59 protein-coding genes (2 of these 59 only partly in view) are annotated in these 56352 nt (G+C 70.3%); 21 read left to right on the plus strand and 38 right to left on the minus strand.

The window, feature by feature from the left end:
* From AB0H62_RS00505 to AB0H62_RS00535, 7 genes are all read right to left on the minus strand, one after another.
* Positions 1-557, minus strand: the beginning of a protein-coding gene (locus AB0H62_RS00505) for a nitrate/nitrite transporter (protein ID WP_360583250.1). Its footprint begins 781 nt before the window's first position; only the first 557 of its 1338 coding nucleotides appear in the window; its start codon is at positions 555-557; its stop codon lies off the left edge, out of view.
* Positions 558-589: 32 nt separating this feature from the next.
* Positions 590-2005, minus strand: coding sequence for an FAD-dependent oxidoreductase (locus AB0H62_RS00510; protein WP_360583252.1), 1416 nt, complete (start codon positions 2003-2005; stop codon positions 590-592).
* Complete coding sequence (locus tag AB0H62_RS00515) at positions 2002-4056, minus strand: molybdopterin oxidoreductase family protein (RefSeq protein ID WP_360583254.1); 2055 nt, start codon at positions 4054-4056, stop codon at positions 2002-2004. The genes AB0H62_RS00510 and AB0H62_RS00515 overlap by 4 nt, the downstream gene beginning before the upstream one ends.
* A 127-nt stretch (positions 4057-4183) precedes the next feature.
* Positions 4184-4981: a TIGR02569 family protein gene (locus AB0H62_RS00520; RefSeq protein WP_354871450.1), complete on the minus strand. Its 798-nt coding sequence runs from the start codon at positions 4979-4981 to the stop codon at positions 4184-4186.
* A gap of 153 nt (positions 4982-5134) precedes the next feature.
* Positions 5135-6316, minus strand: coding sequence for an adenylyltransferase/sulfurtransferase MoeZ (moeZ, locus tag AB0H62_RS00525; protein ID WP_220246455.1), 1182 nt, complete (start codon positions 6314-6316; stop codon positions 5135-5137).
* 123 nt (positions 6317-6439) lie between these two features.
* Positions 6440-7648: a DUF3152 domain-containing protein gene (locus AB0H62_RS00530; RefSeq protein WP_360583256.1), complete on the minus strand. Its 1209-nt coding sequence runs from the start codon at positions 7646-7648 to the stop codon at positions 6440-6442.
* Between the two features lie 80 nt (positions 7649-7728).
* On the minus strand, positions 7729-8730 hold the full coding sequence (locus AB0H62_RS00535; RefSeq protein ID WP_360583258.1) for an alpha/beta fold hydrolase: 1002 nt from the start codon (positions 8728-8730) through the stop codon (positions 7729-7731).
* 108 nt (positions 8731-8838) lie between these two features.
* On the opposite strand from AB0H62_RS00535, the gene AB0H62_RS00540 reads away from it, so the two are divergent.
* Both AB0H62_RS00540 and AB0H62_RS00545 read left to right on the plus strand, forming a co-directional pair.
* A complete protein-coding gene (locus AB0H62_RS00540) occupies positions 8839-9465 on the plus strand; it encodes a TetR/AcrR family transcriptional regulator (RefSeq protein WP_220246452.1) in 627 nt (208 codons plus the stop codon).
* A 5-nt stretch (positions 9466-9470) separates the two neighbouring features.
* A complete protein-coding gene (locus AB0H62_RS00545) occupies positions 9471-10154 on the plus strand; it encodes an alpha/beta hydrolase (RefSeq protein WP_360583260.1) in 684 nt (227 codons plus the stop codon).
* On the opposite strand, the gene AB0H62_RS00550 is transcribed toward AB0H62_RS00545, so the two are convergent.
* On the minus strand, positions 10135-11049 hold the full coding sequence (locus AB0H62_RS00550; protein WP_360583262.1) for an alpha/beta hydrolase: 915 nt from the start codon (positions 11047-11049) through the stop codon (positions 10135-10137). The genes AB0H62_RS00545 and AB0H62_RS00550 overlap by 20 nt on opposite strands.
* A complete protein-coding gene (locus AB0H62_RS00555; protein ID WP_360583264.1) occupies positions 11046-11954 on the minus strand; it encodes a diiron oxygenase in 909 nt (302 codons plus the stop codon). The genes AB0H62_RS00550 and AB0H62_RS00555 overlap by 4 nt, the downstream gene beginning before the upstream one ends.
* Before the next feature lie 54 nt (positions 11955-12008).
* On the opposite strand from AB0H62_RS00555, the gene AB0H62_RS00560 reads away from it, so the two are divergent.
* Together AB0H62_RS00560 and AB0H62_RS00565 are read left to right on the plus strand one after the other, a co-directional pair.
* The gene (locus tag AB0H62_RS00560) at positions 12009-12797 is read left to right on the plus strand and encodes a TetR/AcrR family transcriptional regulator (protein WP_220246450.1); all 789 of its coding nucleotides are present in this window, start codon (positions 12009-12011) and stop codon (positions 12795-12797) included.
* Between the two features lie 28 nt (positions 12798-12825).
* On the plus strand, positions 12826-13146 hold the full coding sequence (locus AB0H62_RS00565) for a DUF4873 domain-containing protein (protein WP_220246449.1): 321 nt from the start codon (positions 12826-12828) through the stop codon (positions 13144-13146).
* 120 nt (positions 13147-13266) lie between these two features.
* On the opposite strand, the gene AB0H62_RS00570 is transcribed toward AB0H62_RS00565, so the two are convergent.
* Both AB0H62_RS00570 and AB0H62_RS00575 read right to left on the minus strand, forming a co-directional pair.
* Complete coding sequence (locus AB0H62_RS00570) at positions 13267-13497, minus strand: DUF3107 domain-containing protein (protein ID WP_220246448.1); 231 nt, start codon at positions 13495-13497, stop codon at positions 13267-13269.
* Between the two features lie 97 nt (positions 13498-13594).
* A complete protein-coding gene (locus AB0H62_RS00575; protein ID WP_360583267.1) occupies positions 13595-14248 on the minus strand; it encodes a ferritin-like fold-containing protein in 654 nt (217 codons plus the stop codon).
* Positions 14249-14537: 289 nt separating this feature from the next.
* Here AB0H62_RS00575 and AB0H62_RS00580 point away from each other — a divergent pair, with 289 nt between their 5' ends.
* Positions 14538-16319: a DEAD/DEAH box helicase gene (locus AB0H62_RS00580; protein ID WP_360583269.1), complete on the plus strand. Its 1782-nt coding sequence runs from the start codon at positions 14538-14540 to the stop codon at positions 16317-16319.
* A 35-nt stretch (positions 16320-16354) separates the two neighbouring features.
* Complete coding sequence (locus AB0H62_RS00585; protein ID WP_360583271.1) at positions 16355-17734, plus strand: hypothetical protein; 1380 nt, start codon at positions 16355-16357, stop codon at positions 17732-17734.
* Positions 17735-17822: 88 nt separating this feature from the next.
* On the opposite strand, the gene AB0H62_RS00590 is transcribed toward AB0H62_RS00585, so the two are convergent.
* The 7 genes from AB0H62_RS00590 to AB0H62_RS00620 form a co-directional block, all read right to left on the minus strand.
* Complete coding sequence (locus AB0H62_RS00590) at positions 17823-17993, minus strand: hypothetical protein (protein WP_220246444.1); 171 nt, start codon at positions 17991-17993, stop codon at positions 17823-17825.
* Entirely contained in the window at positions 17984-18541 is a 558-nt protein-coding gene (locus AB0H62_RS00595) for a hypothetical protein (RefSeq protein ID WP_360583273.1), read from the minus strand. Before AB0H62_RS00595 ends, AB0H62_RS00590 begins: the two co-directional genes overlap by 10 nt.
* A 41-nt stretch (positions 18542-18582) precedes the next feature.
* Positions 18583-19443: a PD-(D/E)XK nuclease family protein gene (locus AB0H62_RS00600; RefSeq protein ID WP_220246443.1), complete on the minus strand. Its 861-nt coding sequence runs from the start codon at positions 19441-19443 to the stop codon at positions 18583-18585.
* Positions 19444-19604: 161 nt separating this feature from the next.
* Positions 19605-20234 (minus strand): MarC family protein, encoded by a 630-nt coding sequence (locus AB0H62_RS00605; protein WP_354871416.1) that lies wholly within the window; start codon positions 20232-20234, stop codon positions 19605-19607.
* A gap of 1 nt (position 20235) precedes the next feature.
* On the minus strand, positions 20236-21108 hold the full coding sequence (locus tag AB0H62_RS00610; RefSeq protein ID WP_360583276.1) for a PHP domain-containing protein: 873 nt from the start codon (positions 21106-21108) through the stop codon (positions 20236-20238).
* Between the two features lie 55 nt (positions 21109-21163).
* The gene (locus AB0H62_RS00615; protein ID WP_220246440.1) at positions 21164-21724 is read right to left on the minus strand and encodes a PH domain-containing protein; all 561 of its coding nucleotides are present in this window, start codon (positions 21722-21724) and stop codon (positions 21164-21166) included.
* Positions 21725-21743: 19 nt separating this feature from the next.
* Positions 21744-21908, minus strand: a complete 165-nt coding sequence (locus AB0H62_RS00620) for a hypothetical protein (RefSeq protein WP_204091374.1) — start codon at positions 21906-21908, stop codon at positions 21744-21746.
* A gap of 170 nt (positions 21909-22078) precedes the next feature.
* Between AB0H62_RS00620 and AB0H62_RS00625 the strand changes: the two genes are divergently transcribed.
* Complete coding sequence (locus AB0H62_RS00625; RefSeq protein ID WP_360583279.1) at positions 22079-22480, plus strand: NUDIX domain-containing protein; 402 nt, start codon at positions 22079-22081, stop codon at positions 22478-22480.
* A 243-nt stretch (positions 22481-22723) separates the two neighbouring features.
* Here the strand turns inward: AB0H62_RS00625 and AB0H62_RS00630 are convergent, their stop codons facing one another.
* The gene (locus AB0H62_RS00630; RefSeq protein WP_220246438.1) at positions 22724-23839 is read right to left on the minus strand and encodes a DUF2332 domain-containing protein; all 1116 of its coding nucleotides are present in this window, start codon (positions 23837-23839) and stop codon (positions 22724-22726) included.
* A 347-nt stretch (positions 23840-24186) separates the two neighbouring features.
* Here AB0H62_RS00630 and corA point away from each other — a divergent pair, with 347 nt between their 5' ends.
* The 4 genes from corA to AB0H62_RS00650 all read left to right on the plus strand — a co-directional run bounded on the left by corA (position 24187) and on the right by AB0H62_RS00650 (position 27391).
* Positions 24187-25275 carry a magnesium/cobalt transporter CorA gene (corA, locus tag AB0H62_RS00635; protein WP_220246437.1) on the plus strand — a complete coding sequence of 363 codons (1089 nt, stop codon included), beginning with the start codon at positions 24187-24189 and terminating at the stop codon, positions 25273-25275.
* Positions 25276-25482: 207 nt separating this feature from the next.
* The gene (locus AB0H62_RS00640; protein ID WP_354871405.1) at positions 25483-26133 is read left to right on the plus strand and encodes a metallophosphoesterase; all 651 of its coding nucleotides are present in this window, start codon (positions 25483-25485) and stop codon (positions 26131-26133) included.
* Positions 26130-26972, plus strand: coding sequence for a chromosome partitioning protein ParB (locus tag AB0H62_RS00645; protein ID WP_360583282.1), 843 nt, complete (start codon positions 26130-26132; stop codon positions 26970-26972). The genes AB0H62_RS00640 and AB0H62_RS00645 overlap by 4 nt, the downstream gene beginning before the upstream one ends.
* Positions 26973-27040: 68 nt before the next feature.
* A complete protein-coding gene (locus tag AB0H62_RS00650; RefSeq protein ID WP_360583284.1) occupies positions 27041-27391 on the plus strand; it encodes a ClpX C4-type zinc finger protein in 351 nt (116 codons plus the stop codon).
* Here AB0H62_RS00650 and AB0H62_RS00655 read toward each other — a convergent pair.
* On the minus strand, positions 27377-28558 hold the full coding sequence (locus AB0H62_RS00655) for an alpha/beta fold hydrolase (protein ID WP_220246433.1): 1182 nt from the start codon (positions 28556-28558) through the stop codon (positions 27377-27379). The two genes, AB0H62_RS00650 and AB0H62_RS00655, sit on opposite strands and share 15 nt — an antisense overlap.
* A gap of 105 nt (positions 28559-28663) precedes the next feature.
* On the minus strand, positions 28664-30169 hold the full coding sequence (locus AB0H62_RS00660) for an MFS transporter (protein ID WP_220246432.1): 1506 nt from the start codon (positions 30167-30169) through the stop codon (positions 28664-28666).
* Between the two features lie 121 nt (positions 30170-30290).
* On the opposite strand from AB0H62_RS00660, the gene AB0H62_RS00665 reads away from it, so the two are divergent.
* Positions 30291-30995: a TetR/AcrR family transcriptional regulator gene (locus AB0H62_RS00665; RefSeq protein ID WP_220246431.1), complete on the plus strand. Its 705-nt coding sequence runs from the start codon at positions 30291-30293 to the stop codon at positions 30993-30995.
* A 45-nt stretch (positions 30996-31040) separates the two neighbouring features.
* Here the strand turns inward: AB0H62_RS00665 and AB0H62_RS00670 are convergent, their stop codons facing one another.
* Positions 31041-31235, minus strand: a complete 195-nt coding sequence (locus tag AB0H62_RS00670; protein ID WP_360583287.1) for a PspC domain-containing protein — start codon at positions 31233-31235, stop codon at positions 31041-31043.
* Positions 31236-31460: 225 nt separating this feature from the next.
* Here AB0H62_RS00670 and AB0H62_RS00675 point away from each other — a divergent pair, with 225 nt between their 5' ends.
* On the plus strand, positions 31461-32375 hold the full coding sequence (locus AB0H62_RS00675; protein WP_360583289.1) for a hypothetical protein: 915 nt from the start codon (positions 31461-31463) through the stop codon (positions 32373-32375).
* Between the two features lie 55 nt (positions 32376-32430).
* Here the strand turns inward: AB0H62_RS00675 and ugpC are convergent, their stop codons facing one another.
* From ugpC to AB0H62_RS00715, 8 genes are all read right to left on the minus strand, one after another.
* Positions 32431-33612, minus strand: coding sequence for a sn-glycerol-3-phosphate ABC transporter ATP-binding protein UgpC (ugpC, locus tag AB0H62_RS00680; protein WP_220246429.1), 1182 nt, complete (start codon positions 33610-33612; stop codon positions 32431-32433).
* A gap of 3 nt (positions 33613-33615) precedes the next feature.
* On the minus strand, positions 33616-34458 hold the full coding sequence (locus tag AB0H62_RS00685; RefSeq protein ID WP_220246428.1) for a carbohydrate ABC transporter permease: 843 nt from the start codon (positions 34456-34458) through the stop codon (positions 33616-33618).
* Complete coding sequence (locus tag AB0H62_RS00690; RefSeq protein WP_360583291.1) at positions 34458-35435, minus strand: sugar ABC transporter permease; 978 nt, start codon at positions 35433-35435, stop codon at positions 34458-34460. Before AB0H62_RS00690 ends, AB0H62_RS00685 begins: the two co-directional genes overlap by 1 nt.
* Complete coding sequence (locus AB0H62_RS00695) at positions 35432-36748, minus strand: ABC transporter substrate-binding protein (protein WP_360583293.1); 1317 nt, start codon at positions 36746-36748, stop codon at positions 35432-35434. The genes AB0H62_RS00690 and AB0H62_RS00695 overlap by 4 nt, the downstream gene beginning before the upstream one ends.
* A gap of 385 nt (positions 36749-37133) precedes the next feature.
* On the minus strand, positions 37134-37655 hold the full coding sequence (locus AB0H62_RS00700) for a general stress protein (protein ID WP_220247373.1): 522 nt from the start codon (positions 37653-37655) through the stop codon (positions 37134-37136).
* Positions 37656-37751: 96 nt separating this feature from the next.
* A complete protein-coding gene (locus AB0H62_RS00705; protein WP_360583295.1) occupies positions 37752-38636 on the minus strand; it encodes an alpha/beta hydrolase in 885 nt (294 codons plus the stop codon).
* Positions 38637-38702: 66 nt separating this feature from the next.
* Positions 38703-39638, minus strand: a complete 936-nt coding sequence (locus AB0H62_RS00710; RefSeq protein WP_255638672.1) for a sigma-70 family RNA polymerase sigma factor — start codon at positions 39636-39638, stop codon at positions 38703-38705.
* Positions 39639-39697: 59 nt separating this feature from the next.
* On the minus strand, positions 39698-40894 hold the full coding sequence (locus AB0H62_RS00715; RefSeq protein WP_360583298.1) for an acyl-CoA dehydrogenase family protein: 1197 nt from the start codon (positions 40892-40894) through the stop codon (positions 39698-39700).
* 239 nt (positions 40895-41133) lie between these two features.
* On the opposite strand from AB0H62_RS00715, the gene AB0H62_RS00720 reads away from it, so the two are divergent.
* Together AB0H62_RS00720 and AB0H62_RS00725 are read left to right on the plus strand one after the other, a co-directional pair.
* Positions 41134-41442, plus strand: a complete 309-nt coding sequence (locus AB0H62_RS00720) for a DUF4190 domain-containing protein (RefSeq protein WP_220246425.1) — start codon at positions 41134-41136, stop codon at positions 41440-41442.
* Positions 41443-41485: 43 nt separating this feature from the next.
* Complete coding sequence (locus tag AB0H62_RS00725; RefSeq protein ID WP_360583300.1) at positions 41486-42253, plus strand: DUF4190 domain-containing protein; 768 nt, start codon at positions 41486-41488, stop codon at positions 42251-42253.
* 48 nt (positions 42254-42301) lie between these two features.
* Here the strand turns inward: AB0H62_RS00725 and AB0H62_RS00730 are convergent, their stop codons facing one another.
* Entirely contained in the window at positions 42302-43177 is an 876-nt protein-coding gene (locus AB0H62_RS00730; protein WP_220246423.1) for a slipin family protein, read from the minus strand.
* 95 nt (positions 43178-43272) lie between these two features.
* Here AB0H62_RS00730 and AB0H62_RS00735 point away from each other — a divergent pair, with 95 nt between their 5' ends.
* The 4 genes from AB0H62_RS00735 (at position 43273) to AB0H62_RS00750 (ending at position 47249) form a co-directional block, all read left to right on the plus strand.
* Positions 43273-44172: an aminoglycoside phosphotransferase family protein gene (locus AB0H62_RS00735; RefSeq protein WP_360583302.1), complete on the plus strand. Its 900-nt coding sequence runs from the start codon at positions 43273-43275 to the stop codon at positions 44170-44172.
* 72 nt (positions 44173-44244) lie between these two features.
* The gene (locus AB0H62_RS00740) at positions 44245-45576 is read left to right on the plus strand and encodes a CBS domain-containing protein (RefSeq protein WP_360583304.1); all 1332 of its coding nucleotides are present in this window, start codon (positions 44245-44247) and stop codon (positions 45574-45576) included.
* On the plus strand, positions 45569-46093 hold the full coding sequence (locus tag AB0H62_RS00745; protein WP_360583306.1) for a DUF1003 domain-containing protein: 525 nt from the start codon (positions 45569-45571) through the stop codon (positions 46091-46093). The genes AB0H62_RS00740 and AB0H62_RS00745 overlap by 8 nt, the downstream gene beginning before the upstream one ends.
* 10 nt (positions 46094-46103) lie before the next feature.
* The gene (locus AB0H62_RS00750) at positions 46104-47249 is read left to right on the plus strand and encodes a P-loop NTPase (protein ID WP_220246419.1); all 1146 of its coding nucleotides are present in this window, start codon (positions 46104-46106) and stop codon (positions 47247-47249) included.
* Positions 47250-47264: 15 nt separating this feature from the next.
* Here the strand turns inward: AB0H62_RS00750 and AB0H62_RS00755 are convergent, their stop codons facing one another.
* The 5 genes from AB0H62_RS00755 to sigE all read right to left on the minus strand — a co-directional run bounded on the left by AB0H62_RS00755 (position 47265) and on the right by sigE (position 51656).
* A complete protein-coding gene (locus AB0H62_RS00755) occupies positions 47265-47765 on the minus strand; it encodes a hypothetical protein (protein WP_360583309.1) in 501 nt (166 codons plus the stop codon).
* Positions 47766-47985: 220 nt separating this feature from the next.
* Positions 47986-48411, minus strand: a complete 426-nt coding sequence (gene tatB, locus AB0H62_RS00760) for a Sec-independent protein translocase protein TatB (RefSeq protein WP_220246417.1) — start codon at positions 48409-48411, stop codon at positions 47986-47988.
* Between the two features lie 103 nt (positions 48412-48514).
* Positions 48515-50038: a trypsin-like peptidase domain-containing protein gene (locus AB0H62_RS00765; protein WP_220246416.1), complete on the minus strand. Its 1524-nt coding sequence runs from the start codon at positions 50036-50038 to the stop codon at positions 48515-48517.
* A gap of 323 nt (positions 50039-50361) precedes the next feature.
* Complete coding sequence (locus tag AB0H62_RS00770) at positions 50362-51045, minus strand: zf-HC2 domain-containing protein (protein WP_220246415.1); 684 nt, start codon at positions 51043-51045, stop codon at positions 50362-50364.
* On the minus strand, positions 51042-51656 hold the full coding sequence (sigE, locus tag AB0H62_RS00775; protein ID WP_220246414.1) for an RNA polymerase sigma factor SigE: 615 nt from the start codon (positions 51654-51656) through the stop codon (positions 51042-51044). The genes AB0H62_RS00770 and sigE overlap by 4 nt, the downstream gene beginning before the upstream one ends.
* Positions 51657-51846: 190 nt before the next feature.
* Here sigE and AB0H62_RS00780 point away from each other — a divergent pair, with 190 nt between their 5' ends.
* Positions 51847-52500 (plus strand): O-methyltransferase, encoded by a 654-nt coding sequence (locus AB0H62_RS00780; protein ID WP_360583312.1) that lies wholly within the window; start codon positions 51847-51849, stop codon positions 52498-52500.
* Positions 52501-52504: 4 nt separating this feature from the next.
* Here the strand turns inward: AB0H62_RS00780 and AB0H62_RS00785 are convergent, their stop codons facing one another.
* Positions 52505-53671, minus strand: coding sequence for an MFS transporter (locus tag AB0H62_RS00785; protein ID WP_220247371.1), 1167 nt, complete (start codon positions 53669-53671; stop codon positions 52505-52507).
* Between the two features lie 94 nt (positions 53672-53765).
* Between AB0H62_RS00785 and AB0H62_RS00790 the strand changes: the two genes are divergently transcribed.
* The gene (locus AB0H62_RS00790; RefSeq protein WP_220246412.1) at positions 53766-54665 is read left to right on the plus strand and encodes a LysR family transcriptional regulator; all 900 of its coding nucleotides are present in this window, start codon (positions 53766-53768) and stop codon (positions 54663-54665) included.
* 378 nt (positions 54666-55043) lie between these two features.
* On the opposite strand, the gene AB0H62_RS00795 is transcribed toward AB0H62_RS00790, so the two are convergent.
* Positions 55044-56352, minus strand: partial view of a leucyl aminopeptidase family protein gene (locus AB0H62_RS00795; protein ID WP_360583315.1) — the 3' portion only. Its footprint extends 116 nt past the window's final position; 1309 of the gene's 1425 nt are visible here — the last part of the coding sequence; its start codon lies beyond the right edge, outside the window — the gene reads right to left on this strand; it ends in the stop codon at positions 55044-55046.

The raw sequence follows: 56352 nt of genomic DNA on the forward strand, positions 1-56352 counted from the left end.
GGCGCGGTCGCACCCACTGTGCCGATCACCAGCAAGCCGACCAGCTGGATCACCGCGACACCCAGGTTTCCGCCGCCCGCGTTGAGGCCGAGCGCCCAGCCCTTGTACCGCTCCGGGTAGAACGTGTTGATGTTCGTCATCGACGACGCGAAGTTCCCACCGCCGACGCCGCCCAGCGCAGCCATCAGCACGAACGTGCCGAGCGACGTTCCGGGGTGCAGCACGATCGCCGTCAGCACCGTCGGCACCAGCAGCAACGCCGCGCTGAAGATCGTCCAATTGCGACCGCCGAACTTCGCGACGGCGAACGTATAAGGCAGCCGCATGATCGCGCCCACGAGCGTCGGCGTGGACACCAGCAGGAACTTGTCCGCCGCCGAGAACCCGTACGCGGGGCCCATGAACAGCACGACGACCGACCACAGTGTCCAGATCGAGAACCCGATGTGCTCGGCGAACACGGAGAACCACAGGTTGCGGCGGGCGATCCTCTTCCCGGTCGTCTCCCAGAAGGTCTCGTCCTCGGGTGTCCAGTGCTCGATCCAGCGATTCTTCACGGCGTCCTCCTTGGCAAGAGAGAGTCGGGTGCTCACTGCGCCGCCAACCAGCCCGCGACGGCCGACACGGTGTCGTGGCAGCCTCCGCAGCCGGTGGTGGCGCGGGTGGTGCGGGCGAGCGCGGCGACGTCGGTGGCGCCACCGCGCCACGCGTCGACGAGCCGGCCCTTGGTCACGGCGTTGCACCGGCAGATCAGCGCCGACGCCGGCAGGTCGGCAGGGCTCGCGGCGGCCGGCGCGCCCGCGGGCAGCGCGCGGCCGAGCAGCACGGCGAGCCGGTCTTCGGGCAGCGGGATGCCGCGGTCGTGGAACTGCGTGACGGTGGCCGCGGCGTCGGGCAGGCCGAGCAGGATCGCGCCGGTCACGCGGTTGTCGCGGACCACGAGCTTGCCGTAGCGGCCGCCGGACGGGTCGTCGATCGTGAGCACGTCGGCGTCGTCACTCGCGTGCGTCTCACCGAGCGCGGTCAGGTCGACACCCCGCGCCTTCAGCCGCGTGACCACGCTCGTGCCTCGGTAGCGCGCCGCGGTGTCGGCGCCGGTGAGGAGGTCCGCGAGCACCGCGGCCTGCTCCCACGCGGGTTGCACGAGCCCGGCCGGTGCGTGTGCGTGGCGCGCGCAGTCACCGAGCGCGTGAATGCGGCCGTCGCTGGTGCGCAGCAGGTCGTCGACGAGCACGCCGCGGTCCACCGCAAGCCCGGCGGCCTCGGCCAGCGCCGTGTTCGGGCGGACGCCGGCGGCGACCACCACGAGGTCGGCCGGGACGAAGCTGCCGTCGTCGAGCTTCACGCCGTCGCCAGGCAGGTGGCGCGCGGCCGTCGCGTCAAAGCGGAAGGTCACGCCCAGCTCGGCGAGCCGCCGCGCGAGCACGCGGCCGGCGCCGGCATCGAGCTGGCGTTCCATCGGGTGGCCGTGCGGGTGCACCACGGTCACATTCGCGCCGCGCCCGGCGAGGCCCCGTGCGGCCTCGAGGCCGAGCAGCCCGCCGCCGAGCACCACGACCGGAGCACCGGGCCGGGCGGCGTCGAGGATGCGGGTGCAGTCGTCGAGGGTCCGGAACATCGCGACGCCCGGCCCCGGCTCGAGCCCTTCGACCGGCGGGAGCCACGGCGTGGCGCCGGTGGCGAGCACGAGCGCGTCGTACTCCAGCGGGCCGTCGGTGGTCTCCACACGACGGTTCGCGCGGTCGACCCCGGTGACGGACGTGGCCAGCCGCAGGTCGACGCAGGACCGAGCCGCCCAGTCCTCGTCGTGCAGCCGCACCGTCGCCGCGCTCAGCCCGCCCGCGAGCACGGACGACAGCAGCACCCGGTTGTACGCGGGATGCGGCTCGGCGCCGACGATCGTCAGCCGTACCCGCTCCGCCGACGGGTCCCGGCGCCGCAGCTCGTCGGCCAGCCGGGCGCCGGCCATGCCGTAACCGGCCACGACCACGTGCCGGGCGCTCATGCGGCCACCCCGGCATCCACTCTGGACAGTGCGACCGCGCACACCTTGAACTCCGGCATGCGGCTCACCGGGTCGAGCGCCGGGTTCGTCAGGAGGTTCGCGCGCCCCTCGCCGGGAAAGTGGAACGGCAGGAACACCAGGTCGGGCCGCAGCGAGGCGACGCACCGCACGCGGGCGACCGTCTCCCCGCGTCGCGAACGGACCAGCGCCCGCTCCCCCTCGGCGAGGCCCGCGCGGGCGGCGGTGTCGGGGTGGACCTCCACGAACACCTCGGGCACGACGTCCACCAGCTCCGGGATCCGGCGCGTCTGGGCGCCGGACTGGTAGTGCTGGAGCACCCGGCCCGTGGTGGCCTGCAAGGGAAACTCGGCGTCCGGCAGCTCCGCGGGCCCGGTGTGGTCGACGGCGGCGAACCGAGCGCGGCCGTCCGGGTGGGCGAAGCGATCGAGGAACATCCGCGGGGTTCCGGGGTGCTCCGCGGAAGGCACCGGCCAGTGCAGCGCCTCACCGGAGCGCAGCCGGTCGTAGGTGATGCCGGAGTAGTCCGCCGTGCCGCCCTTGGACGCCGCGCGCAGCTCGTCGAACACAGCCGGGGCGTCCACCGGGAACCGCTCGGCGGGCTGACCGAGCCGGGTGGCGAGCTCCCGCAGCACGTCGAGGTCGGACCGGACGCCCACCGGCGCGTCGACGGCCTTGCGGCGCAGCAGGATCCGGCCTTCGAGGTTGGTGAGCGTGCCGTCTTCCTCCGCCCACTGCGTCACGGGGAGCACGACGTCAGCGCGCTCGGCCGTCTCCGACAGCACGAAGTCGGCGACCACGAGGAGGTCCAAAGCGGACAGTCGATCTTGGACGCGGCGGGACCGCGGCGCCGACACCACGACGTTGCTGCCGAACACCAGCAACGCCTTCGGCCCGCCCTCCTGCCCCAGCGCCTCGAGCAACTCCGTCGCCGAACGCCCCGGCCCCGGCAGGCTTTCCGGCGCGACACCCCACACTCCGGCCACGTGCTCGCGCGCGGCCGGGTCGTCGATCTTCCGGTACCCCGGCAGCTGGTCCGCCTTCTGCCCGTGCTCGCGCCCGCCCTGGCCGTTGCCCTGACCGGTGAGGCAGCCGAACCCGGAACCGGCGCGACCGGGCAGCCCCAACGCCAGCGCCAGGTTGATCCACCCGCTGACGTTCGCCGTCCCCGTCGCGTGCTGCTCGGTGCCCCGCGCAGTCAGCACGTACGCGTTGTGCGCCTCACCCAACATCTCGGCAGCTCGGCGTTGATCGGCCGCCGCAACCCCGGTCACGCGCTCGGCCCGCTCCGGCCACCACGCAGCGGCGAGGCGCCAGGCTTCGTCGAACCCGTTCGTGCGAAGATCCACATAGGACTTGTCGAGATGCCCCTCGACGACCACCGCGTGCAGGATTCCCGACGCCAAAGCCAGATCCGTCCCCGGTGCCGGCGCGAGGTGCAGGCTCGCGAGCTCGGCCGTCGGCGTGCGCCGCGGGTCGATCACGATCAGCTCGGCACCTCGCAGGTGCTGCACGAACGGCGGCATCGTCTCCGCCGGGTTCGCCCCGGCCAGCAGCACCACGTCCGCTTCGGCCAGATCCGTGACGGGGAACGGCAACCCGCGATCGGCCCCGAACGCCTTCAGCCCCGCCGCCGCGGCCGACGACATGCAGAACCGGCCGTTGTAGTCGATCTGCGACGTCCCCAGCGCGACCCGCGCGAACTTCCCCAGCAGGTAAGCCTTTTCGTTGGTCAGCCCACCGCCGCCGAACACCGCGACGGAGTCGGGCCCGTGCGACGAACGCAGCTCACGCAGCTTCGCCGCCACGAGGTCCAGCGCCTCGGCCCAGCTCACCGGCGTCAGCTCACCGTCACGCCGGATCAGCGGTGTGGTCAGCCGATCGCCGGAACGCAGGAGCTCCCCGGACGTCCAGCCCTTCTGGCACAGGCCACCCGCGTTGACCGGGAAGTCGCGCGGAGTGACGCGCGTGCCGGCCAAGCGCATCCCGCACTGCAGTGCGCAGTAGGGGCAATGCGTGTCGACGTGCGGCACGGGCGCTCCTCGGGGTCGGCGATGGCCCCGACGCTAAGCACGCCGTGTTACCTGGAGATGCCTGATTGTTTCAGGCAGTTGACATCACTCGCCACTTTCCGCGACCTCACGGTGAGGTCGGAAAAACTCAGAGGATCGCGCTGACCTCACGCGCCGCCGCGCGCAGACCGTCGAGCGCCGCGCCCGTCGAACGCGGGTTCAACGCGTTGGCCGCCAAGCGGAACAGCACCGCGCGAAGCAGCAGCTGCGGCCACTCCGGCAGGTGCGCCCAGCGGTCGAGCAGCTCGCCGGTGGCGCCGCCCCACGCCAGGGCGTCGACGGCCACGATCGCCGCGCCCCACTCGCCCGGCCGGTAATACGGCACGAAGTCGACGATGCCGGGCGCCGCGTCACCGTCGAAGAGCACGCCCGCGAGCAGCTCGCCGTGCGCGACCTGCAACGGCAGCTTGATCGGCCGGCGCGACGGCGCGAGCACCTCGAACCAACGACCGCCCTTGGCCTCGTCGAGCGGGCGATCGAGCTCTTCCCACGCGATGCGGTCGGCCACCGCGTCGAGGTCGTCGCGCGCGGACAGGAAATCGGGCCGCGGCAGGTCGGCCGTGGCGCGGTGGAGCTTCACCGCCGCGAGCATGGCGCCGTCGACGTGGTTCTCGGCCGTGCCCGAGACGTAGCGCCACGCCGACCAGTCGCCGACGATCCAGCGGCCGTCGCTCGCGCGCACCGGCTTCGCGATCCGCAGGCCCGGGTCGTCGGCGTGCTCCAGCGCGCGGGCGGTCCACAACGTGCGCGAGCGGTCGGAAACCGGCTTCAGCACCAGCTCGCCGCAGCGCCAGGCCGTCGAGTCCGGCAACGCCGAAACGAGGCCGATGTCGCCGCCGAAGGCTGCGCACACCCGCTCAGGTGGCCGTTCGAGAGTGGACCTCACGAGAGCCGAAGGTACCCGCCTGTGCGCGCCACGAACGAGAAGACGCGCTGGTCACGGAACGCTTTCATATTTCCGACACACCCGCCGCCACGCGCCCAAAACGCCAGGAAGGCCTCCCCGGCGAACCGGGGAGGCCTTCCTGCGCGGGAACCGTCAGTAGGTGGGCAGGCTCGGGTCGATCTGCTTGGCCCAGGACAGGATGCCGCCACCGAGGTGCGTGGCGTCCTTGAACCCGGCCGCGTGCAGAGCGGCCAGCGCCTCCGCCGAACGCGCACCCGACTTGCAGTGCAGCACGATCGGCTTGTCCTGCGGCAGCTCGGCCAGCGCCTCGCCCGAGAGGATGCGGTCCTTCGGGATCAGCGTCGCGCCCTTGATGTTCACGATCTCGTACTCGCCGGGCTCGCGGACGTCGATGAGGGCGAAGTCGTCGCCGTTGTCGAACTTGGCCTTGAGCTCCGCCGGCGTGATCGTGCTGCCCGAAGCGGCCTGCGCGGCCTCGTCGGACACCACACCGCAGAAGGCTTCGTAGTCGATCAGCTCGGTGATCTTCGGGGTCTCCGGATCCTTGCGGATCTTGACCTCGCGGTACTTCATCTCCAGCGCGTCGTAGCTGATGAGCCGCCCGAGCAGGGGCTCACCGATGCCGGTGATGAGCTTGATCGCCTCGGTCACCATGATCGAGCCGATGGACGCGCACAGCACGCCCAGCACACCACCCTCGGCGCACGACGGGACCATGCCCGGAGGCGGCGGCTCCGGGTAGAGGTCGCGGTAGTTCAGGCCCTTGCCGTTGGGCGCGTCTTCCCAGAAGACGCTGACCTGGCCTTCGAAGCGGAAGATCGAGCCCCACACGTACGGCTTGCCCAGCAGCACGGCGGCGTCGTTGACCAGGTAGCGCGTGGCGAAGTTGTCGGTGCCGTCGAGGATCAGGTCGTACTGCTCGAAGATCTCGAGCGCGTTCGCCGACTCCAGCCGCTCGACGTGCAGGTACACCTTGACCAGCGGGTTGATCTCGGCGATCGACTCCTGCGCCGACGCGGCCTTGAGCTTGCCGACGTCGGACACCCCGTGGATGACCTGGCGCTGCAGGTTCGACTCGTCGACCACGTCGAAGTCGATGATGCCGAGCGTGCCGACACCCGCCGCGGCGAGGTACAGCAGCGCAGGGCTGCCGAGGCCGCCGGCACCGATGACCAGGACCTTCGCGTTCTTCAGCCGCTTCTGCCCGGTCACCCCGACGTCCGGGATGATGAGGTGGCGGCTGTACCGGGCCACCTCTTCCTTCGTGAGCTCCGCAGCCGGCTCAACGAGCGGCGGCAGTGCCGTGTCTGACATCGGGTCCTCCATACTCGCGTGGATCGCGTAGTCAATCCCAGTATCCACAACGCCCACAGGCAAGGTGGGCTTCCCGGCGTCCGGATCGTGGGACGAGGGTTGCTTTGTACGGCGGGACCGGTTCTACGCGGGCGGCGTCGGGTTCGGCCAGGCGTTGGGCACGCAGACGTGGTGGTCGGAGGCCACCTTGCCCTTGTCGCCGCCGGGGATGTTGTTGAGCATCGCCACATAGTCGTCGGCGACGCCGAACGACTGCTGCATCATCACGGGCGCCGGGTCGCCGGTCGCGGGACAGCCGACGTGGATGTTGCCGAGCGCGTGGCCCACCTCGTGGTTGATGGCGTACTGCCGGTAGCCCGTCATGTCCGCGCCGTAGGCCTTCGCGCCACGCACCCAGCGGGCGAGGTTGATGAGCACGCGGCCCATGCTGCGGCGGTAGCAGGAGGCCTCGAACTTGATCTGAAACCCGCACGCGTCGGCGCGGTGCGTGGTGTTCGGCGTGGTGAGGCTCACGCGGAAGCTCGGGTCGGGGTAGCTCGCGTCCACGCGCTGCAGCCGGATCTTGCCGTTCCACGTCCAGCTGCGCGGGTCGGACAGGATGCCCTGCACGGCCGTGGCGAAGCTGTCGTCGCCGGCGTAGCTGGACGGGTCGATGCCGTCTTCGACCTCGACGGTGTAGGTGTACAGCTTGCCGCTCTTGCCGACCGTCGGGCCGGAGCCCGGCACGACGTGCCAGGTGCCCTTGCCGCTCTCGGTGTAGTTGCCGCCCGTGGGCAGCTCGGCCGTCGGCACGTTCACGTCCGCCGGCTTTGCGGGGTTCTCGGGGATGGCCTGGCCGCCGTCGATCGCGCCGGCCGCCGCGTCGCCCACCGCCGATTCGCCGGTGCCCGCGGTGGTGGTCGAACCGGGCTCGGCCGGGCTGGTGGCCGTGTTCACCACGACGAGCGCGGTGATGACGACCAGGATCGGCAGCGCGTACACGCGCCAGCCGTAAGTCTTCACGAACCCGCCGACGCCGCGCTTCTTCGCGGCCGGCCTGCGGGCGGCGGGCTTCTCCTCGTCACCCTTCGGCTGCCACGACGCCTTCAGCGGCTCCGCGCTGGTGCGCCGGGAGCCGGGGCGGTAGCGGTCCTCGCCCACGCGCTGGGCGGGCGGCTTCGACGGCCGGAACTGGCCGACGCGCGGGGAGCCCGTGTCCGTGAGCGGTGAGTTCCTGGAGCTGGTTGACGAACTGCCTGACGAATTCTTTGACGAGGCCGACGTCGCACGCCTGGCTGAACCGGCGTACGAGGCTCGCCGGTCGTCTCCTCGTGCGTCCTTCGGCCGGTCCACCGCCCCAGGGTGCCATATTCGAACCGTGATGCTCTCGGCGACCGGCTGATGACCGAGAGATGATCTGTCACTCGTTCGGACTACCAGATGCCCTTTTCGGCGGCCTCCCACAACCCCAGAACCGCCCGCGCTACGACATTCGGGCGTTCCATCTGAGCCACGTGCCCGGTTCGGGGAAGGACCAGCAGCCGGGCGTGTCGGAGCAGCCGCGCGGTGCGGGGCGCGCGCCGCACGGAGATCACCCGGTCGTGAAGGCCCCAGACGACGAGTGTGGGGATGCTCACCCGCGCCGCGACGGACCACAGCGACGCGTCGCCGACCGCGCTCCAGCGCCGGAAGATGCCGAACGTGCTGCGCGCCATCGCGGGCGCGGCCCAGGCCAGCGCGGCGCGGGCGCCGTGCTCCTCGGTCAGCTCGTCGAGCCGCTGCTCGGGGAACTTCGCCAGGTCGTAGAAGCACAGCTTGATGACCTGCGCCGCGCGTTCGCGGGCCGTCATCGAGGCCAGCCGGCGGCGCACGCGCGCGCCCACCACCGGCAGGTACGCCAGCGCCATCAGCGGGTCCGACAGCCGCCGCGGGTCCGGGCGGCGGTCGGGCATCGCCGGCGAGATCAGCGTGAGCGTGCGGACCAGCTCGGGGCGCGCCGCGGCCACGAGCAGCACGACCGCGCCGCCCATCGAGTTGCCGACCAGGTGCACCGGCCCCGCGTCGAGGCCCTCGATGTAGCGCGCGACGACCTCGGCGTGCTCGTCGAGACTGAAGTCGAAGCCGGCGGCGGGCTCTGAAAAGCCGAAGCCCGGCAGGTCGATCGCGCGGCCGCTCGCGGTGGGCGCGAGCAGCGCGGCGAGGTCGGTCCAATTGCTGGACGACCCGCCGAGCCCGTGCACGTAGACGGCGACGGTACCGTCGGGTCCAGGGGTGCGGCGTACGTTCAGCGAAACACCGCCCACGTCCTCGACAACGCCAGGCCAGGGCGGCAGCACCGGCTCGAGCGCGGGCAACGGCGCCGTGGACAGCGGCACGTGAGTCACAACCGGGCGCACCGCCGTCGCGGTCGCCGGGCGCGTCGTGGATGTGGTCACCACCCCAGGATGCCCGACACTTGGCGTTCCGGGCGTACCCGCGAGTAATCTCAAACCCGCTTCACGCGGCGGTGCTACTGCCCGGCGAAGCCGTGGACGGGAGGAAGAATGACGGAAATGGCGCGACTGCAGCAACGAGGCGTTCGGCTGCCCAGGACCGAACGCCGCGCCCAGCTGCTGACGGCCGCGCAACGCGTCTTCGCCGAAAACGGCTATCACGCCGCGGCCATGGACGAGATCGCCGAGGAGGCGGGCGTCAGCAAGCCCGTGCTGTACCAGCACTTCCCCGGCAAGCTGGACCTCTACATCGCGCTGCTCGAAAGCCACGTCGACGACCTGGTGAGCCGCGTGAAGGGCGCGCTCGACTCGACGAGCGACAACCGCCAGCGCGTGCCGGCCACGGTCGGTGCCTTCTTCGACTTCGTGAGTGAAGACGCCGGCGCGTTCCGGATGGTCTTCGAGAGCGACCTGCGCGGCGAGCCGGCCGTGCAGGAGGCCGTGGACCGCGCGGTGTCCGCCAGCGTCGAGGCCATCACCGAGACCATCACCGCCGACGCCGGCCTGGACGAGGACAAGGCCCGGCTGCTCGCCGTGGGCCTGGTGGGCATGTCGCAGGTCTCGGCGCGCTACTGGCTGCAGCACAACCAGTCGATGTCCCAGGAGGAAGCCGTGGCGCTCACGGCCAACCTCGCGTGGCGCGGCATCGGCGGTGGCTTCCCGCTCAAGGACGGCTGACGCGCTTGGCCCCGCTCGTGGTGGCCGTCCCCGGCACACTCTGCAGCCCGGCGGTCTTCGGTCCCCTGGCGCGGGCGTGGCCGGGCGTCGTGCACGCCATGGACTGGATGTCGGCGCCCGGGCCGTGGCGGATCGAGGACGTGGCCGAGCGGATCGCTTCGCGGATCGACCGGCCGGTGCTGCTCGTGGGGCATTCGACGGGTGGCTGCATCGCGTTGCGGCTCACGGCGAAACACCCCGAACTGGTGGCCGGGCTGCTGCTCGCGAACACCGGTGCGCACATGCGGGGCCACGGTGACGTCGACGGGATCCTTCAGACGATTTCGCAGGCTTGGGGGCCGGAGCTGCACGCGGCGGTGCTGGACCGGTCGTTCGCTTCACCGTTGCCGGTGGAGCTGCGTGACGACCTGCTCGCGTACGCCGCGCGCGTGCCGCAGGAGGCCGCGCTGGAGGTGCTGACGAGCCAGCGCGATCTCGACCTGACGCCGGAGCTCGCGTCGATCCGGTGTCCGGTGCGGGTGCTGCACGGCGTCCACGACCGGGCTCGGTCCGTGGCGGACGCGCGCTACCTGGTGGAGCACCTGCCGGACGCGGAATTGACCACAGTGGACACTGGGCACACCCCCGTGTTCGAGGATGTGCCCGCGACCGTCTCGGCATTAAAGTCCCTTATGGAGCAGGGGTCCTAGCGGGCAGCAGGGTCTTGATCCGCGCGGCGACTTCGGCCGCGCGTTCCTGCGGAAGCATGTGGCCGGCGCCCGGGTAGCGGATGAACTCGGCGTCGGGCAGCTCGTCGGCGATCACCTTCGCGTGCGGCAGCGGGCACAGCCGGTCTTTCTCCCCCGCCAGCACCACCGCGGGCACGGTCCGCAGTGCGCGCAAGGCCACGCGGCAGTCGTGCACGGAGATCGCGTCCTGGAACTCGCCCAGGCTCGCGGGATGCGCGCGCAGCAGCTGGTCGACGACGCTGTTCACGTCGCCGCGCTTCGGTTTGTCGCCGAACACCAGGAACCGCGCGCCGGACCGCACCATCGCCGGGCTCAACGGCAGCCGTTCGCCCTTGCGGTGCGCCAGCGCCTTGGCCAGCCGCCGCTCGAACCGCGCCGACATCGCCCCTGCCGGCCCGGGCATGCCGAGCGTGATCCGGTCCATCTGGCCCGACGACGTGGCCACGAATGCCACACCGGCGACGCGCGCCTTCAGCAGGTCCGGATGACGTTCGGCGAGCGCCATGATCGTCATGCCGCCCATCGAATGGCCCGCCAGCACGAGCGGTCCGTTCGGTACGCGTTCGGCGATCAGCTCGGCGAGGTCGTCCGCGAGTCGCGGGATCGTCGCCGCCCCCCGTCGAGCCGGCGACGATCCCCCGTGGCCACGCAGGTCGTAGCGCAACACCCGCGTGGCCGGTCCGAGGTGCCGGACGACGCCGTCCCACGTGCGGTGGTCCTGCGTCCAGCCGTGCACCAGCACGAGTGTGACCGGTGCGTCTGCCGGACCGGACGTCTCGACGTGCAGGGCGGCACCGTCGCCGGCCATGAACCGATGGTCGCGCGCCGGGTCACGCAGCCGTTCGAGCGTGGTCACTTGCCCTCCGGCAGCAGGAAGGACTTCTTCCAGAAGTAGCGGCCCGGCAAGCCGACCAGGCCCGACTCCTGCAGGAACGGCATGATTTTCTCGCCGGCCCACGCGATCGTCGCGCGCCAGTGCGGGTTGTTCAGCGCCGCTTCGACGCCGTCGCGCGGGCGGATGCCGACGGCCTTGTAGACGTTGGGGTTGATGAACGCGCGCGTGACGAAGTACGAGATCAACGCGATGATGAACTGCTGGTAGGCGATCTCGTGCTTGCCCAGCTTGGCCATCCCGCGCGTTACTTCTTCGCGCGCGAAGGTCACGTGGCGCGCTTCTTCGAGCACGTGGATGCGGTTGACCATGCGCACCAGCGGCTGCACGTTCTCGTCCACCATCTGCTCGCGCTGCAGGCGGTCGAGCACCTCTTCGGCCACGAGGATCGCGCCGTAGCGGGCGGGGCCGTAGGAGATGGTGGGCATGAGCTTCGCGAACTGGCGCAGCGCCGGCACCGGGCCGTACGCGGGGCAGCCGATGCGCGCGGCCATGCGGGCGAACATCGTGGAGTGGCGGCACTCGTCGGCGATCTCGGTGAGGGCGAACTGCGCGTGGGAGCTCGTGGGGTCCTCGTCGTAGACCTCCTTGAGCAGCATCTGCATCAAGAGGATCTCGAACCACAGGCCGGTGGTGGCGACACTCGCGACCTCGTGCTTGCCGAGCTCGATGCGCTGCTCGGGGGTGAGCCCGTCCCAGAGTTTCGTGCCATAGAGCGACGAGCGCTCGGGGAGGATGTAGTTCTTGCCGTCGACGAGCGGTGCGTCCCAGTCGATGTCGACATCGGGGTCGTAGTACTTGTTCGCCGAAGACTTGAGCAGCCGGTCGGCGGTCTTCTCCCGGTCGGTCTCCTTGAGCGTCCGCGTCATCGCTCGCCCTCTCTCCTATAGCTGTAACTTGAGGTAACAGTTACCTCTGGTAGCATGACCCGGGTGATCGAACGTGTCAAGCGCTCCAGCAAGCAGTCCGGCAAGCACCCGGCTCCGGGGGAAGCCGCGACCGGTGACGCCCGGCGGGACCGGTGGCGCAAGCACCGCATTGCGCGCCGGGCGGAGTTCGTGGAGGCCGCGCTGCGGGCGCTCGACAGCCATGGTCCGGACCTGGGCATGGAGGACGTCGCGGCCGAGGCCGGCGTCACGAAACCCGTGCTGTACCGGCACTTCGAGGACAAGGCCGACCTGTATGTGGCGCTCGGGCAGCGCGGGACGGAGATCCTCTTCGAACGCCTGATCCCGGCGATCAATGCGGAACTCGCGCCCGTGCCGCGCATCCGGATGGCGCTGGACGCGTTCTTCTCCGTGATCGAGGAACACCCGAACCTCTACCGCCTCCTCGCCCGCGGCGGCCTGCACGAGAAGACGGTGAGCGACTCCGACGTCGTCGCCGAGGACAAGGAAGTCATCGCCACCGCGCTGACGGCCCTGCTCGGCGACTACATGCGCATGTTCTCCATGGACTCCGGCGCGGCGGAACCGTGGGCGCACGGGATCGTCGGCATGGTCCAGAGCACCGGCGAATGGTGGCTCGACCGCCGCTCCATGAGCCGCGACTCCGTGGTCGAGTACCTCACGCAGATCATCTGGGCGGCCATCGACGGGCTCACCCGCCAGCACGGCGTGGTGATCGACCCGAACCTGCCGCTGGAGGAGAACAAGGTCGTCCAACTCGGACGCGCCAAGACCGACGCCCCGGCGGACAGCGACGCGGGCTGAGCTGTTTTCCATCGTTGGGAGGCTTTTCATGAGCGACGAAGACGGTTACGCCGGCACTGCGACCCTCGTCGTCGCTGGCGTGGAAATGGCTGTGCAGGTCGACCTGCGCGGCCACTTCCAGCCGATCGACGGGTATTACCACTGGTACGGGCGGATTTCCGCCTCGGGCGAGCTGACCGCGGCGGTGGGCGGCCGGAAGAAGGCTTGCACGGTCGTGGTGGAGGATCGTTCGGCCGACGGTGAGCTGTCGGATCCGGACCCCTGGGGGCGGTACCGGATCACGGGGACGTCCACGCCGCCGTTTTCGGTGCCGACGAGCTTGGAAGAAGTCGAAGCAGCGACTGCCTGATTCAGGGCCCAGCGACTCGCCAAAGCTCCCCAAGACATGAAAAAGCCGCCCCGGGCCAAAGCCCAGGGCGGCTTTTTCGTCAAACCGCGAAAACTCGAGAACCGCCAGAACTCGCGAGCCTCAGTCGCCGACGCCGAAGCCGACCTTGCGGACGTCCGAGGGGGCGATCTCGACGTACGCGATGCGGTCGGACGGGACGATGTACTTGCGGCCCTTCTCGTCGTTGAGGCGGAAGAGCCCGTCACCGGCCGTCAGGGCCTCGGCGACCAGCTTCTCCACCTCGTCGGCGGTCTGGCCACTGGACACCACCAGCTCGCGCGGCGTGTCCTTGATGCCGATCTTGACCTCCACGTGGGACCTCCGCTGGAAATTCGTTGTCGTTACGCCTGGCAAGGCTAGCCCAACCGCAGCGCTGCGGTGTCGCGCCACCGCGTGGTGAACCGGCACTTCAGCCGAGACCGAGCGCCTGCATGCGCTTCGTGTGCCCCTGCTGCAACCGCCGGAACAACCCGGCGATTCCCGACAGGTCGCCGGAGCCCGCGACGATGAGTTCGGCCAGGCCATCGCGTTCGGCGACCACGTACTGGGCCTGCGTGAGGGCCTCGCCCAGGAGCCGGCGGCCCCACAAAGCGAGCTTGTCGCGCGTCTTCGGGTCGGCCTTGATGCCTGCGGCGACTTCGCGCTCGGCGAACGCGGAATGACCCGTGTCGGCGAGGACGGTGAGCACCAGGTCCTTCGTCTCCGGGTCGAGCCAGCTGGCGATCTCGCGGTACAAATCCGCCGCGAGGCCGTCGCCGACGTAGGCCTTGACCAGCGATTCCAGCCACGACTTGGGCCGCGTCGAGGCGTGCCACGCGTCGACCTGGGCCACGAAAGGGCGCATGGCGTCGTCGACGGACACGCCGTGGGCGGCGAGGTGGGCCGACAGCATGTCGAAGTGACCGATCTCGGCCGCGGCCATGGAGGCGAGCGCGGCGCGGCCGGCGAGCGTCGGCGCGGTGCGGGCGTCCTCGGCCATCCGGTCGAACGCGGAAAGCTCGAGATAGGCGATCACGCCGAGCAGGTCGACGACACCTTCGCTGATCTCTTTCGGGTCGGTCACGGCGACGAGGGTATCGCCGAACCCGTGGTCGACGCCGTGAAGAGACCGATCCCACGCCGCGCCGTCGCGCCCGGTAGTGTTGAAAAACTCCTGACCAGGTACACTGCGGAAGAATTGACAAGGCTTCCGCACGTCTTCTGGCTGCGGGAAACAGGCGGGCGACCGGCGCCACCAGGGCTGCCGGGGCTCGCTGCAATTGTGCGTGCACGCCTCCAGCGGCATTCCCGGGAGGGCGGCTGCGGCGCCGGATCCTCAAGGTGCCTGCCCAGACCCCCCGGTCGAGTGTCGAGTGACAACCGGCCTGTGCGCGCTGGTCACGAGAGAGGCGATCACCCTGACCGCAGAACAGTCCACAACCGAAGAAACCACCACCCCCGCAGTCGCGCTGGAGCACAGCGAGACCGGCCCGGCCGCGCTCGACACCTCGCACCCGCTGCAGGCGGGCGTCGAGGTCGAGCCCGAGGCACCCACCTTCGCCTCGTTCGGCGTGAAGCCGGAGATCGTGAAGGCGCTGGGCGAGGCCGGCATCGAGCGCACGTTCGCCATCCAGGCGCTCACGCTGCCGCTGGCCATGGCGGGCGACGACCTCATCGGCCAGGCCCGCACCGGCATGGGCAAGACGCTGGGCTTCGGCGTCCCGCTGCTGCACCGCGTGCAGGTGCCCGGCGACGGCACCCCGCAGGTGCTGGTCGTGGTCCCGACCCGCGAGCTGTGCATCCAGGTCGCCAACGACCTCAAGGGCGCCGGCAAGCACCTCGGCATCCGCACGCTGGCCATCTACGGCGGGCGGCCGTACGAGCCGCAGATCGATGCGCTGCGCAAGGGCGTCGACGTCGTGATCGGCACCCCGGGCCGCCTGCTCGACCTGGCCGAGCAGCAGCACTTGGTGCTGGGCAAGGTCCGCGGGCTCGTGCTCGACGAGGCCGACGAGATGCTCGACCTGGGCTTCCTGCCCGACATCGAGCGCATCTTGCGGATGGTGCCGGACGAACGGCAGACGATGCTGTTCTCCGCCACGATGCCGGGCCCGATCATCACGCTGGCGCGCACGTTCCTGCGTCAGCCCACGCACATCCGCGCCGAGGAAAACGACGCGAGCGCGATCCACGAGCGCACCACGCAGTTTGTCTACCGGGCGCACTCGATGGACAAGCCGGAGGTCATCGCCCGGGTGCTGCAGTCCGAAGGCCGCGGGCTCACCATGATCTTCAGCCGCACCAAGCGCACCGCGCAGAAGGTGGCCGACGACCTGGTGGAGCGCGGCTTCGCGGCCGCCGCCGTGCACGGTGACCTCGGCCAGGGCGCTCGCGAACAGGCGCTGCGCGCGTTCCGCTCGGGCAAGGTCGACGTGCTGGTGGCCACCGACGTCGCGGCTCGCGGCATCGACATCGACGACGTCACGCACGTCATCAACTACCAGTGCCCCGACGACGAGAAGACCTACGTGCACCGCATCGGCCGCACCGGCCGCGCGGGGCGCACGGGTGTCGCGGTCACACTCGTCGACTGGGACGAGATGCCCCGCTGGAAGCTGATCTCCGACACGCTGGGTCTGGACAAGCCGGAGCCGGTGGAGACGTACTCGTCGTCGCCGCACCTGTTCAGCGACCTCGGCATCCCGGAGGGCACCACCGGCCGGCTCCCGCTCGCGAAGCGGACCCGCGCCGGGCTGGCCGCCGAGGAGGAAGAGGACCTGGGCGGCAAGCGCCGTGGCCGTGGTGGCCGGGGCGCCGGTTCTGCTTCTGACGACGACGCCGCGCCGCGCAAGCGCACGCGGGCTCCGCGCAAGCGCACCCGTGGTGGTGCGAATGCGGCTGAGGCGGTCGAGAAGGCGGACGCTGCTGCTTCCTCCGACTCCGCTGCGTCGGGTTCAGGTTCGGGTGAGGAGCGCTCGCGCTCCCGTCGCCGCACCCGTAGTGGTGGCGGTGGGGAGTCGACCGGCCCTGCCGGCGCGGCCACCGCGTCGGCCTCGGCTTCGGGAGAAACCGGAGAAACGGGTGAGCGTCCGGCACGTCGGCGCCGTCGTCGCCGCCCCTCCGCGACGTCTGATACACCTGCGTCGGCAGACTGAGGGGACCAGCGGAGCCGACGGCGGGAGTCAGGTACGTGAGCGACCACGAAGACGGCGCACCGGACCAGTCTGAACCGGACGTTCCGGCTTTTGTACCGCCTTCGGACTCCGGGGTGGTTTCACACCGCCCCCTCGGCACCGAAGATGTTTTGCCCCCGTCGCAGAGCTCTGCGAGCACTGTGACGGGGCCTCCCGTTCGCGTGCGGCGCTCGCCGTGGAACAGCGGGCGGGACCGCGTGATCGCGGCGTTGATCGCCGTGGTCGTGGTGGTCGTGACGCTGGTTGTCGCGTTGAACAGCGACAACCTGCACACGAGCCGCGCGCTCGCTTCCCCGCCGCCGACGTTGCCGCCGGCGCCCACGGCCGTGCCGGGTTCGATGGCGCAGCTGTGGCAGGCGCCCAGCTCGGCCACGCCCGTGCCGATCGGCGAGGGCGACACCGTGACCACCGCCGACGGCGGCGAGGTCGCGGGCCGCGACCCGCTCACCGGGCAGATCCGCTGGCACTACACGCGCGAGAACCTGCAACTGTGCACTGTGGACACCGCGTGGGGGCGCGTGAACGCGGTGTACCACAAGGCAATGGGCTGCAGCGAGGTCACGCAGCTCGACCCCACCACGGGCCAGATCACGGCCCAGCGCAACGGCGACGCGGAGCTCGGCACCCAGCTCGTCAGCGACGGCAGCCACGTGACCACCACCGGCAAGCACCTACTCGACACCTGGCGCGACGACCTCGTGAAGAGCATGGAGTACGGCCAGGTCCCGTTCATGGTCAACCCGAACAAGCAGCCGCGCACGGGCTGCACGTACGGCACGGTCGCCGCGGCCGCCGAGAAGGTCGGCGTGATCGAGCGCTGCCCCGGCGATCCCCACGACCGCCTCACCGTTTACAAGGCCACGGCCGAACACGAGGACGAGCCGCAGGTCGTCTTCAGCAGCATCCTGGCCGGCTCGCGCGCCCGCGTGATCACCATGTCCGGCGACTTCACGGCCGTGCTGCTGCCCGACCAGAAGCTCCTGGTCATCTACGGCCCGGACGGCAACGAGCGTTCCGCGTACCCGATGGACCTGCCGGCCAGTGATTTGGCCGGCGACCCCGCGGGCGGCGTCGAACAGACCACTCGCACCGACAGCGGCGTGTACTGGTTCACGGGCACCAAGACCGTCGCCCTGTCGCGCGACGACCTCACCCCGCGCTGGACCCTCGACAGCACCCGCGGCCCCGGCATCACCTTCGCCCGCCAACTCGTCGTCCCCATCAACGGCGGTTTGGCCGTGCTCAACGAATCCAACGGCGCCACGATCCGCACGGTCGGCGTCGACCGTGGGGCGTACCGCGGGGTTGTGCGGCTTACGGCTTTGGGGCCGGTGCTGCTTGAGCAGCGCGGTCCTGTGGTTGCCGCCCTGCGCTAGCGATCGTGACGATCTCGCGGCACGGTGCCCTCACGGCGGTCTCGGTGAACGTGACAACAACGCCGCCGACGACCGACTCGACCTCGTGCTACAGCCGGAGGGGACGCGGCTGGGAGACCGTGACCGGGTGAGCGGGAATCCAGTCCTCCCAAGCCTTTGCCTGCGGGTGGCACGTCTCGAACGCGAACCTTCCGCCGGGCCGTAGGACGTCGTACAGCTCCGCCGCTTCGTCCTCGGACAGCACCCGGGTCAGGCCCACCAGAACACGGTGAGCGCCACGAACGCGACCACCAGCACCCCGATGCCCGCCAGCCCGGCGGCGCGGCCGTAGCGCCGATCCGCGAGCCGCTGCAGCACCAACGCGACGACCGCGGCGACGGGGTGGCCCACCAGCAACAGCACGCTCGGCCCCGGCGCCCCGGTGGCGAGGCAGACCGCGCCGACACCGAGCACGCCCACCGCCAGCACGGCCAGTCCCGCGGCGATCGACCCGGTGAACCCCCGCCACCACCGCCCGCGCGGCTTCCCCGCGCCGACGGCCTCGATCCGCTGTGGCGCCGCGACGGGCACGTACTCGGCCGGCGTCTCGGCCGAGTGCGTCGCCGTGGTCGGGTCGGGCTTGGCGTCGACGGCCGGCGGCTCGGCGGCAGACGCTTCCGCGACAGGTTCCGAAGGCTCGCCGTGCTCGTCAGCCTCAGCCGACGGAGGTTCGGCGTGGGCGTCCGACGGAGGGGTGCCCTCGCGAGTGGCGACGTCCGCCGCGGCCAAGGGGGCGGTGGTCAGTTCCTCGGTGTCGGGTGAGGCCACGGTGGGGGGTCCGTCCAATCGTCGGCTCGAAGGGAGGGCGGTCAAGGCGCCAGGAGGTCCCACGGTTGGGACGCGGGCGCGGCCTGCTGACCTTCCGCGCAGCTCGGGCGGAAGTCGCACCAGGAGCAGCGGCGGTCGGGGCGGGCGGGGAACAGGGCGTCGCCATCGGCGCCTGCGTCGAGGGTATCCGTGGCCAGGCGTAAGTCGCCCGCGGTTTCTTCGGCGCGTTGGAGGTGGCGGCGGAGCGAGTCGGGCGTGTGCTCGGCCGCGGCGATCGTGCCGGTGGGCAGGTGGTGGAGCTCGACCTTGGTGCAGGGCATGCGAAGTGTGCGCGAAGAAGCGACCGCGTACATGGCCAACGCCTGCGAAGCGCGGGCCTCGTACTCGTCGGGAGCGCGTCGGCCGGTCTTGTAGTCGACGATGACCAGTTCGCCGCCGCGCCGGTCGATGCGGTCGGCGCGGCCCTCGATGATCATCGTTGGCTGTCCGCCGGTGGTGCTGACCGGCGCGGACACCCAGCGCTCGAGGCCGATCGGGTCCTCGGTGACGTCGTGGTCCTCCACGTACTCCCCGACCCAGCCCTTGGCCCGCGCCCGGTAGCGCGCGGCCTGCTCGGCGTCCTCGAACCCCGCGTCCTTCCAGTACTCGCCCACGAGCGCCATCGCGCGCTGCGCGGTGCGCTTGGCGACCGGCAAGTCGAACAACGCCCGCAACGCGTTGTGCACCACCGCGCCCAGCGTGCTGTGCGCCCACGGGCCGGTGCGTTGCGGCGTCGGGCGCTGCAGGTAGCTCAAGCGGTAGCGGCGCGGGCAGTCCTCGAACGTGCTCAGCCGCGCCGGCGACACCTTCGTGAGCCGCTGCGGCTGCTCGACGCCGAAATCGAACCCCAGCTGTTCCTTCACTCGACCCCCGTTCGGTTCCGGCGTCCACGCTACGCACCACCACCGACACTTTCCGGCGCGGGGGCGGCCCTCAGCCGAACGCCGCGGCTCCCTGCCCGGCAACCGCGAAACCGTGTCGGTGCGCGAGATCCACGCCTCGGGCAGCGACCGGCCGGCCGAGCCTAGAAGTTCCCGGCGATGAAGCCCTTCACGGAGTTCGCCACCAGCTCCACGGCGATCGCCGCCAGCAGCAGACCCGCGATCTTCGCGACGAGCGTGATGCCGCTTTCCTTGATCAGCCGGATGACCACACCCGAGAAGCGCATGCACGTGTAGATCACGAAGTGCACGGCGATGATCGCGCACCCCAGCGCGATGTAGGCGCCGAGGTGGCCGTCGGCCTGACGGACGAACACGATCGTCGCCGCGATGGCGCCCGGGCCGGCGAGCAGCGGCGTGCCGAGGGGCACGAGGGCAACGTTGACGTCGTCGGTCGCTTCGGGTTCGTTGCCGCCCTTGCCCGTGAGCAGCTGCAGCGCGATGAGCAGGAGCAGCAGGCCGCCGGCGCCCTGCAGCGCGGGGATGCCGATGCCGAGGTACGCGAGGATCGCCTGCCCGGCAACAGCGAACAGCGTGATGACCAGCAGCGAAACCAGCACCGCTTGGCGCGCCGCCTTCACGCGCGTGGCCATCGGCTTGCGGCCGACGAGGCTCAGGAACACCGGCACCGTGCCCGGCGGGTCCATGATGACGATGAGCGTGATGGTGGCGCTGATGAACAGCTTCGCGTCGAAGAACTGCGCGACGCCCATCTCAGCCCTTCACGATCTGCGACCCGGTGGCGCGCGCGACGAGCTGCTCGAACTGACCAGGGTCGGTCGTCTCCTGGCCGAGGCCGATCGTCTTGTTCGTGCCGTGGTAGTCGCTCGACCCGGTGCGGATGAGCCCCAGCTCGTCGGCGAGCTCACGCGTGCGGACGCGCGTGGCCGGCTCGTGGTTGGGGTGATCCACCTCGACGCCGGTCAGGCCACGGCGGGCGAGGTCACGCAGGGTGTCCTCGCTGATCGTCGCGCCGCGGCTGTAGGCGAACGGATGCGCGATCACCGTGACGCCACCCGCGGCGACGATCATGTCGATCGCCTCTTCGACGGGGGTGTCGTGGCGCGGCACGTAGTAGCCGCGGCGGCTGCCGAGGTACTCCGCGAAGGCCTCGTCGACGCTCGACACCAGCCCGGCGCGCACGAGCGCCTGCGCGAGGTGCGGCCGGCCGGCCGGCGAGTCGGCGGGCAGCAGGCCCATGATCTCGTCGGCGTCGATCGGGAGGCCGTCGGCGGCCATGCGGGCCGCCATCGCGCGCAGCCGCGTGCGGCGTTCGGCCCGCAGGCGCGTCTGCTCGGCGACCAGCGCGGGCGCGGTCGGGTCGAAGAGGTACGCGAGCAGGTGCACGCTGATCCGCCAGCCCGTTTCCGGGTCGACGGACACGGTGGACAGCTCGGCGCCGGGGACGAGAGTCAGCCCGGGCGGGACGGCCGCCACCGCCGGAGCCCAGCCGGCGGTGGTGTCGTGGTCGGTGATCGCGACCACGTCGAGGCCGGACCGGACGGCGGCTTCGACGAGCCCGGCAGGGCTGTCGGTGCCGTCGGAGGCCGTGGAGTGGGCGTGCAGGTCGATGCGCATCGTGACCATTCTCGACGATGCGCTGCGTCACAGCGACGCCGGTACCTGGGACAACGCCCGCAGGTCAGCCGACGGGCTTCTTGCCCCTCGCGGCACGCTGCGCCTTGATCATGGAGAAGCGCTCGGCCTGCTTCTGCTTGTCGCCGAACACGAGCTCCGAGATCGTGTCGTAGAACTCCTCGGGCCGAGGCAGGTAGTCGATGCGGTTCAGCGCCTGGATCTGACCGGCGGACTCGACGACCATCGTCCCGTAACCGAGCACTCGGCCCCAGCCGGGCCGCTCGTAGGTGAGGTCGGTGACCTTCGTGATGGGCATCATCAGCACCTTCGTGGTGATGACGCCCTTGGTCAGCACGAACCGCTTGTCCGTGACGACAAGCCGCTCGACCCACCACTGGACCACCGCGTAGGCGAACCGCAGCACGACCAGCAGCGCGACGTACCAGAGGATGTTCTGCACCACCCACAACGACGGTGGCAGCAGGTACGAGACCAGTACGCAGACGGCGAGCAGAGCCGCCGCCTCGAACGTGTCCCAGAGCAGGACTGCCCAGTGGCGGCGGATGCGGATGACCCGCCGCTCAGTGTCGAGCAGGTACTCGTCAGGGTCGCGTGGCGCGAACATGTCTCGAGGTTATCCTCCGTCAGCCGTTGAACACGTTGCTGACGAACGAGACCACCGATTCGGCCGAGCTACGGAGGAATTCGACGATGTTGCCGACGAGCCCCGCCGCCTGGTTCGGCTGAGCGATCACGAAGAACAGCACCAACGCGATACCCACGAGACCCGCAAGCTTCTTCGCGTTCACAGCGATCAATCCCGTCTCTAAACGTGGCACCGGAAAACTGACTTTCTATGTTGTACCGCACCAACCACCCACGCGGCAGGAAAGTCCCGCGCATGGGTCAGCAGGCCGTCCGAAGTGTACCGTATGGCTACTCTCCGTGTACAGCGTGACGAATCCAGGGGTTGACACTCATGGCCATCCGAGTGCCCTGCGTGGGCGGCATCGTGTTCGACGACCAGGGCAGACTGCTGCTCATCCAGCGCGGTCACGATCCGGGCAGGGGTCTCTGGTCGTTGCCCGGCGGCCGGGTCGAACAGGGCGAAACGGACACTGAAGCCGTCGTCCGCGAGCTGCGGGAAGAGACCGGACTCGACGTGACACCGCACACATTCGTGGGCATGGTCGCCCGCGGCCCCTACGACATCCGGGACTACGAGTGCACCGTCGCGGCCGGAACCCTCACCGCCGGCGACGACGCCGACGACGCCCGCTGGGTCGACTCGGCCGAACTGGTGGAACTGGACGCCTCAGGCCTGCTCGTCGACTTGCTTTTCATCACGCTGCGTGACTGGGGTGCGCTACCAAGGGCCTGAGTCGAGTCGGTGCATTTCCGCGGTGCGTCGATTGCTTGCGCGAATGTTTGTGGATTTCGTACGTCGGTGAATGGTGTTATCCCCGCACCGATCGCCGGATGAGCACGGGAAATGCGGGTTGAGCAATTCCACATCAATGCCTGTGCATGTGAGGACGCATAGGCGAGCGGTGCGCGGGTGTGACTGATGGGGTGAATGTGACACAGGTGACACAGCGTGCAGCTGGTGCGCCTGCGCGAACCGTCAGGCGGGCAGCCAGGTCATGCGCTGCCCGCGCGGCGTGGTCCGAGCCAGCGCACGGGCCACAGGCTTGCCGTCGGACCACGAGACCAGGCCGAGCACGCAGGGGTCCGACAAGCCGGGCGCCGGGGCGTCCAGGTCGGTGCGATCCGGCATCACGAGCTTGAGGCCGGCCGAGTAAGAGCCCTCCGTGACCCACCACAGGGGGCGCGTAGCCGCGAGCGAAGCCAACGCGGCCACGAAGTCGGCCCGGCGGTCGCCGAAGTAGGCCAGCGCGTGGCTGGTGAGGACCACCAGTGGCAGCTCGGGCGGCAACGTGGCCGCGGCCGCGGCCAGGTCGTCCACGCCGTCACCGGCGATCAGGGGCGGGACGTGCTTGCGCTGTTCCGCGGCGGCCGTGCGAAGGAGTCGGATGCGATCCGGCTGGTCGGCCCAGACGCAGGCTTCCAGCCAGGCCAGCTCGTCCTCGTCGGCGAGGTCGACGGGGGCACGGTCCAGACCGGCGCGCGCGGCGATGGAGACCTTCTTCGGCAGCTTCGGCAGCACCGCGCCGGGCGCGAGGTCCAGGGCGCAGTGCAGGCCGACGGCGGCCTTGGCGGGTCCGGCGACGAGCTGCTCGCCGCCGTCGCACTGGTAGCGGTAGGAGAAGCGGTCGAGGCCGAGCAGCAGACCCGCGCTGCAGCCGACCTCGAGCAGGGCGATCTTGCCGCCCGCTTCCTTCGCCGCCGCCGCGACCGCGGGGTACACGAGCGACGCGCGGCGGACCTCGTTGGTCTGGGTGTAGCGCGTCGAAATGATCTGGCGGGCCTTGTCCGCGCGCTCCAGCAGGAAGGTGCGGAACAGCGGCCAGGTCTCGTTGTCCACGCCGTCGAAACCGCCCAGTGACGGGTAGTAGCGCGACAGCGGGTGGATTGGGTCGGCCTGGATGAGGCGGTGGGCCGCGGCCAGCAGCAGGGTGCCGCGGGCCTCGCCGCCGCGGGCGTCGGTGAGCAGGCCGGCGACGTCGTCGTCCTCGGCCGACTGCGTGGCGAGGTGGTCGTACAGCGGCGAGACGCCGCGCGCCTCGACCTCGGCGAACCTGCGCAACCGCTGCTTGATCTCTTCCAGGGCGATGGCCACCCGTGTTCCTCCTCGAAACAACTCCCGGCCGGGTAACGCCGCCTGAGCCACTTGCGACACTCACCGGTGGTGAGGAGTACCCTCGACCATTGGTGTTCGTGCGTCAACGCGAGCCCCACCACTCTCCGCGTCTTACGATCGCGCCGGCCTGAAGGAGGTGAGGAACGCCCCATGAGTAGTGGCGATAGTCCGCTCCCTAGTAGTCCCAGCGTTCCCGCCGAGCCGGCCGGCCGATTTTTCTCCTGGTAGGTCCGGCGAACAGGGAACGCCGGTGATGCCGGACGGACGCTGAAGTCCGCCTGGCCGTCGTCTTTGTGTTCCACCACGACGCCAGCCCAGGAGATCCCATGCCTGCCATCCCCTCCCTCGGAGGCCTTCGCGGCCGCGGCGGCAGCCGCACCAAGCCGATGCTCGAGCGGCCGATCCCTGTGCCCTTGTCGGCGTACGTCGTCGACTGCGCGGTGTACGTCGACGGCGCGCGCTTGCCCGGCCGCTGGACGCATTCCGACGCCATCAAAGAGGTGCGCAAGCGGCACGCGGGGTTCGTCTGGATCGGACTGCACGAACCGGACGGAGAGCAGATCCAGGGCATCGCCGACACGTTCGGGCTCCACGAGCTGGCCGTGGAAGACGCGCTGGAAGCCCACCAGCGGCCGAAGCTCGAGCGCTACGACGACACGCTCTTCTTGGTGCTCAAGACCGTCCGCTACGTGGAGCACGAGTCGCCGACCACGGCCAACGAGATCGTCGAGACCGGCGAGCTCATGGTGTTCCTCGGCCGCGACTTCGTGATCACCGTGCGCCACGGCAACCACTCCGGCCTCGCCCGGCTGCGCCGCGACATGGACGACGACCAGGAGCGCCTGAGCCTCGGCCCGGCCGCGGTGGTCCACGCCATCGCCGACCACGTGGTGGACCACTACCTCGAGGTCTCGAGCCGCATCGAGTCCGACATCGACGAGATCGAGGCGCAGGTGTTCGCGCCGCGCTCGCTGGTGAGCGCCGAGCAGATCTACCTGATGAAGCGGGAAGTGCTGGAGCTGCGCCGCGCCGTGCTGCCGCTCGCCACGCCCGTCTCGCGCCTGGCCGAGGGCTACACGCGGCTGGTGCCCGACGAGGTGCGTTCGTACTTCCGCGACGTCGCTGACCACCTCGTGACCGTGTCCGAGCGCGTGGCCGCGTTCGACGAGCTGCTGAGCACCCTGGTCGACGCCACCGTCGCGAAGATCTCGCTGCAGCAGAACACCGACATGCGCAAGATCACCGCGTGGGCCGCGATCATCACCGTGCCCACGATGGGCGCGGGGATCTACGGCATGAACTTCGACTACATGCCCGAGCTGCACTGGAAGTTCGGCTACCCGATCGCGGTCACGGTGATCTTCGCGATCTGCCTGCTCCTGTACCGAATATTCCGGAAGAACGGCTGGCTCTAGGCCGCCACGCGGTCCCCGTTCCTTCACCCGGTAGCGCTACAGGAGTACTCCCATGCCTCGTTTGCTGACCAACCTCAAGTTCTGGGCCCTGACCCTCGGGATCGTCTGGATCCTCGGCATCATCACCGTGATCACCCTCAACCCGGGTTTCTCTCACGGCATGAAGTGATCGCGTGAAGTAACGCTGCCAGGCCTTACTCTGGGCGCATGCCCAAGGCGCTGGTGGTGGCCGACGAGGTCGACGAGCGGCTGTGGACCGGTGCGGTCCGCTCGCTCGACGTCGACCTCGTGGTCGCCGCCGGCGACCTGCCCTACGACTACCTCGAGTTCCTCGCCGGCGCGCTCGACGTGCCGTGCGTGTTCGTGCCGGGCAACCACGATCCCGACCTGAGCGGCTACACCCGTTACGGCGGACTGTCCATGAAGGACGGTTTCCCCACCGAATGGCCCGGCCCCGCGGGCGGGATCAACGCCGACGGACGCGTGGTCGACGTCGCCGGGCTCCGGTTCGCCGGGCTCGGCGGCTCGATCCGGTACAACGAGGGCCCGAACCAGTGGACCCAACGCCAGCAGTCGCGCCGGGCCCGCGGGCTCGAGTGGCGCGCGAAGTGGCGCCGCCGCGACGGGCACGAGGTCGACGTGCTGCTCACCCACTCCCCTCCGCTGCACCTCGGGGACCGCGAAGACCCACCGCACCGCGGTTTCGCCTGCCTGCACCGCACGATCGCCACGCTGCGGCCGCGCTGGCTGCTGCACGGCCACATCCACCCGCACGGCGAACCGGTGCCCGACCGCGTGGTCGGCACCACCCGCGTGCGCAACGTGGTGGGCCACCGGATCATGGAGTTCCCGCGATGACCAGACCCACGGGTTTCCCGCGCGCCGACGCCGAACACGACTTCCTGCGCGCCCGCCGCGGCCAGGTCCTTTCGCGACTGTCCACCTGGCTGCGCCGCGAGCCCGACGACGTGAACATCATGCTGCCGTTCCACGAAGTCGTCGACGCGCTGGGTTACGCCGGCGAGGCGCGCATCGGGCCGCGAGTGATCACTTTGGACTCGATCGTGGGCACAGTGGACCGCAGCCGCGACTTCGACCGCCGCTTCCGCCCCACGTCCGGGCGCGTGCGCGAACGCTGGGAGCGGCTCGCGCTCGCGGCCCGCCGCGGGGAGGCGATCCCGCCGATCGAGGTGTATCGCGTGGGCGAGCTGCACTTCATCATCGACGGTCACCACCGCGTGTCCGTCGCCCACGCGCAGGGTCTGTCCACAATAGAGGCTCAGGTCACCGCGGTGCGCACGAAGCTCAACCCCAACGGCATCCGCTACCGCGGCGACCTGATCGTGAAGGACTACCGGCGGCTGTTCCTCGAACGCGTGCCGCTGACCGGCCACGCGCGGGCGTCTGTGATCATGTCGGACCCGTGGGACTACGCGCAGCTCGGCGAGCACGTGGAGGCGTGGGGCTTCCGGCTGATGCAGGACGAGGGCCGCTTCACCGATCGCGCCAACCTCGCGCAGCGCTGGTTCGACGAGGAGTTCACGCCCGTCACCGGCATGCTCCGCCAGGCCGACCTGGTCGGCGACCGCACCGACGCCGAGGCCTACCTGTGGGTCGCCGCCGAGCGCTACCGGCTCATCCGCACCCACCGCTGGGACGACGACGTGATCGAGGCGCTGCGCTCCCGTCGCCACTGACCCTTGTCAGGACTCCCCTGACGCGGCTAGCGTCAGGGGAGTCCTGACATGTTCCTGGGGAGGTTTCGATGACCGACGACAGCTACTGCTCGTTCTGCCTCAAGCGCGCCGACGAGGTCAGCAAGCTCATCTCCGGCGCGGGTGTGTACATCTGCGACGGCTGCGTGAGCCTGTGCGGCGAGATCCTCGCCGGGCAGCACGAGCCGGCCACGCCGGAAGTGACGCTGTGGGAACGGAAGTCCGACGACGAGATCCTGCAGAGCATCCCGCGCATGGCCATGGTGAGCGCCCAGGCCGACGCACGCATCCAGGCCCAGGTGGACCTGCTGCGGTCGCGCGGAGTCGCGTGGGCGCGCATCGGCGAAGCACTGGGCGTGACGCGGCAGTCAGCGTGGGAACGGTTTTCAGCCGACAAGTGAGGTGGACAGGGTCCGGTGCAGCCATGGGTAGACGGTGCCCGTCCACACCTGCTGGCCGAGGCCTGCGCAGTGACCGTCGACGCCTTCGGCCGCGGTGAGCTGGACGACCTGGGCTTTGGTGGTGAGCGCGTCGCGCAGTGTTGGGCCGCCGCCGGCCGTGAAGTCGTGTTCGGACTCCACGAGCAGGGCCGGGCAGGTGATGTTCGCCGCGTCGGCGAGCATGGTGAACCGCCGCAGCTCGGCGAAGTACTCGCGGACGGAGTCGATGCCGTGGGCGGCCATGCGGGCGCGGAAGAACTCCGCGCGGTCGGCGTTGCGCCGCATCTGCACCCGCACCACGGGCGCGGCCGCCAGCGCGGCCGGGCCGGACGGCACCCGCGCGCCGAGGTCCGGCTGCGCCGGGTCGCACACGAGCGCGGCGATCCGGTGCTCGGCGGTCGCGGCGCGCGGCGCGAGGTAGCCGGCGAACGACCGGCCGACGAGCACCACCTGCGCCGGGTCGACCTCGGGCCGGTCGAGCAGCCAGTCGAGTACGGGGGTGAGCACGTTTTCGAAGTCGTGGCGCAGGTACCGGTGCTGGACGTAGAGCGTCTCGCCCTGCCCGGGGCCGTCGAACACGAGCACGTTGTAGCCGCGGTCGACGGCGCCGGGCACGTCGAGCCAGCCGGACTCGGCCGTGGAGTCGTAGCCGCACGGCAGCACGACGGTCGGCCGCGGCGTGCTGGACGCGTGCGGCGCGAAGAAATAGCCGTGCAAAGTCGTGTCCTCGTACGGGATCCGCACCGCTTCGGCGGGGTGTTCGAGGAGCTTCGCGGCCTCCGCGAACGCCTCGACGTGACCGCGGTACGCGGACTGCAGCCGTGGATCGTCCACATCGGACCGAATGAAGAAGTACGCCTGCCGGAAGTACTCGCTCGCGCGCAGGAACGCGTGGCGCGCGCTCACGCGGTCCCCCGCGGCCAGCGCCGAGTCCGCCACGACGCGCGCGCGGTCCGCGGTGGCCGACCACGCGTCGTACCAGCCGCCGCCGGAGAGCTTGCCGAGGCCGCGCGCGGTCGCGAACGCCTCACCGAGGTCGGCCGCGTGCACCACCGCGGCGTTGAGCGTGCGCGCGAACTGGCCGTCGTAGCTCGGATCGCGGAAAAAGACCTTCGCCGGGTCCGTCATGTCCAGTGAGTCGGGTGAGCCGCGGCGCGGGTTACCGGTGTTGAAAAAAGAACGGTCCCTTCCCGGCCGAGCAGGGAAGGGACCGTTCACCCCGATCAGCGAGCTTCAGACGTGCACGGCCTGCACCACGGCCACGCCGCGCGGGGCGCCCGGGCGCAGCAGCAGCCCGGTGATCACCGCACCGACCGCGAAGATGACCGCGGCCCAGGTGAACGCCGTGGTGTAGCTGTGCACGGCCGCCTCCGCGGCGAGTTGCGGCGTGGGCGCGCGCCCGGCCAGGAACGACGTCGCCGCGTTGCCCGCGAGCGTGCTCAGCAGCGCGGTGCCGATCGAGCCACCTACCTGCTGCATCGTGTTGACCGTCGCCGACGCGACGCCCGCGTCGTGCAGCTCGACCCCGAAGGTCGCGACGCTCATCGCCGGCGCCATCGACAGGCCGATGCCCACGCCGAGCACCATGAGCGGCCCCAGCACGCCCTCGGCGTAGGTGCTGCCGGCGTCGATCGCGCTCAGCCACAGCAGACCGCCCGCGGCGATCAGCATGCCCGTGGGCACCAGCGGCTTCGGCCCGAACCGCGGCAGCAGCACGCCCGTCGCGGTGGTCGCGGCCGCCATCAGCGTGGCGACCATCGGCAGGAAGCCGAATCCGCTCTCGATGGGCGTGAACTTGAGGTTCTGCTGCACGTAGAACGTGAGGAACAGGAAGATCGAGAACATGCCGATCGCGATGAGGAACATCGCGATGTACGAGCCGCCGCGGTCGCGGTCGAGCAGCACGCGCATCGGCAGCAACGGGTGCTTCACGCGTTGCTGCAGCACGACGAACGTCGCCAGCAGCGCCAGCCCGGCCGCGAGGAAGCCCCACACCGAGATCGAGCCCCACGAGTCGTGCTCGGCGTTGGAGAAGCCGTAGACGAGTGCGAAGAGACCGGCCGACGCGCTGACCGTGCCCGGCAGGTCGAGCTTCGGGCGCGGGCCGTCGGACTCCTGGCGGCGCAGCAGCAGCGCGCCGCCGATGAAGGCGATGACCGCGAACACGATGTTCACGAACATGCACCAGCGCCAGTCGAGGTATTCGGTGAGCACGCCGCCCAGCAACAGGCCGATGGCGGCACCGCCACCGCCGATCGCGCCGAACACGCCGAACGCGCGGCCGCGTTCCTTCGGGTCGGTGAACGTGGTGGTGAGCAGGGAAAGCGCGGCCGGCGCGAGCAGCGCGCCGAACACACCCTGCGCCGCGCGGGCGATCAGCAGCATCTCGATGCTGCTCGCCGCGCCGCCGATCGCGGACACCGCGGCGAAGCCGGCCAGACCCACGAGGAACGCGTTCTTGCGGCCGAACAGGTCCGCGAGCCGCCCGCCGAGCAGCAGCAGGCTGCCGAACGCGAGCGCGTACGCGGTGACGACCCACTGGCGGGCGTCGTTGGAGAAACCGAGGTCGACCTGCGCCGAAGGCAGCGCGATGTTCACGACGGTGGCGTCGAGCACCACCATCAGCTGGGCCAGGCCGATCATCACGAGGATGGCCCAGCGTCTGGAGTGGTGCGGGTTTTCGGCGTGGCTCGGCGCGTCCTCCCCCGGACGTTCGAGCGTGGCCGTCGAGTCAGGCATGTGGATTTCCCTCACAGATAGTGATCAAAGCGCTATGTGGAGTAGGTCCCTCCCCTTACTTGGCCCAAAGTACACAAAAACCGGAGATGGTGCCTCGACTTCTTTTGGTAACCTGGGCGTCATGACACCGGACGCCGCACCGGCGCGGCCGCTGCGGCGTGATGCCGAGCTCAACCGCCGGCGCATCCTCGAATCCGCTCGCGCCGTCTTCGGCAAACGAGGGCTGGAGGCGACGCTCGACGACGTCGCGCACCACGCCGGCCTGGGCGTCGGCACCGTCTACCGGCGGTTCCCCAGCAAGGAACACCTGGTCGAGGCGATGTTCGTCGAGCAGCTGCAGGACATCGCCGATCTCGCGGAGCAGGCGCTGGGCGCCGAAGACCCGTGGGACGGATTCGTCGACTTCGTGTGGCGCACGGTCGAGCTGCACTCCGCCGACCGCGGGCTGCGGGAGATCATGCTGTCCAAGGCGTTCGGGCACGAGCACGTGGCCGAGGTGAAAGCTCACATGGTGCCGCTCATCACGCGGCTGATGGAGCGTGCGCAGGAGTCCGGGCAGTTACGGGCCGACCTCGTGCCCACCGATCTGCCGCTCATCCACCAGATGGTCGGCGCGGCGGTGGAGTACACCAGCGCCGTGGAGCCGCACCTGTGGCGCCGCTGTCTCGCGCTGATCCTCGACGGCCTGCGCGCCGAGCCGGGCCGCGCGACCGAGCTGCCGCACCCGGGGCTCGACCAGGCCGAGATCGACCAGGCGATGTGCGCGTGGCGCCAGCCGCGCCACCCGCATCCGGCCACTCCCCCGGTTCCGCGCGAAAAGCCGTGAAGGGCACCACGCGGGTGCCCTTCACGGCTTCGGTGCGGCCGGACCTCACTCGCTGGGCATGATGGCCCAGAGGATCAGGTAGGCGACGAACTGCGGGCCGGGCAGCAGGCAGGACAGCAGCGCGAGCACGCGGACCTTGCCCGGCGTGGTGCCGAATCGGCGGGCGAGCCCGGCGCACACGCCGCCGATCATGCGGTCGTTGCGCGGGCGGCTCAGCCTCTGCGTGACAGGTGCGGTCATCGTGGTCCCTCCCGTTGGGTTCGTGACTCAAGGACACCAGGAATGCGCCGCGAGCACATCGCTCCCCGGGACGATTCGGACCCCTAAGGGCCCGAGCCGGTCATCCCGCCACGCACGGACCGGCGTCCGATTTCGCGGCGCTGACCTGCGCGGACACCACAGCGCAGTGTGGGATTTCCCTGTCAGGGCTGATTTTTCGCGCGATTCGTGGTGATACTGCACCCCGTGCGTTCCCCCTTCGGACCCGTTGTCGTCGCGCTCGGTGGCGCGCTCCTGCTCGCCGGCTGCTCCTCGGCGGCCGCCCCCGCGCCCGTCTCGCAAGCCCCCTCGCCGATGACGGCCGTGGCGGCGCTCGGCGACTTCACCACGCTCGACTACTGCAGCCTGCTCGACGTCTCCCGCCTGCGCGGCGCGACGGCCGACGACCCCGACTCGTCGTTCACCGACTGCCGGACCGACTACGTGCGCAGCGGGCGCCAGCACACGGTGAGCGTGGGCCCGCTGGCCGCCGACGCGGACCCGAACGTGAAGCCGTACGAGTACTCCGGCCCGCTCCCCGACGGCGTCGCCGTGCAGCAGGCCGGCTTCACGCCCGACAAGACGTGCTCGCGCGTGGTGACGTTCGCCGACGGGATCCGCCTCAACATCGCCGTGACCGACGCCGAAGGCGCCGGCGCGTCGGCCGACCGCTGCTCCGACGCCGACGCCGTGGTCGGTGGGGTCCTCGCGGCCGCGAGCGGCGGCAAGGTGCGCCACCACCAGTTCCCCGACCGCTCGTGGGGCCGCGTCGACCCGTGCGCACTGCTCAACGTCCACGAGCTCGACGCGATCGCCGGCGCCGGCACGCAGCCCTCGGCCGGGTTGTCGGGCCACTCCTGCATCCGCGGCACGGTGAGCGTCGCGTTCTCCGTGCAGAAACAGGCACCCACCGGCGCGACCGCAACCCTCGGCGGCCGCACGGCGCGCCAGAGCACCGACGGAGCGTTCTGCCACCTGACGACCACTCAGCCGTCGCCGGACACCCCGGGGCGCGGCGAGCAGGCGGTGGTGAGCGTGGTGGACACGAGCGGTTCCAGCGGCGCGGCCGCGTGCCCGGTCGCGAGCCAGGTCGCGGCGCTGGTGTTCGCGAAGATCCCCTGAACACGACGAAGGCCCCTTCCCGAGCAGAGCGTGAAGGGGCCTCCGTACTGGAAACCTATTCCTGGTAGGTCAGGTTCCGCCCGTTGCTCGGGTCGAACAGCTTCACCTTGTCCGCGTCGAACCAGATCTCCAGGTCCGCGTTCTCCGCGGCCTGGGACTCGGCCGAGAGCCGGGCCACGATGAGCGACTCGGCGCCCGGCACGTCGGCGGAACCGCTGTCGGCGGCCAGCTCGGCGAGCTCGGCCGACGTGGCCACCTCGCCTTCCACGGTGAAGTGCGCGAACTTCTCCGAGCCCATCGACTCGAGCACATCGATGTGCGCGGTGAACGTGGAACCCTCGCCACGCTGGGCGGAGTCGACGAGCGCCGCGTCCTCGAAGTGCTCCGGCCGCACGCCCACGATCACCTCGCGCGGCGCGTTGGCGGCCTCGGCCATCCGGCGGATCCGGTCGGTGAGCGGCGTGGTGCCCAGCGGGCTGTGCAGCTCACCGTTCTCCAGCGTCGCCGGCACGAAGTTCATCGACGGCGAGCCGATGAACCCGGCCACGAACAGGTTCGCCGGGTTGTCGTAGAGGAACTGCGGCGAGCCGATCTGCTGCACGTACCCGGCCCGCAGCACCACCACGCGGTCGCCCAGCGTCATGGCCTCGGTCTGGTCGTGGGTCACGTACAGCGTGGTCGTGCCCAGCTGCTTCTGGATCTTCGACACCGATGTGCGCATCTGGCCGCGCAGCTTCGCGTCCAGGTTGGACAGTGGTTCGTCCATCAGGAACGCCTTGGGGTTGCGCACGATCGCGCGCCCCATCGCCACGCGCTGACGCTGGCCACCGGAGAGGTTCGACGGCTTGCGGTCCAGGTGCGCGGTGAGGTCGAGGATCTCCGCCGCCTCCTCCACCTTCGCGCGCACCGTCGCGTCGGCCACCTTGGCCAGCCGCAGCGGGAACGCCATGTTCTCGCGCACGCTCATGTGCGGGTAAAGCGCGTAGGACTGGAACACCATCGCGATGTCGCGGTCCTTCGGCGCCCGCTCGTTCACGCGCTTGCCGTCGATGCGCAGCTCGCCGGACGAGATGTCCTCCAGCCCGGCCACCATGTTGAGCGTGGTCGACTTCCCGCAGCCGGACGGGCCGACGAGGATGATGAACTCGCCGTCCGCGATCGTGATGTCCACTTCGGACACTGCGAGCGCACCGTCGGGGTAACGCTTCGAAACTTTGTCGAGGACGATTTCAGCCATGGGTCAGCCCTTCACCGCACCGGACGTCAGCCCCGCCACGATGCGACGCTGGAAGAACAACACGAACAGGATGATCGGGATGGTGATCACGACCGCGGCCGCGCTCACCTGGCCCGTCGGGTCCTCGAACTGCGAAGACCCGGTGAAGAACGACAACGCGGCCGGCACCGTGCGCGACGCAGTGGTGGACGTCAGCGAGATGGCGAACAGGAAGTCGTTCCAGCAGAAGATGAAGACCAGGATCGCCGTGGTGAACACGCCCGGCGCGGCCAGCGGCGCGATCACCTTCCGGAAGGCCTGGGCCGGCGACGCGCCGTCCATCTTCGCCGCTTTTTCGAGCTCCCAAGGGATCTCCCGGAAGAACGCCGAGAGCGTGTAGATCGAAAGCGGCAGGGCGAACGTGATGTAGGGCAGGATCAGCCCCGCCCACGTGTCGAAGAGACCCAGGTTGCGCTCGATGTTGAACAGCGGCGTGACGAGCGAGACCTGCGGGAACATCGCGATCAGCAGGGACAGCCCCACGAGCAGCTTCTTCCCAGGAAACTCGAGGCGCGCGATGGCGTAGGCCGCCATCGTGCCCAGCACCACCGCGATCACCGTGGAGATCACCGAGATTCCGATGGAGTTCACCAGCGCCCGCAGGAACTCCGACGTCTGGAAGATGTCGGCGTAGTTCTTGAGCGTCCACTCCTGGGGCCAGAAGCTGCCGTCGTTGAGCGTTTCCTTCGTCTTGAAGGACAGGGAAATGATCCACAGCACGGGGATCAGCGCGAACGCCACGACGAGGATGTCGATGACGCCCCAGCGCACTTTGCGGCCGGTCGTGACCGCACCACCGATGGCCATCAGCGTTTACCCCCGTCGTCCGTGCCGGGTGCGGCGGTGCCGAACACCTTGATGAAGAGAAACGCGATGATCGCCACCGTGATGAAGATCAGCACGGCCATCGTGGACCCGATGCCGAGGTTGAGACCCTTGACCAGGTTGTCGTAGGTCATCATCGACACCGATGCGGTGTCCTGCGCGCCGCTGGTGAGCACGTAGATGTTGTCGAAGATGCGGAACGCGTCGAGCGTGCGGAACAGCAGCGCGACGAGGATCGCGGGCTTCATCACCGGCAGCATCACCTTGGTGAACCGCTGCCACGCCGAGGCCCCGTCCATCGCGGCAGCCTTCAGCAGGTCCTCCGGCACCAGCGCGAGACCGGCCATCAGCAGCAGCGCCATGAACGGCGTGGTCTTCCACACCTCGGCGAGGATGATGATGAACAGCGACGGCCACTGCTCGGTGAGCGGTGCGCCGCCCGACGCCAGCGAGTTCGCGAGGTAGCCGGTGTCCGGCGTCCACGCGAAGTACCACGAGAACGCCGCGACGACCGTGACGATGCCGTACGGGATCAGCGCGACGGTGCGCACGAGCCCGCGGCCCACGAGCGTGCGGTGCATGATCAGCGCGAGCGCCATGCCGAGCACGAACTCGATCGCCACCGACACCACGGTCAGGAACATCGTGGTGCCGAACGCGGTCCACCAGTAGGAGCTCGTGAGCACGGCCCCGTAGTTGGCGAACCCGATGAACTCCTGCTGCGCGGGGAACCTCAGGTCGTAGCGCTGCAGCGAAAGCCAGATCGAGTAGACGATCGGGTAGCCCGTCACCGCGATCATCACGATGAAGGCCGGCGCGCAGAGCCACAGGCCCAGCCGCCGTTCGGCCCTCTTCCCCTCACTGAGAACGGGTTTTCCCTTGCGGTGGCTCACGGCCTCGTGCGCGGGCGGTGCGCCGGTGGGTTCGGCGGTGCCGGTTGAGGGGTCCTGGACGGTCACGGGATCACTCCCTTCGACTGGAGCGCGTCACTGAGTTGTTCCCGCAGCTGCTGGGCCGTCACGGGCGGGTCGATCTCCGAAGGCGGCGACAGGATCTTCGACATGACCGTGGACGCGTTCTGGTACGCCGGGGAAAGCGGGCGCACCGCGGCGGTCTTCAACGCGTCGAGGATGGTGTCGCGCATCGGGTACTTGATGGCCATGTTCGGGTTGTCGTTCGACGCCGGCTTCGACGGGTCGAGTGGAACGTCGTTGTGGTACACCGATTCGATGGTCGGCGGCACCCCGTCGTTGATGGCCGAGAACTTCTGGTTCTCCGCGCTGCGCAAGCACAACGCGGCTTCGAACGCCTCGGGCTTGTGCTGCGAGTACGTGCTCACCGCGAGGTCGTAACCACCGATGGTCGTCTTCGCCGGCATGCCGGCCTTCGCCTCCGGGTACACCGCCCACTTGAAGTGCGACAGGTCCTGCGGCTTCTCCTCGGCGTAGGAGGCGTAGACGAACGGCCAGTTGAGCTCGAACGCGGCGTTGCCGCGCTGGAACGTCTGGCGGACGTCGTCCTCCTTCTGGTTGGTCAGCGACGGGTCCGTGATGCCCGACGACGTGACCTGCTTGAGCAGCTGCAACGCCTCCACCGCGCCCTGGTCCATCACCACGGACTTGCCGTCGTCGGACAGGATGTGGCCGCCGAGCGACTCGACGAGCGTGTTGTAGATGACGACCAGGCCTTCGTACTGCGCACCGGTGAACACGATGCTGTACGGCTTGCCCTGGCTCTTGAGCTGCTGCGACATCTGCATCATCTCGTCCCACGTCTTCGGCGGGTTCGGGGTGATGCGGTCGTCGTACCAGAGCAGCTGCACGTTGGTGTTCTTCGGTGCGGCGTAGAGCTTCCCGTTGTAGGTGGCCGTCTCGAGCGGGCCCTGCAGCACGCCGTCGGACGCGGCGGCCTTGTTCTGCCCCGTCCACTCCTCGGCCCAGCCGGCCTCGGCGAACTCCGACACCCACGTCACGTCGAGACCGAGGATGTCCATCGACGTGTCACCGGCGGCGAGCCGGCGCGCCATCTGGATTCGCTGGTCGTCGGCACCGCGCTGGAGTTTGTTGTAGACGATTTCGTAGCGCCCGTTCGCGGCTTTGTTGCAGTTGTCCACAACGGTCTGGAAATTGTCCTCGGGCGCGTAGTACACGTTGATCTTCATCGGTCCCGAGCCTGTGCCACACGCGGCGAGCAGACCCGTGGTCATCAATCCGGCGGCCAGCAGCGCGCCCATTCGGGCGGGCGAGCGACCCCGTAGCCTCTTCTTCCCCATCGAACAAAAGCCTCCTCACCCGCGCACGCCGGTTACCGTGACGCCCCCAGGCATCACGACGCGATGAGGCGAGTCGCGCCAGCACCCCGACGTGCCAGTGCTCGGCCGGTCGCGCTGGAGGACGCGGCCGCCCGACTGGTGTCGGACAACCTATGCCCGGCGATCACACCCCGCAAGCAGTATCCGTAACGATTCAGGCTTGCGCAGCGCGAAACGCCGGAATTACCGGGGTGAACTGTGGACCGGCACTGCTTCCATTCGGGTGACTCAGCACGAATTCGCCAACGGCACAACCCGAATTCGGCCTAGGACGCCCCTAATCCGCCCCCTGTTCTTCACTGCCCGGCACCACGGGATGCGGCGCCGGGCAGCGCGAAAACGGGTGTCAGGCGGTGGCGGGCGGCGGCTTCAACGCCAGCTTCGAGAGCAGTTCCCGCCCCTGTTCGGCCGAACGCGGCTGGCACAGCACGTCGTAACGGCCGGCCACCAATTGGCTCGCGGACGAGAAGTCACGGCGCCCGCGGGACGCGCGGTAGCCGATGCCGGCGAACAACAGACCCGAAAGGACGCCGAGCACGAGCCCGGTGAGCAGTTGCAACGCGAAGCCCTGGTTCACGAACAGGCCCAGCATCAGCCCGGCGAACAAGCCGAACCACGCGCCCGACATCGCTCCCGCGCCCAGGACCCGGCCCCACGTGAGCCTGCCGATCACGCGCTCCACGAGCATCAGGTCCACCCCGACGATCGTCACATCCGTGACCGCGAACTCGCTCTCCGCCAGGAAGTCCACCGCGCGCTGGGCTTCCCGGTAAGTGCCGTACGACCCGATCGGCCAGCCGGTGGGCGGCGTCGGAAGCCGCGGCGGCCCGGCCGGCCGTCCACCACCAAAGGGACTGCTCACCATCATCACCTGCGTACTCGTCCGGTCCGAGGGGTCCATCTTGTCAAGAACCGGCGAACCGTGCGAACCGCGTACTGGTGAATGCCGTTCACCCAGGGTGCGTCAGTGGTCCAGGCCCTTGGCGAAACCGACCACCGCGTCGGCGAACAGCCCGGGCTCCTCCAGGTGGCCGAAGTGCCCGCTGTGCTCCAGGACCACGAGCCGCGAGCCCGGGATCCCGTCGTGCAGCTCGCGGCCCCAGCGCACCCCGCAGATCACGTCGTAGCGGCCGACGACCACGAGTGCCGGCACCCCGATCGTGTTCAGCACCGGGCGGTCGTCGAACAGCTCGGGGGTGCCGTCGGCGTCGCGGCCGGAGATGTACACGCCACTCACCTGGCCCTGCAGCGCGCCGAAGTCCGCGAAGCGGCCGCGGAAGTCGGCGAAGTACGCGGGCAGGATGCCGCGCACGGCCTTGGTCACGTCTTCGTCGGACGACAGCGAGCCGAGCGACTGGAACGCGGCGAGCACGTCGGGCAGACCGGAGTCTCCTTCGGAGCGGGCCGCGTACTCCTCCAGCTGTCGCATCAGCTCCTCGCCGTGCTCCGCCCCGACGACGGGCGCGCTGTCGTAGAGTACGATCCCGGAGACGCGCTCGGGGTGCGTCAGCGCGAGGCGCTGGGCCACGAACCCGCCGTGGGAGTGGCCGAGGAAGAGGGTCTTCGCGAGCCCGAGGTGGTCGAGCAGGGCGAGGACCGCGCGGACGTAGCGGTCGCGCGTGTAGCCGTCGGGGTGCGTGGCCAGCCGGCTCGAACCGCCGGTGCCGATGGGCTCCGGGTAGACGACGGTGAACTGCTCTTCCACGAGCGGCATCCGCAGGTACTCCCAGTCGATGCCGGGGCCGCCGGAGTGCGCGACGCACACCGGGCCGGAGCCGTGGACGTGGTAGCGCTGCACGAGGCCGTCGAGCTCGACGGTGTGGGTGCCAGGGGCGAGGTGTTCGGTCACGGGGTGCTCCGTCTCGTACGGGTGTCTGGACACCCGCACGATGCGCAGCGACGACCGTTGGTTCGATCAGTTCGCTGTGACGGCGGCCATAGGCGCGTGGTGGAGCCGCAGATCTGCGACGCGGCCGCCGTCCAGCCTCATCAGCCAGGCGACGCCGGGCGGGCAGTGCGTCGGGTTGTCGGGTGGATTGAGCAGGTCCATCTCCCACACCACGACCTCGCGGCTCGCGACGATGTGCACCGGCCGCTGGCGCACGCCGGCGGCGAGGTCGCCCTCCATGCCGCGCAGCAGGAAGTCGTGGCCGACACCGCGGACGTCGCCCGCGGTGAGCACGACGTCCTCGGCCCACCGGTCGGCGAGCACCCGGGTGAACTCGCCGCGTTCGGCCGCGGCCAGGGTGTCCAGCGCGTCGAGCTTGCTGCCCGCGACGAGCGCGCCGGCGTCGTCGTGGGCCGAAGCCGCGGTGGCGCGCAGGGCTTCGGCGAGCTTGGCGCGACCCTGGTTCAGCCGGCTGCGCACGGTGCCGACGGGGATGCCGAGCGCCCGCGCGATCTGCTCGTACGACGTGACGCCGAGCGAGAAGTGCCGCAGCAGCATCACGAGCCGCACGGGTGGCGAGAGCTGTTCGACGGCGTGGGAGACCCAATCGCGCAGCGCGTGGTCGTCGAGCAGCTGCTCGGGAGTGGCGAGCGTGGACGCGGTGAGGTCCCAGCCGTCGGCGACGGGAATGTCGCGTGTGGACCGAAGCCGCGCGCGGCAGGCGTTGCGCACCACCGTCCGCAGCCACGCGCCGACCGCGGCCGGGTCGCGGACATCGCCGATCCGGCGCAGCGCGACCACGGCCGCGTCCTGCACGGCGTCGTCAGTCTCGGCGGTGTAGCCGAGGATCGCGATCGCGACGCCGCGCATGCCGGCTTCGTGCCGCGCGAGCAGCGCGCCGAGCGCCGTCACTTCACCGGACTGCGCGGCGCGCGTCAGCTCGGTGTCCGAAAGCTCGCTCACTGGTCCAGGGTACGAGTGGTTTCGCACACTTCGGTGTGAACTCGGGTACTCGGAGCCGCTCAGGATTTCGACTTGTACTCGCGCAGCAGACCGCGGCTGATGATGGTCTTCTGGATCTCGCTGGTGCCTTCGCCGATCAGCAGGAACGGCGCCTCGCGCATGAGCCGCTCGATCTCGTACTCCTTGGAGTAGCCGTAGCCGCCGTGGATGCGGAACGCGTCCTGCGTGACCTCGGCGCAGTACTCCGACGCGAGCAGCTTCGCCATGCCGGCCCCGACGTCGTTGCGGGCGCCGGAATCCTTGAGCCGCGCGGCGTTCACCATCATCAGGTGCGCGGCCTCGACCTTCGTCGCCATCTCCGCGAGCTTGAACGCGATGGCCTGGTGCTCGGCGATCGGCTTGCCGAACGTCTTGCGCTGCTGCGCGTACTCCACCGCCAGCTCGAACGCGCGGATCGCGATGCCGCACGCCCGCGCCGCCACGTTCACGCGGCCGACCTCGACACCGTCCATCATGTACGCGAAGCCCTCGCCGGGCGCGCCGCCGAGCACCTGGTCGGCGCCGACGCGGAAGCCGTCGAACACCGCCTCGGTGGTGTCGACGCCCTTGTAACCCATCTTCTCGATCTTCCCCGGGATGGTGAGGCCCGGCAGCACCTCGCCGTAGCCCTCGGGCTTCTCGACGAGGAACGTCGTCAGGTTGTGGTGGGCCTTCGGCGCGCCTTCGTCGGTTTTTGCCAGCAGCGCGATCAGGTTCGAAGTGCCGCCGTTGGTGAGCCACATCTTCGCGCCGTCGATCACGTAGTCGTCGCCGTCGCGACGGGCCCGGGTCTTGATCGCGGCGACGTCGGAACCCAGGTCCGGCTCCGACATCGAGAACGCGCCGCGCACCTCACCCGTGGCCATCCTCGGCAGGTAGTGCTGCTTCTGCTCTTCGGTGCCGTGGCGGGAAATCATGTGCGCGACGATGAAGTGCGTGTTGATGACGCCCGAGATGCTCATCCAGCCGCGCGCGATCTCCTCCACCACGAGCGCGTAGGTGAGCAGCGACTCGCCGAGGCCGCCGTACTCCTCGGGGATGGTGAGGCCGAACAGGCCCAGCGCCTTCATGCCCTCGACGATCTCAGCCGGGTAGGCGTCCGCGTGCTCCAGCTCCTGCGCGTGCGGGATGACCTCCTTGTCCACGAACGAACGCACGGTCGCGAGGATCTCGGACTGCACGTCGGTCAGGCCGGCGGTCTGGGCGAGGCGGGCCATCACGGGCTCCTTCCGCGGGGTTACCGCGGAGTATGGACGGCCGGGCGGGTACGCGCCTATGAGGGTGCTCACGCCGTGACCGCGTTTGCCCCGGTACTGTGTCGATCGTTACTAATCCGGCCACAGTCACGGCCGAATGGCTTCGCGGCAACAAGTTACGTGCCGCGCGGGGGTCGGCCTACTTTTGGCCGAATTAGTAAAGTGCGGTTCCGGGCAACCTGTGGCCGGGAAGGAGCGTGATGAACGAGAGCTACGAACACCCGTCGTTCGAGCACCAGCCCTACCCGCCGCAGGGCCCGCCGCCCGGCGCGGGTCTGGCGATCGGGTCGCTGGTGTGCTCGATCGCGGGCTTCATCGTGTGCGCGCCCGCCGCGATCGCCGGGATCGTGATGGGGCACATCGCCTACTACCGCTCGCGCCACGGGCGGGCGACCGGCGGCGCGCTGGCGATCGCCGGCTTCGTGATCGGTTACCTGGCGCTGGCCGTGTGGGGGATCATGATCCCGCTCGTGCTGCACGAGCTCGACAAGTACGGCGCCTTCGGCTGAGAAGGCTCGCGGTGGGCGACCACCAGAACCGAGGGGGAACCCGATGACCAACCCGTCCGAGCCGCAGGACCGGCCGAACGAGACCACGGCGTACGAGCCGCCGGCGACCGCGGACCCGGCCCCATACGACCCGCCGTCGGGCGACGCGACGGCGTTCAGCTCGCCCGACAGCGTCAGCTCGGCGAGCGACCAGCCGACGACCTTCGCGGCGCCGGACAGCACCGGGTCCTCGTTCGCCGCGCCGGGCTCAACCGAAACGCCGTCGCCGTACGCCGCGCCGGGGAGCACGGCCGGCGAGCAGCCGTCTCCCTACGCCGCGCCCGGCAGCCAGCCCTCCGGCGGCTTCGCGGTGCCCGGCCAGCCCGAACCCGCCGCGTATCCCGGCGTGCAGCCGGCCGGTGCGTACGCGGCTCCGGCCTACCCCGGCCAGCCGTACCCGGGCCCGACCGCCTCGTACCCGGGCGCTCCCGCTGCTCCCGGTGCTCCCGGTATGCCGGCCGCCGCGCCGTACTCGCCGTACGGCCCGCCTCAGCCCTACGGTCAGCCGTACTCGCCGTACGGCCAGCAGCAGTCCAACGGCCTCGCCATCGGCGCGCTCGTGTGCTCACTGCTGGGCCTGATCACGTGCTTGATCGCGATCCCCGGCATCGTCATGGGCCACATCGCGCTCGCCAAGGCCAACCGCGGCGAGGCCGGCGGACGCGGCATGGCGCTGTCGGCCGTGGTGATCGGCTACGTGATCGTGGCGCTGTACGTGGGCTTCTTCGTCACCATCGTGATCCTCGGAACCAACGGGTACCTGGACAACTGACCGGAAAGCACACTCGCGCGGCCCGTCGACCAAGGCGGGCCTCGCGCGTCACTCGGTCAGCGCGTCGCCTTCGTGGCGCGGCTGTGGCGGGCCCACGAACCCGTTGGTCTCGGACTTGTCGAGCGCGGCAGGCTCCGGCGAATCCGCCTCCTCGGGCGCCGATTTCCTGGCGTTCGGCGTGTTCGCGTCAAGGAACCGCAGCAGCTCCACGGGGAACGGCAGCACGAGCGTCGAGTTCTTCTCCGCCGAAACCTGCACCACCGTCTCGAGCAGGCGCAGCTGCAACGCACCCGGGTGGTCGCTCATCGCCGCCGCGGCCTGCGCGAGCTTCTCCGACGCCTGCAGCTCACCGTCGGCCGAGATCACGCGGGCGCGGCGCTCGCGTTCCGCCTCGGCCTGGCGGGACATCGAGCGCTTCATCGACTCCGGCAGGGCCACATCCTTGATCTCGACGCGGTCGATGTGGATGCCCCAGTCGATCGCGGGGCTGTCGATCATGATCTCGAGGCCCTGGTTGAGCCGTTCCCGGTTCGACAGCAGGTCGTCGAGGTCGCTCTTGCCGATGATGGACCGCAGCGACGTCTGGGCCACCTGGCCGACGGCCGCGCGGTAGTCCTGCACGTTGACCGCGGCCAGCACCGGGTCGACCACGTTGAAGTACACGACGGCGTCGACCCGGACCGTCACGTTGTCGCGCGTGATGCCGTCCTGGCCCGGCACCGGCATGGTGACGATCTGCATGTTCACCTTGTGCATGCGGTCCGCAGCCGGTACCAGCAGCGTCAAGCCCGGCCCGCGCACCTCCGGGCGCACCCGTCCGAAGCGGAACACCAGGCCACGTTCGAACTGCTTCACCACGCGCACACCGGAGGCGAGCCAGACTCCGCCCACGACGACCACAGCGCTGAGAATTTCAACGATCATGGCAGCTCCCCGGGATCGCAGAACCCCTGGATTTTCACTGTACGCGCGGAATCGGCCCAAAGAAATGACTCGACGTGACCGGCACGATTAAGGATGTGCCCCGACTCGTGATCCCGCCGTCGTTCGCCGCTCGCGCACCCCGGGTCCTCGGACCGGAATGCCTGCCGTGGCTGGCGTCGTTGCCCGACCTCGCCGACCGCTTCGCCCGCGAATGGGACCTGGAGTTCGAAGGCGAGGCGATGCACGGGTTCGTCGGCGTCGTGCAGCCCGCGCGCCGGGCCGACGGCACGCCCGCCGTGCTCAAACTCGGCTGGCCGCACGAGGAATCCCGCGACGAGCCGCTCGCACTGTCCACATGGGCCGGTCGGGGTGCCGTGCTGGTGCTGGAGTCCGCGCCGGACGAAGGTGTGCAACTGCTGGAACGCCTCGACCACACGCGGACGCTCCAGACCGAGCCGGTGCTCGAAGCCGTGGAAATCATGAGCGAGCTCGCCCGCCGGCTGGCCGTGCCGGCGCCACCCGCGTTGTCGCGGACGTTGAGCAGCGAAACCGAACGTCTCCTGGAGGTGCTGCCGAAGAGCTGGCACGACCTCGGCGGCCCGTTCCCCCGCCGTGAGCTCGACGCGGCCCTCGAGGTGTGCCGCGACCTCGGCCCCGCCGCGGGCGCGCTGCTCGTGAACGAGGACCTGCACTACGAGAACGTGCTGGCCGCCCGGCGCGAACCATGGCTCGTGATCGACCCCAAACCGATCGCCGGCGACCTCGAGTACGGCGTGTTCTCCTTGCTGTGGAACCGGTTCGGCGAAGCCACAGTGGACGACAAACTGCGAGCCACCGGACTCGACCCCGACCGCGCCCGCGCGTGGACGCTCGTGCGCGCGGTGCAGAACCGGCTCTGGTTCGAGTCGGATCTGCGCGACGTCACCGATCTCGGCGACGAGCAGCCCTTCTACGCGGTTCTTCCCACTTTGAGCGCCTGGGCCTGCAAGTCCTAGCTGAGAGGACGCTGGCAAGACACGGTTGCGCGACGCGGGCGCAGGGACCGCCTTGCGGATAGTGTCTGGCCCATGGCTGCCGTGAACAGGGTTTTTGTGGCTCGGCTGGCGGGTCTGCCGGTGTTCGGGCCCGACGGCGAGTCGATCGGCAAGGTCCGCGACGTCGTCGCGGGCCTGCGACTCGACCAGCAGCCGCCCCGCATCCTCGGCCTCGTGGTCGAGCTCGCGACGCGACGGCGCGTTTTCGTGCCGATGCTGCGCGTCACCACGATCGAGCCGACGGCTGTGACGCTGGCCACCGGTTCGGTGAACATGCGGCACTTCACCCAGCGCCCCAACGAGGTCCTCGTCTGCGGGCAGCTGCTCGACGCGCACGCGTCACTCGCCGGCACGGAGACGCGCGTGACGGTGGTCGACGCCGCCATGGAACCCACCCGCACCCGCGACTGGGTGCTCGCGAAGCTCGCCATCCGCGAACGCCAGACCCGGCTCGGGATCGCCCGCCGCCGCACGGCCATGCACGTGCTGCCGTGGAACGAGGTCGCCGGGCTCGGCCTCACCGACCTGACCGCACAGGAACCCCAAGGCGCCGGGCAGCTGCTGATGCTGTTCGACACGATGCGGGCCGTCGACATCGCGGCCACCGTGCGTGACCTGCCACTGAAGCGCCGGCACGAAGTCGCCGACGCGATGGACGACGAACGCCTCGCCGACGTGCTCGAAGAGCTGCCCGACGACGACCAGAAGGAGCTGCTGGCCTACCTGTCGGAGGAGCGCGCGGCCGACATCCTCGAGGCGATGAGCCCGGACGACGCCGCCGACCTGCTGGCCGAGCTGGCGCCCGCCGACCAGCGCCGGCTGCTGGCGCTCATGGAGCCCGAGGAGTCGGCGCCGGTCAAGCGGCTGCTGGCGTACTCGTCCGACACCGCGGGCGGCCTGATGACCCCGGAACCGGTGGTGCTCACGCCCGACGCGACCGTGGCCGAGGCGCTCGCGCACATCCGCAACGCCGACCTGCCCGCCGCGCTGGCCACCATGGTGTTCGTGTGCCGCCCGCCGACGGCGACGCCGACCGGCCGGTTCGTGGGCGTGGTGCACTTCCAGCGCCTGCTGCGCGAGCCGCCCGCGGAGCTCGTGGCAAGCGCCGTGGACACCGACCTCACGGCGCTGCGGCCCGAGGCCTCACTGGCCGAGGTCACGCGCTACTTCGCCGCGTACAACCTCGCGTGCGGCCCCGTGGTCGACCCCGAGGAGCACCTGCTGGGCGCCGTCACCGTCGACGACGTGCTCGACCACCTGCTGCCCGACGACTGGCGCGAAACCGGCCTGCACGACGTCGCCGACGTGCCCGCCGAGGTCCACGACCAGGCCGAAGCCCACACCCAGGAGGCCGACCGTGCCTGACCTCTCCTCGGGCCGCCGGCTCGACCAGCCGCGCAGCCAGGCACGGTTCCGGCTCAACATCGACCCGGACACCTTCGGCCGCTTCACCGAGCGCATCGCGCGGTTCCTCGGCACCGGCAAGTACCTGTTCTGGCAGACGCTCATCGTCATCATCTGGATCGTGCTGAACCTGGTCGCGGTGTCGCTGCGCTGGGACCCGTACCCGTTCATCCTGCTCAACCTGGCCTTCTCCACGCAGGCCGCGTACGCCGCGCCGCTCATCCTGCTGGCGCAGAACCGGCAGGACGACCGCGACCGCGTCTCGCTGGAAGAGGACCGCACGCGCGCCGCTCAGACGAAGGCCGACACCGAGTACCTGGCGCGTGAGCTGGCGGCATTGCGGCTCGCCGTCGGCGAGGTCGCCACCCGCGACTACCTGCGCAGCGAGCTCGACCGGCTACGTGACGACCTCGCGGTACGACCGAAATCACGCAAGCCGAAGCAGGCGGCGAAATCGGACGTGCCGACCGGTACGTAACATGGGTGTGGTGACGAGTACACAGCAGCTCCCCAGCGTCGAAGACGTCCGCACCGCGCTGAAGGACGTGTACGACCCCGAAATCAAAAAGCCGATCACCGACCTCGGCATGGTCAAGGACGTCGTGGTCGGCGAAGACGGCGTGGTCGCCGTCGGCATCTACCTCACCGTGGCGGGCTGCCCGCTCAAGGCGACGCTGACCGAGGACACCACCAAGGCCGTCAAGAAGCTCCCCGGCGTCGCCGACGTGCGGGTCGAGCTCGACGTGATGAGCGACGAGCAGCGCACGGAGCTGCGCAAGTCGCTGCGTGGCGACTCCGCCGAGCCGGTGATCCCGTTCGCGCAGCCGGGTTCGATGACCCGCGTTTACTGCGTGGCTTCGGGCAAGGGCGGGGTCGGCAAGTCTTCGGTCACCGTGAACCTGGCCGTCGCGATGGCCGAGCGCGGCCTGTCCGTCGGTGTCGTCGACGCGGACATCTACGGCCACTCGATCCCCCGCATGCTGGGCGCGCGCGAGAAGCCGACCAAGGTCGAGACGATGATCATGCCGCCGCAGTCGCACGGCGTGAAGGTGATCTCGATCGGCATGTTCACGCCGGGCAACGCGCCGGTGGTGTGGCGCGGCCCGATGTTGCACCGCGCGTTGCAGCAGTTCCTCGCCGACGTGTTCTGGGGCGACCTCGACATCCTGCTGCTGGACCTGCCGCCGGGCACCGGCGACATCGCGATCTCCGTGGCGCAGCTGATCCCCAACGCGGAGATCCTCGTGGTCACCACGCCGCAGCAGGCCGCCGCCGAGGTGGCCGAGCGCGCGGGCGCGATCGCGATGCAGACACGTCAGCGCGTGGCCGGCGTGATCGAGAACATGTCGTGGCTGGAGACACCTTCGGGCGAGCGCATGGAGATCTTCGGCTCCGGCGGCGGCCAGGCCGTGGCCGACTCGCTGTCGAAGTCCGTGGGCTCGCAGGTGCCGCTGCTGGGCCAGGTGCCGCTCGACCCGCGCCTGCGTGAGCAGGGCGACGAGGGCACGCCGATCGTGCTGGCGGAGCCGGACGCGCCGGCGTCGCTGGTGCTCAAGGAAGCGGCGAAGAAGCTCACCGTCCGGGCCCGCGGCCTGGCGGGGATGATGCTGAACGTCAGCCCCGCCGGCCGCTGAGCGGTTTGTCGGCGCCTAGGAGGCGCGGACCGTCGTCAGGAGCGTCTTGTCGGCGCCCAGCGTCACCGCGGTGGCGCCGGGCTGCGTGACGGCCCAGTCGACGTTCGCGGAGTCGCCGGGGCCGACGGCGGTGGCGGCTTCGGGGTGGCCGTCGACGTTCACGGCGACCTGCTGGTCCGAAGTGAGCACGACCCGGACGCGGTCGCCGACCTGCACGTCGACGGTGCCGGCGGGCGGGTTGATCTTGCCCTTGGCCCAGTCGAGCGTGATGAGGACGTCGAGGTCGGGCACGCCGGTCTGGGCGCCGCGCTTCACGTAAGTCTGGTCGCCGGCCGGGGCGTTCAGCGTGCTGCTCGGGGACGGCGAGGCGAACGGCCCGCCGGTCGTCGCGGGAGCGGGCACCGACGTGAAGGTGGCCGGTGGCTGGGTGCTGGGCTCGTCGTCCGCGGTGCACCCGGCGGCCAGGACACCCGCTGCGGCGATGATTACGGCCAGGGCGCCCGCACGGCGTGACATGTCAGAGACCTCCAGGGTCGTTATGGGCGGTTTGCCCGAGGCTACCCAGGAAGTTCGTTTCGTCGTGCGAGAGGTCGGGTCACGTCGGGCCGGCCGCCACACCGGCAACCCGCCACAGCCAACTCGCCCGTTCCGACCGCCGCAAGTCGGCACTCGCCCGACGTTGCGAGGTCCGGCCGAGGTCACACCCTGACCGGTCGCTAAGGGACGGACCCGGCGCTCAGGTGGCGTCGGGGTCGACCGGGGGCCGCTCGCCCGGCTTGAGCGGTTCGGCCTGCGGCGTGGCGCTCTGCGGCTTCACGGCTTGGGAACCGTTGGAGCCGTTCGTCCCGTTCGAACCGTTCGTGGAGTTCAAGCTGCTGAGCCCCAACGGATCCGCGTCCCCGTCGAACAGGTGCTGGGTCACGACCCGCTTGGGGTCGAAGTTGCGCAGCCCGCGCAGGTCTTCCAGCGGCTTGCGGAGCTGGTCGAACTCCGGCCCCATCTCCTCGCGCAGCTGTGCGCGCGCACCGTTGGCGAACTCGCGGACCTTGCGCACGCTCTTCGCCATCCACGACGCGGCTTCCGGAAGGCGCTCCGGGCCGAGGATGAAGAGACCGGCGACGATGAGCACGAGGATCTCGCCCCATCCGACACTGTCGAACACCCGTGAACCTCCGCTCGGTGCTTCCCCGGTCAGACTACCCGGGCCGCCCCGTGTTCCGGCAGGCCCGAAGGACGAAGCGGGGCTTAAGACGATGTGACGTCGATCAGTCGGATCCGAGAGTCACGTCGACAACCAGCACCGCGCCGGCGCGCGCGAGTTGCACCGGCACGACCTCACCGACGTCGTGGTTGCGGACAGCCACGGTCAGCTCCGCGGAGTCGCGCACCAGGCGGTCGCCGATCTTCGTGATCACGTCGCCCTCCTTGATGCCGGCCGCAGCCGCGGGGCCGTTAGGCTCCACGTTCTTCACCTGCGCGCCCATCGTGGACGAGCCGGCGACCGTGGAGGAGGCGTTGATGCCGATGTCCGCGTGGACGACCTTGCCGTCCTTGATCAGCGCCTTCGCGATCTTCATCGCGTAGTCGCTCGGGATGGCGAAGCCGATGCCGATGCTGCCGCCGTCGGCGCTCGACGAGCGGATCGACGAGTTGATGCCCACGAGTGCGCCGGTGGAGTCGACGAGCGCGCCACCGGAGTTGCCGTGGTTGATGGCAGCGTCGGTCTGAATGGCCTCGTAGGTCACGGGCGGCTCGCCGCTGTCGCCACCGGCCGTGATCGGCCGGTCGAGCGCGCTGACGATGCCCGACGTCACGGAGTTCTGCAGGGCCAGCGGCGAACCGACGGCGATCACGGCGTCGCCCACCTGCAGGTCGGACGACTTGCCGATCTGCATCACCACGGGGTTGGTCACGTTGACCTTCACCACGGCGAGGTCGGTCTTCTGGTCGGAGCCGACGATCTTGGCCTCGGTGCGCGTGCCGTCGTTGAAGATCGCGGTGATCTTCACGGTCGAGTCGGCGACAGCGGTGGTGACCACGTGCTCGTTGGTGAGGATGTAGCCCTGCGGGTCGATCATCACGCCCGAGCCCTGCTCACCGGAGTCGGCGCCGGGCTTGAAGACCTCGAGCGACACGACCGCGGGCGAGACGCGCTTCGCGATGTCGGCGATCGATCCCGGCGGGCGTTCCTTGGCTGCTTCGGCCTCGGAGATCGTGGCGCTGCCGGTGAGCGCCGAACCCGTGTCGGCGATCCACCAGCCGACGAGCCCGCCGACCGCGCCCACGAGCAGCGCGACCACACCAAGCAGCGCCAGGGCCTTCGGCTGCACGCGACGGCCGAACAGCACCTCGGGCAGGCTCAGCAGCGCGCCGGACGGGCGTTTGCGGGGCTTCTCTTTGTCTTCCGCGGGCATCGCCGGGCCGGCCAGCACAGCGCCGGCCGCGGGATCACGCCACGGGTCGCGCGTGTCCGTCCACAGGGGATCTTCGGGCGCGGGCTGCTCGCCGGTCGCCTCGCGCGGGCGCTCCAGCACCACGCCTTCGGCACCCGGCGGGCGGCGGAACGCCTCCGCGAGCGACTCCGGTGTGGGCGGGGCGAGGTCGAGGTTGCCCTTGCCGTTGGTGGCGGGTGTGTAGAGCTTGTCGAACGCGCCGTCGACACCGCGCGGCCGGCCGAACACCGCTTCCTGCGCCGGGTCCACGGCAGGGCGGTCGAGCGGCCGGGGTCCCAGCCGGTCGTCGCCCGCGGCAGGCGGCTGGGCGGAGTTCGCGTTCGGCTGCTCGGTCATCATTCCCCGGGGCTGAGATCAGGTGGCTGGGCGTGACGATACCCAAGCCTCGACGTCCGAGTCTGCCCAGACGACGGTGAAATGGCTGTTGGCCCGCGCCGCACCACACGATCTGCCTCGGTGGCCGGGGCCGTTCGTCAAGCCCGTACGGGCCGCCACGCGACCAGCCGTGTGCCAGTCGGCGGCAGATGGGCGGCCGCGCGGACTCCGCGAGGTGGAACGCCGGCGAGCGCTCAGCCAACCGGTGCAGTGGCCGAAAACACCGGCCGCATGGGCTGTTGCCCCGCACCGCTACCTCCCCCTGGAGAAGCGGTGCGGGTGGCTCAGCGAGCCGGAACCGGGGTCAGCCGGTCGACGACCGACGTGGCCGTCGGCAACGTCGAGGACGGGGGCGGCAGCGTCGGCTCGGAGCGGGGCACGGCCATCTGGGCGGGCAGCAGGTTCGCGTTGGGCTGCGGCACGCCGCCGGTGTCCGGGGCGCCTTCGCCGCTGTCGGCGGTCGTGCCGACCAGGGCCAGCGCGCTCAGCACCAGCCCGGAGACGACGACGCCCGCGCCTTGTGCGGCGCGCTTACGGGTGAGGGTGAAACGGCCGCCGCCGAGCACGTGGGACGAGTGCCCGAGCGGCGTGGACGAGCCCAACGGGGCAGTACCTCCGAGAACCCCCGCGTCACGCAGGCCCGCGACCCGGTCCGGGCGCTGGATGGCGACGAGCTGACCGTCGGCTGTCATCGCCAGGTTGTCAGGAGTGCCGGGCAGCTCGGTGTGGTCCGGGATCGACCGCAGGCTCGCGAGGAACCCGGCCGACATCGACGGCTCGCCGGCGCACTTCACAGCCGCGACGGCCTGCCGCTGGGCGGCGACCTCGGCTGCGCACCCCGGGCAACGGGCGATGTGGGCCGACGCGCGGTCCTGCGCGCCGAGCGACAGCTCGCCGTCGACCAGGGCGACCACGACATCCGGAAGCAGATGCGACTCGGGGAGACCCCACCCTCGCGCAGCGGTCATACCGACACCTTCACAGACTCGTCCCGGAGCGCACGGCGGCGCTCCAGCGACGCACGCAGCGCCTGCCGGCCGCGGTGGATGCGGCTGCGGACGGTGCCGAGCTTGACACCCAGCGTGGCGCCGATCTCCTCGTACGAGAGGCCTTCGACGTCGCAGAGCACCACGGCGGCCCGGAACTCCGGGGGCAGCTCGTCGAGCGCCTCCTGCAAGTCGGGGTCGAGGTGTGTGTCGGTGTAGACCTGCTCGGGGCTCGGGTCGTCGCCGACGATGCGGTCGGTGTCGTCCGGCAGCCCCTCCATGCGCACGCGCGAGCGGCGGCGGGCCATGTCGAGGAACAGGTTCGTGGTGATGCGGTGGAGCCAGCCCTCGAAGGTGCCCGGCTTGTACGACGCGAGCGAGCGGAAGACGCGGATGAACGTCTCCTGCGTGAGGTCCTCGGCGTCGTGGCTGTTGCCCGTGAGGCGGTAGGCCAGGCGGTAGACGCGGTCGGCGTGTTCGCGCACGACCTCGTCCCACGACGGGGGCGTCCAGGTGGCCTCGCCCGAGTCCACGGTCACCAGCTCTGGCTCCGACTTGTCAGCGGTCTGCATCAGGGGAGCAGGCACCTCCATCTGCGACTCTCCTCTTCTGCTCAGCCAACGCTGCTCTCGGGCACGGTGTTCCCGCACGGTCGAGATTGAGTTTGTCGGGTCTCCTTATGGTTCTAGTGAGACAGGACTGAGAGCAGGCTGAGAAGTTATTTCGGCGGGCTTACCAGGGAGCCTTCGCTGATTTATCGACAAGCAACGCTAACCTTCGCGCGTGAGTTCCGGGACGCATGCGGCCTCGGCGGCCGAGCCGGTCGGCGCCGAGTACGTCGACGGGTACCTTCCCGACGACGACGTACTGGCCGCGGCGCGGGTGCGCGCGGCCGACCTGGGCTGCGCCCCGCTGGCGTCGGGGGCGGGCGCGACCTTGCGTTTCCTCGCCGCGACGCTCGGCGCGCGGGCCGTGGTGGAGGTCGGCACGGGGGTCGGGGTGAGCGGCCTGCACCTGCTGCGCGGGATGGCCCCCGACGGCGTGCTGACGTCGATCGACCTCGAGCCGGAGTACCAGCGCGCGGCGCGCAAGACGTTCCTCGAAGCCGGCATCGCGCCCGGCCGCACGCGGCTGATCGTCGGCCGCGCCCTCGACGTGCTCCCCCGGCTCACGCCCGGCGGCTACGACCTGGTGTTCATCGACGCGGCGCGCCTCGAGTTCCCCAACTACTACGAGAAGGGCGTCTCGCTGCTGCGCCGCGGCGGGATCATCGCCTTCCACAACGTGCTGGCCGGCGGCCGCGTCGCCGACCCGTCGCGGCGGGACCCGGAGACACTCGCCCTGCGCGAGGTCGCGCGGGCGATGCGGGAGGACGAACGCCTGGTCCCGGCCCTGTTGCCGGTCGGCGGCGGGCTGCTGGTGGCGGCGGTCGGCTGAGGTTTTACGTGTGCGCCAGCTCGCGGGTGCGGACGTGGACCGTGGTGCCCACGCCGACGGCGGCCGCGGCCAGCACGAGCCACACGGCCACGGCGGCGATGAGCCAGACCCAGCCGGCTTCGCCGTAGATCACCGCGCCGACCCCGCCGCCGACGCTGCTGCCGAGGTAGTACATGAGCGTGTAGCAGCCGCCGGTCTGGCCACGGGCGTTCTCGGGTGCTTCGGCGGCGGCCCAGCTGTTGGCGATGGCGTGGGCGGCGAAGAACGAGCAGGTCAGCACCACAAAACCGACGGCGACCATCGCCACGGAGTCCGGAATGGTGAGCGCCGCGCCGACGGCCATGAGCAGCAGCGCGCCGATGATCGCGCGGCGGCGGCCGATCCTCGTCGCCAGCCGGTTGGCCGTCGCCGAGGAGACCGAGCCCAACGCGTAGGCGAGGAAGACGAGTGACGCGATGGCCGGCGAGAGGTGCAGCTCGCCGGTGAGGCGAAAGCCGGCGGCGTTGTAGAGCGCGACGAACGAGCCCATGGCCAGCAGCGCGACGGCGTACTGGGCCAGGAGCACGGGTTTGCGCACCGCGTGGAGCAGGCCGATGCCGACGTCACGCAGGGATTGACGGTCTTCCTGGTGCTGCCGGCCACGCGGCAGCGCGACGACGGTGACGATCGCGCAGATCAGCGAGATGCCGGCCACGACGTACAGCGCACCGCGCCAGCCCAGCGGGCCCGCGGTGAAGCCCGTCGCGAGGCGGCCGGTCATGCCGCCGATGGAGTTGCCGGCGATCATCGCGCCCACCGCCGCCGCGACGCCGACCTTGCCGAGCCGTTCGACGAGGTACGCCGTAGCGACGCCGGGGAACCCCGCGATCGCCACGCCCTGGACAGCGCGCAGCACCAGCATCACCGAGTACGACGGCACGAGCGGCAGCAGTAGCCCCAGCACCGCCGAGATCACCACCGACGCGATGATCACCGACCGGCGCCCGACCACTTCGGACAGTGCCGCGATGGGCAGCACGGAGATCGCCAGCGCCCCCGTCGCCACGCTCACCGCGAGCGACGCGCCGCCAGGGTCGAGGTGGTACTGCAGCGCGAGCTGCGGCAGCACCGGCTGCGGCGCGTAGAGCAGCGCGAACGACGTGAACCCGGCAGCTGCGACGGCGACCTTCACCCGGACGGTGGTACTGGCTGTAGTGGTCACATCCGCCGAAAGTAAGGAGAGCTAAACAATACGTCCAATACGGTTGTGCGCGATAATCCATACCGTGACGCATGAAAGCCTGACTTCCCAGCTCGCGCCCCACTTGCTGCTCCTCGCGACCCTGCGGAGCACGAGGAACGTCACACGCACGGCCGAGCTACTGGGTGTGCCGCAGCCCACGGTCAGCCGTCGGCTCGCGGCCCTCGCGGAGTCGTTGGGGGCGCCGTTGACGGTGCCGGACGGGCGCGGGATCCGGCTGACGCGGGCGGCGGAGCTGTTGGCGGAGGCTTCCGAGCGGGCTCTGGCTTCCGTCGACGCGGGCGCGCGGTCGGCTCGGGAGGAGATCGAGCCGGAGAGCGGGCGGGTGGTGCTCGGGTTCCTGCATCTGCTGGGGAGGTCGTTGGTGCCTTCGTTGCTGCGGGGGTACCGGGCGCAAGCGCCGAGGGCGCGGTTCACGTTGGTGCAGGGGTCGCGGCAGGAAATGGTCGACCGGCTTGCCGGTGGCGAGCTGGATTTGGCGTTGCTGGCGCCGGTTCCTGAGGATGCGGTGTTCGAGACGGCGGTGTTGTCCACGCAGCCGATTTTGTTGTCGGTGCCGGCAGGGCATCGGTTGTCTGGGCGCAGTGGGGTGCGAATGGAGGAGCTCGCCGACGAGGAGTTCGTGTTGCTGGAGCCCGGCTACGGGTTGAGGCGGATCACGGACGAGTTGTGTGCGGCTGCGGGGTTTTCGCCGAGGATTGCGTTTGAGGGGCAGGAGTCGGACACCGTGCGGGGGTTGGTGGCGGCCGGGTTGGGGGTGGCGTTGTTGCCGCATTTCGAGCCTGGGGCGCCGGCTGGGGTGGCGGAGGTGCAGATCGAGCCGCCGGTGGGGAGGACGATCGGGCTGGCTTGGCGGAGAGGGGAGCCGGTTAGTCGGGCTGTGGGGGTATTTCGGGAGTTTGTGTTGGGTGGGGTGGCTCGGTGATTCGTTCTTTGTTGGGGGTTGTGGGGTTTTCGGTTCTGGGTTCTCGGTCCTCGCAGGGCGTGTTGCGTTGGGCGTGCACCCCGAAGCTGGATTGTGTTGACGGCCGGTGAGCCGTTGTCAAGGCGGGAAAGCGTGCCTTGACAACGGCTCGCCGGCCGCAAGAAGGCTTCGGATCGGGGTGCCGGGGAGGGGCTGGGTGCAGGGTTTCGTCGCGTGGGTGGGCGGCGGTTGCGAGGGTGGACGCGGCTTGGGCGAGTCGTGAGTTGGTTGGGCGGGTGGCGGTGGGTGGAGTCGTCAAAGCGCCCCAATATGTGGCGTTGGGTGCGGTGAGCGCAGCCAACGCCGCATTGGGGTGCGGGCGAAGCGTGGGGCGGGGGGCTAGGCCGAGTAGGAGGCGGCGAGTTCCACGAGGGTGCGGGCGGCGAAGCCGGAGGCGCCGGGGACCACGTCGTCATACGTCTTGTCGGCGCGGGCGGGGCCGGCGATGTCGAGGTGGGCCCAGGGCAGGCCGGCCGTGAACTCGCGGAGGAAGAGGGCGGCCATGATGCCGCCGGGGCCACCGGGGGCCTGGCGGACGTCGCCGAGTTCGCCTTCGATGCCGGGGGCGTAGTCGTCGACCAGGGGCATGCGCCACCAGGATTCGCCGGCGCGGGTGCCCGCTTCGATCACGCGGGCGGCGAGGTCGTCATCTGTCGAGAACAGGCCGCCGGTGCGCAATCCCAGTGAGACCTTCATGGCGCCGGTGAGGGTGGCGGCGTCCACGACGAGGTCGGGCTTGTACGTCTGAATCCCGTAGGCCAGCGCGTCGGCCATGACCATGCGGCCCTCGGCGTCGGTGTTGCCGACCTCGGTGGTGCGGCCGCCGTAGTGGCGGACGATGTCGCCGGGGCGGTACGAACCACCGGAGACGTGGTTCTCGGCGGCGGGCACCAACGCCGTCACGCGCACCGCAAGACCCAGCGCGGCGATGGCGCGCACGGAGGCGATCACGGCCGCGCCGCCCGCCATGTCGGTGCGCATGAGGTGCATGCCGTCGGCCGGCTTCACGGACAGGCCGCCCGTGTCGAACGTGATGCCCTTGCCCACGAACAGCAAGTGGGTCTTCGCGCCGCGCGGGCGGTACTCCAGCTCGATCAGGCGCGGCGGGGAATCCGAGCCGCCGCCGACGGCGAGCACGCCGCCGAAGCCGTTGTCCGCGAGCCACTTCTCGTCGCGCACGTTCACGGTCACCGCGGCCGAGCCGACGACCTTCGCGGCAGTGTTCGCGAGCCACGCGGGGTTCTTGATGTTCGACGGTGCGTTGGCCAGGTCCCGCGTCAGCGCGGCGGCGGCCGCGAGCTCACGAACGCGGGCGACCTCGTCTGCGTACGCCGCGGCCGAAGAGCTCACCAGCCGGACGGTCTGCACCGCGGGCTTCGGGTCCTCTGTGGTCACGACGAACCGGTAGCCGCCCAGGAACAAGCCCATCGCGAGCTCGCCTACTTGCGCAGCGGACACGTCCTCGGGCAGCCCCACCTGGACGGTCCGAACCGGCTGGTCCACCGAGGACACCGCGCGCGCCAGCGCCGCCCCCGCGCGGCGGTAGTCGCGCGGTTCGCCCGCGCCGAGGCCCGCGACCCAGCGCACCGCGCCGTCGGCCGGGACTTCCTGCACGTCGCCCGCCTTGCCGGTCGCCTTCACCCCGCCG

The organism is Amycolatopsis sp. NPDC050768, assembly GCF_040654155.1.
Lineage (GTDB): Bacteria > Actinomycetota > Actinomycetes > Mycobacteriales > Pseudonocardiaceae > Amycolatopsis.

Bases quoted from the DNA above. Each gene is read 5' to 3' on its own strand.
- AB0H62_RS00510 (WP_360583252.1), bottom strand. From the start codon at position 2,005: ATGAGCGCCCGGCACGTGGTCGTGGCCGGTTACGGCATGGCCGGCGCC.
- moeZ (WP_220246455.1), bottom strand. From the start codon at position 6,316: ATGTCAGACACGGCACTGCCGCCGCTCGTTGAGCCGGCTGCGGAGCTC.
- AB0H62_RS00540 (WP_220246452.1), top strand. From the start codon at position 8,839: ATGACGGAAATGGCGCGACTGCAGCAACGAGGCGTTCGGCTGCCCAGG.
- AB0H62_RS00555 (WP_360583264.1), bottom strand. From the start codon at position 11,954: ATGACGCGGACGCTCAAGGAGACCGACCGGGAGAAGACCGCCGACCGG.
- AB0H62_RS00560 (WP_220246450.1), top strand. From the start codon at position 12,009: ATGACCCGGGTGATCGAACGTGTCAAGCGCTCCAGCAAGCAGTCCGGC.
- AB0H62_RS00565 (WP_220246449.1), top strand. From the start codon at position 12,826: ATGAGCGACGAAGACGGTTACGCCGGCACTGCGACCCTCGTCGTCGCT.
- AB0H62_RS00605 (WP_354871416.1), bottom strand. From the start codon at position 20,234: ATGGGCGTCGCGCAGTTCTTCGACGCGAAGCTGTTCATCAGCGCCACC.
- AB0H62_RS00610 (WP_360583276.1), bottom strand. From the start codon at position 21,108: ATGGTCACGATGCGCATCGACCTGCACGCCCACTCCACGGCCTCCGAC.
- AB0H62_RS00615 (WP_220246440.1), bottom strand. From the start codon at position 21,724: ATGTTCGCGCCACGCGACCCTGACGAGTACCTGCTCGACACTGAGCGG.
- AB0H62_RS00625 (WP_360583279.1), top strand. From the start codon at position 22,079: ATGGCCATCCGAGTGCCCTGCGTGGGCGGCATCGTGTTCGACGACCAG.
- corA (WP_220246437.1), top strand. From the start codon at position 24,187: ATGCCTGCCATCCCCTCCCTCGGAGGCCTTCGCGGCCGCGGCGGCAGC.
- AB0H62_RS00640 (WP_354871405.1), top strand. From the start codon at position 25,483: ATGCCCAAGGCGCTGGTGGTGGCCGACGAGGTCGACGAGCGGCTGTGG.
- AB0H62_RS00645 (WP_360583282.1), top strand. From the start codon at position 26,130: ATGACCAGACCCACGGGTTTCCCGCGCGCCGACGCCGAACACGACTTC.
- AB0H62_RS00650 (WP_360583284.1), top strand. From the start codon at position 27,041: ATGACCGACGACAGCTACTGCTCGTTCTGCCTCAAGCGCGCCGACGAG.
- AB0H62_RS00655 (WP_220246433.1), bottom strand. From the start codon at position 28,558: ATGACGGACCCGGCGAAGGTCTTTTTCCGCGATCCGAGCTACGACGGC.
- AB0H62_RS00660 (WP_220246432.1), bottom strand. From the start codon at position 30,169: ATGCCTGACTCGACGGCCACGCTCGAACGTCCGGGGGAGGACGCGCCG.
- AB0H62_RS00665 (WP_220246431.1), top strand. From the start codon at position 30,291: ATGACACCGGACGCCGCACCGGCGCGGCCGCTGCGGCGTGATGCCGAG.
- AB0H62_RS00670 (WP_360583287.1), bottom strand. From the start codon at position 31,235: ATGACCGCACCTGTCACGCAGAGGCTGAGCCGCCCGCGCAACGACCGC.
- ugpC (WP_220246429.1), bottom strand. From the start codon at position 33,612: ATGGCTGAAATCGTCCTCGACAAAGTTTCGAAGCGTTACCCCGACGGT.
- AB0H62_RS00685 (WP_220246428.1), bottom strand. From the start codon at position 34,458: ATGGCCATCGGTGGTGCGGTCACGACCGGCCGCAAAGTGCGCTGGGGC.
- AB0H62_RS00695 (WP_360583293.1), bottom strand. From the start codon at position 36,748: ATGGGGAAGAAGAGGCTACGGGGTCGCTCGCCCGCCCGAATGGGCGCG.
- AB0H62_RS00700 (WP_220247373.1), bottom strand. From the start codon at position 37,655: ATGATGGTGAGCAGTCCCTTTGGTGGTGGACGGCCGGCCGGGCCGCCG.
- AB0H62_RS00715 (WP_360583298.1), bottom strand. From the start codon at position 40,894: ATGGCCCGCCTCGCCCAGACCGCCGGCCTGACCGACGTGCAGTCCGAG.
- AB0H62_RS00720 (WP_220246425.1), top strand. From the start codon at position 41,134: ATGAACGAGAGCTACGAACACCCGTCGTTCGAGCACCAGCCCTACCCG.
- AB0H62_RS00725 (WP_360583300.1), top strand. From the start codon at position 41,486: ATGACCAACCCGTCCGAGCCGCAGGACCGGCCGAACGAGACCACGGCG.
- AB0H62_RS00730 (WP_220246423.1), bottom strand. From the start codon at position 43,177: ATGATCGTTGAAATTCTCAGCGCTGTGGTCGTCGTGGGCGGAGTCTGG.
- AB0H62_RS00740 (WP_360583304.1), top strand. From the start codon at position 44,245: ATGGCTGCCGTGAACAGGGTTTTTGTGGCTCGGCTGGCGGGTCTGCCG.
- AB0H62_RS00755 (WP_360583309.1), bottom strand. From the start codon at position 47,765: ATGTCACGCCGTGCGGGCGCCCTGGCCGTAATCATCGCCGCAGCGGGT.
- AB0H62_RS00765 (WP_220246416.1), bottom strand. From the start codon at position 50,038: ATGACCGAGCAGCCGAACGCGAACTCCGCCCAGCCGCCTGCCGCGGGC.
- AB0H62_RS00770 (WP_220246415.1), bottom strand. From the start codon at position 51,045: ATGACCGCTGCGCGAGGGTGGGGTCTCCCCGAGTCGCATCTGCTTCCG.
- sigE (WP_220246414.1), bottom strand. From the start codon at position 51,656: ATGGAGGTGCCTGCTCCCCTGATGCAGACCGCTGACAAGTCGGAGCCA.